This is a genomic window from uncultured Olsenella sp. (genome assembly GCF_959602185.1).
GTDB lineage: Bacteria > Actinomycetota > Coriobacteriia > Coriobacteriales > Atopobiaceae > Olsenella_I > Olsenella_I phocaeensis.
This window is the reverse complement of the sequence record NZ_CAUGRZ010000010.1, coordinates 57672-105836: the sequence shown is the minus strand read 5'-3', so window position 1 is coordinate 105836 and position 48165 is coordinate 57672. Positions and strand designations below refer to the sequence as shown.

The following is a 48165-nucleotide window of genomic DNA, read 5'->3' as shown; positions in this document are numbered from 1 at the left end:
CCACGGGCATCGCCGGGCTCTCCGTCGTGGCGGACTCGCTGAGCGCCATCAAGTATGCCAAGGTGCGCGTGCTGCGCGACCAGACGGGCCTCGTCACCGACTACGAGGTGGAGGGGGACTTCCCCAAGTACGGAAACGACGACGACCGCGTTGACCAGATCGCCCACGACGTGGTCGAGGTGTTCATGAAGTACGTGCGCGAGACCGACACCTACCGCAGGGCCGTCCCCACGACCTCGATCCTCACCATCACCTCCAACGTGGTCTACGGCAGCGCGACGGGCAACACCCCGGACGGACGCAGGGCCGGGCAGCCCTTCGCGCCCGGCGCGAACCCCATGCACCGGAGGGACACCCACGGTGCGGTCGCCTCGCTGGCGTCCGTGGCGAAGCTCCCCTTCCGGGACGCCCAAGACGGCATCTCCAACACCTTCTCCATCGTTCCCGACGCCCTGGGCAAGTGCGGCGGCGTGATGTTCTCGCCCGACGAGCTCGACCTGGGAGACGTGGACATCGCGGGAATCGACTTCTCCAAGGCCGACTTCTCGCTTGAGTCCCACGTCGACTGCGCCTGCGCCGCCGACGCCTCCGCCGGCGAGGGCCAGGCAGACCGTCCGTAGGGCGAGGCGGCGCCGCGAGCCCCAAGCCAACGCACACGACAGACCACGAAGAAAGGACTCCCATGAAGTGCTCGGACATCCCCGAGGAGCAGGTGGACAACCTGGTAGGGCTGCTCGACGGCTACGCGCAGGAGGGCGGTCACCACCTCAACGTGAACGTCTTCACCAAGGAGACCCTCCTCGACGCCCAGGCCCACCCCGAGAGGTACCCACAGCTCACCATCCGCGTCTCGGGCTACGCGGTGAAGTTCAACTCGCTCACCCGCGAACAGCAGGACGACGTGATCGGCCGCACCTTCCACGAGGCGCTCTAGGCCTTGGACGAGGTCGAGAGGACCCTGCTGCCCCAGGCCTCGGACCCGCTCGCCAGCCGCGGGCGGGTCCATTCCGTCGAGAGCATGGGGACGGTGGACGGACCGGGCTGCCGCATGGTCGTCTTCCTCCAGGGCTGCCCCCTGCGCTGCGCCTACTGCCACAACCCCGACAGCTGGGACTACGCGGGCGGGAGCGAGGTCAGCGCGGGCGAGCTCCTCGAGCGCTTCGAGAGGAACCGCCCCTTCTACCGGAGGGGCGGCATGACCGTGAGCGGAGGGGAGCCCCTGGCCCAGCCCCGCTTCGTGGCGGACCTCTTCCGTGCGGCGCACCGGAGCCCCCGTGGCCGCATCCACTGCTGCCTCGACACGTCGGGGGCGACCTTCGACCCCAAGCGTCCCGAGCCCTTCTCGCCCGTGCTCGCCGAGTGCGACCTCGTGCTCCTGGACATCAAGCACAGCGACCCCGCAGGGCATCGCAGGCTCTGCGGCTCGGGGCCCGAGGCGCCCCTCGCGCTCGCCGACGAGCTGGCGCGCAGGCGCATCCCCACGGTGGTGCGGCACGTCGTGGTGCCTGGCATCACCGACGTGGAGGAGGAGCTCAGGGGCCTGGGCAGGCTCCTGGGGAACTGGGACAACGTCGTGGGCCTGGACCTCCTCCCCTACCACACCATGGGGAGGGATAAGTACGGGAGGCTCGGCCTTCCCTACCGCCTCGAGGGCGTGCCGGCAATGGACCCCACGCGTCTGCCCGAGCTCAGGGCGATCGTGATGGAGGCCCGCGCCGCGCGCAGGGCGGAGCGGGTGCGCTAGGTCCGTCGGAGCTCGCTGCGCCACGGAGCATGTGATCCATCGGCGTCCGCGGATCGCTGGGTCTGCCCTTTGCTCGGCGTGCCTGGCCCTCCCCCAAAAAGAAGGGCAGTACAGGACGAATCGCAGCCCCACCGTGCGCGAGGAGCGCCGGCTCCGCCCCGACTGGCACCCCCCCGTCGCGCGAGAGGAACGCAACCCCAGTGCCGCCAGCAGCCCCGCGGCGCCCGATTAGAGCCAGAAGCCGACCCCCACGAGGAGGAACATGACGAGTATCTGGGAGACGAGCACGACGACGGATGACATGCAGACCACAGCCTAGCCACGGGGAAGCAGGACCTCGCAAGGCTAGCACTTGGACGGGGGCGAGGGACGTCGCGCCCTCCCGCCTAGCGCCTGGACTCCCGCATGATCTGCCGCACCAGCCAGAGCCCCAGCACCAGGGCGACCACGTAGCCCACGAAGCCGATGACCGGTATGCCAAAGATGACGGGCTGGATGCGCGCGTAGTACACCACCGAGGACCCTATGAAGAGGCCCGCGATGATGATGCCCATGGTCAGGCGGTCAGCGGCGTGGGCCATGTCGCTGATGGGGTTCTCGGTGCCGGGGAGGTCGAGGTTCATGCGCAGCTGGCCGCGGGTGAGCATCTCCATGGCCGTGTCGGCCTGGGACGCGGCCCTGAGCAGGCCGTGCGAGGCCGAGGCGGACTCCCGGAGATACGAGCGCAGCTCGCCCTTGGCGAGGTCGAGTGGCCTGGTGTGGGCCTTGATGTGGGCCCGCACGATGTCGACCATGCTGGCGTCCGGCAGGAAGCCGTCCACCGTCCCCTCGAGGGTGACGAGGGAGCGCGCGAGCATGGTGACCGTGCCGGGGAGCTCGATGCCGTTCCTGCGCGCCATGCTTATGAGCGAGTTGAGGAAGGCCCCGATGTCCAGCTCCGCGAGGTCCGCCTCGCCGAAGTCCGCGATGATCGAGTCGAGGTCGGCGAGCAGGCTCGCGTGGTCGACGTCCCTCAGGTCCGACACCGAGAAGCGCAGGAGCCCCGCCTTGAGGCCCGCGCTGTCGCGGGCGGCGACGGCAGAGACCATGTCTGCTATGGCGGAGCGGTCGTGGGACGAGAGCCTTCCCATGATGCCCAGGTCGAGGTAGACGATCTTCCCGTCGCGCACCACGAGGTTGCCAGGATGCGGGTCCGCATGGAAGAAGCCGTCGTCGATCATCTGCTGGGTGTAGTTGTCGACCAGCTTGGTGCCTATCTCCTCCAGGTCATAGCCCTGGGCGAGAAGCGCCTCGCGGTCGTCGAAGGGGATGCCCTCGATGTAGTCCATCACCACGACGTGCTCGGTGCAGAGCCTGGGGAAGGGCCGCGGGCAGTCCACGAAGCGGCAGCTCGCGTTGTTCCGGCGGAACTCCTCGAGGCTGTGGGCCTCCACCAGGAAGTCCGTCTCCTCGCGGAAGGACTGCCAGAGCTCGTCCACCACGGATTGCAGGTCGAGGAACTGGTCGTCGCCCATGAGGCCCTGCGCGCGGCGCGCGAGCGAGCGCATGATCGAGATGTCCTGCGCCATGATCTCCTGGACGTGGGGCCGCTGCAGCTTGATGGCCACCGTCTCCCCGCTGACCAGCCGCGCCTTGTGGACCTGCGCCACGGAGGCGGAACCCAGCGGCACGTCGTCTATGGCGTCGAAGATCTCCTCGATGGGGGTCTCGTACTCCGCGCGCAGCGTCTGGAGCACGAGCTCGCGGTCCATGGGCTCCACGTCGGTCCTGAGGCGCGTCAGCTCCTGGCAGAAGCTCTCGGGGAGTATCTCCGACCTCATGGAGAGGATCTGCCCCGCCTTCACGAAGGTGGGGCCCAGCTCCTCGAGGAGCTGCCGGAAGCTGACCGGCGTGAGGCCGTGGAGGATGTCGTAGTGGCTCGCGATGGCCAGAATCTCGCGCAGGCGGGCGGCCTTGCTCAGGCGGGAGATGCGGTACCTCCGGGCGTCGCCGGGAAATCCCCCCAGAAGGCCGATGGTGTCGTCGCGCACGGGAGCCCAGGGTCCCTTTTCGGAGGACCCCCAGCCGTCAAGGGGGCCACGGCCTCCCGTGGCCCCCTTGACCTGCGTGCCTTGGTCCCTCTCGCCCTGAGCCATGGGGGCCTTCCTACTCGGCGTCCTGCGGCTCCCCGCCGGCCTCGGCATCATCCTCGGCGTCGTCCTCGACGACCTCCTCGGACTCGACCTCGACCTCGACGCGCTGGGCGTCGATGTCGTCCGCGACCTCCTGGGCATGCGCCAGCCATGACGCGCGCTCCTCGGGGCTCATGGACCGCAGCTTCGCCCTGAGCAGGGCGTCGGATGTGTCGTTCGACGCCTGGCTCACCTTGTGCTTGAGCTCCTCGTTCAGGGCCTTGCCCTGCTCGACGGTGAGCTCGCCCTTCTTGACCAGGTCCTCGATCATGCCCTGGGACTTCTCGGCCCCCAGGGCGACGGCGCCGACGCCGGCCAGAAACGCCTTGCGAACGACCTCGCCAAAATCGTCGATCCCTGCCATTGCGAACCCCTTTCGGCCGCGGGGCGCCCGTGCGCCCCTCCAACATGCCGCCCTTGTACCCAAGACGTCGACGGGCAAGACGCGTCCCGTCGACGGACGGTCTATCCCAAGAGCAGGCCACACAGCTCCGCCACGCTCCGCGCCACGGCCACGGCACCCGCCCCCTCGAGCTCCTCGACGGTCCCGGTGCCGCCCAGCACCACGCCCACGCAGGGCACGCCGCAGGCGCTGGCGGCCTCCACGTCGTAGTGCCTGTCGCCCACCATGACGGCGTCGGCGGCGGCGAGCCCCATCCTGCCCAGGACGTCCCTCATCGTCTGCGCCTTCGAGATGCCGTGGTCGGCGTCCTTTCCCCCGATGGCGTCGAAGAGGTCGGAGATGCCGTTGTCCGCCACGGCCCTCCTGAGCAGGCGGGTCCTCTTGGACGAGACGATTCCCAGCCTCTTGCCCGCGGCGCGCAGCGACCCGAGGAGCTCGGGGATGCCCCCGAAGACGGGCCAGGCGGCAGGCCCCAGGGACTCGTATATCTCCCGATACCTGCGCGTCACCTCCTCGGCGTCCCCCTCCGAGAGGCCAAAGACCAGGCTGAATGCCTGGGGGAAGGGCGGGCCCACGAGCTCGCCCGCACGTTCGAGCTCACGCTCGGGGATGCCGAAGTCGCGCAGCACCCTGGTGGCCGTCCCCACGATGAGGGGCTTGGAGTCCGCGAGCGTCCCGTCGAAGTCGAAAAGGACACATCCGCGCTCGGCGAGGGTGGCCCCTCCCATGGCGGTCCCCACCGACCTGGCCTCTTGATCCTGCATGGGCGCGTTCCCTTCTCCTCGTGTTCGCCCGTCCATGATAGCGTCTGGGCCGCCCCAACCTGCCCCCTCGCGCCCGCCATCACGCAAGGTTACAAGCTGCCGTCGCCTTGGGCCGCGCGTGGCGCGACATCTGCCGGGCGCGCTACGATGGCTCTGAGTGCGCACGTTGGCGTCCAGGTCTGGAGGACAGATGGCACGCGTCTTCAACTTCTCTGCGGGTCCCGCGGCCCTTCCCGAGCCCGTTCTGCGCGAGTGCGCGGAAGAGATGCTCGACTACCGGGGGTCAGGCATGTCCGTCATGGAGATGAGCCACCGCTCGCCGCTCTACCAGTCCATCATCGACGACGCCGAGGCGACGCTCAGGCGCGTCATGGGCATCCCCGCCAACTACCACGTTCTCTTTCTCCAGGGCGGCGCGACCCTCCAGTTCGCGGGCGTCCCCCTCAACCTCATGCGCCACGGCAGGGCGGGCTACGTGGTGAGCGGCAACTGGTCCCAGAAGGCGTGCCAGGAGGCCCGGAGGTACGGCAGCGCCGAGGTGGTCGCCTCGAGCGAGGGCACCGGCTTCGACCGCGTGCCCGAGTTCCCCTCGGACCTCGACCAGGGCCTCGACTACCTCTACCTCTGCCAGAACGAGACCGTATTCGGCAACATGATGCGCGACTTCCCCGACGCAGGCTCCGTGCCGCTCGTGGCCGACGTCTCGAGCTGCTTCCTCTCGCTCCCCCTGGACGTGAGCCGCTTCGGCCTCGTCTACGCAGGCGCGCAGAAGAACGCCGGCCCCGCGGGCGTCACCGTGGTCATCGTGCGCGACGACCTCGTCCAGGACGGGCCCGCGCTCGGCGTCTGCCCCAGCTACATGGACTTTCGCCTCGAGGCGGAGAGGGGATCCATGCTCAACACGCCAAACTGCTGGGGCATCTACGTGTGCGGCAAGGTCTTCCGCTGGGTCGAGGAGCAGGGCGGGCTCGAGGCCATGGAGGCCCGCAACCTCGCCAAGGTCGGACCACTCTACGACTACCTCGACCACAGCGCGCTCTTCTCGTCCAGCGTCCTTCCCGGGCACCGCTCCATCGCGAACGTCTGCTTCAGGACGGGCGATGAGGCGCTGGACGGGGAGTTCGTGACGGGGGCGACCGAGAGGGGCATCGCGAACCTCAAGGGGCACCGCCTCGCCGGCGGCATGCGCGCGAGCTGCTACAACGCCGTCCCCCAGGAGGCCGTCGACGCGCTCCTCGCGTACATGTCCGACTTCGAGGCGAGGCACCTGCCGCGCACGCGGCCCATCTAGCCGGGACGTGCCCGGCACCTGCGGGGCGTCCCGCGCCCCCACCAAGGAGAAGGTCGCAGACCAAAGGAGAAGGCATGCGCTACGTGAAGGTGATGGACAACATAGCCAAGAGGATCACCCGTGACGGCGAGGCGGAGCTTGGCGAGGGATACCAGAAGACCGACGACATAAGCCAGGCGGACGCGATCCTGGTGCGGGCCAGCGACATCCACGGCATCGACTTCGGCCCCTCCGTGCGCTGCGTCGCGCGCTCGGGCGCCGGCGTGAACAACATCCCGCTCGAGGAGTGCGCCAAGCGCGGCATCGTGGTGTTCAACTCGCCCGGCGGCAACTCCAACGCCGTGAAGGAGCTCGTCGTGGGCATGATCCTGGTCAACTCCCGCGGCACCGCGGGCGGCATCGACTGGGTGCGCAGCAACGCCGGCGATCCGGACATCGTGAGGGCGAGCGAGCGCAGCAAGAAGGCCTTCGTGGGCCACGAGGCCATCGGGCGCAAGGCCGGCGTCGTGGGCCTGGGCGCCGTGGGCTCCAAGGTCGCCAACGCCCTCATCAACCTGGGTCTGGACGTCTACGGCTATGACCCCTACCTCTCCGTCGAGCACGCCTGGCAGCTCTCTCGCGAGGTCAAGCGGGTGGACAGCCTCGAGGAGCTCTGCCAGGGGGCCGACTACGTGACGCTGCACGTCCCCTCGAAGGAGGACACCGTCCATATGCTGGGAGAGGAGCAGGTCTCCCTCATGGCGGACGGCGCGATGCTCCTCAACTACGCCCGCGCGGACATCGTGGACGAGGACGGCGTGGCCAGGTCCCTCGAGTCGGGCAAGCTCGGCTGCTTCGTCTGCGACTTCGCGACCCCCAAGACCACCCGGATGCCCCGCACCCTCATCACGCCCCACATGGGGGCCTGCACCGACGAGGCAGAGGAGAACTGCGCCCGCATGGCCGTGGGCGAGATGAAGGCGTACCTCGAGGACGGCACCATCAGGAACTCCGTCAACTACCCCGACTGCGACATGGGCCCCTGCCAGGGCCAGGGGCGCTTCGCGGCGCTCCACGCCAACGTCCCCAACATGATCGGCCAGCTCACCGCCGCGCTCGCTGGCACGGGCACCAACATCCAGCGCATGAGCAACGCCTCGCAGGGCGCGCACGCGTACACGTTGGTGGACACCGACTCCCCCCTCGACCGCCAGACCTACGACCGCCTGCGCGCCATTCCCGGCGTGTACCGCATCAGGGTGATCAGGCCGGCCCAGGCCTAGCGGCCCACGCGGGCGCCACCTGACGAGCTGCAAGGAGGAATGCAGATGAGAGCCGAGCCCATGAGCTGCCTGCGGCCCACGCCGGAGCGCGCCGCCAGCTTCGCGAGCCTTCCCTACGACGTCTTCGACCGCAGGTCCGCCGCAGCGTACGTCGAGGCGCACCCCGACTCCTTCCTCGCCATCGACAGGCCCGAGACCGCCTTCCCGCCCGACCAGGACATGTACGCCCCCGAGGTCTACGCCAAGGCGGCCGAGCTCCTCAGGGCGCGCGCGCAGGACGGCACGCTCCTGCGCGACGCGACCCCCTGCTACTACGTCTGGCGCCTGGAGCAGGGCGGGCACGCGCAGACCGGCATAGCCTGCGCGTGCGCCGTGGACGAGTACCTCGATGGGACCATCCGCCGGCACGAGGGCACGACCGCCGCCAAGGAGGCGGACCGCATCGAGCACATCCGCGCGACGGGCGCCCAGACGGGGCCGATCTTCCTCTGCTATCGCGACAACTACGCCATCGACGTCCTCGTCCGCGCCGCCACGCAGGCGAGCCCCCTCTACGACTTCACGGACGGAGAGGGCGTCCGCCAGACCATGTGGCGCATCGCGCGGCCCGCTGCCGTGGAGGCCCTGCGCTCCTGCTTCCAGACCGTGCCCTGCGCCTACATCGCCGACGGCCATCACCGCGCCGCCAGCGCCGTCCATCTGAGCCTCGAGCGCAGGCGCGCCGACGGGCGCCCCGAGGGTGCCTGCGCCAAGGGCGACGAGAGGCCCTACGACCTCTTCCTCTCGGTGCTCTTCCCCGCGAGCCAGCTCAGGGTGCTTCCCTACGACCGCGTCCTGTTCGACACCGCCGGACTCACGCCGGAGGACCTCCTCCGGGGCCTCGACCAGGCCGGCTTCGACCTCATGGGAGAGGGCCCCTCCTTCGCGGTCCCGGGCGCGCGGCACGAGTTCGGCCTCTTCGTGGGAGGCTCCTGGCACGGCCTCAGGCTCAGGGACCCCGAGACGCTCCCGGAGGGTGACCCCGTGGCGCGGCTCGACGCCGGCATACTCCAGGACCGCGTCCTGGGGCCGCTCCTGGGCATCGACGACCCGCGCACGAGCGAACGCATCCGCTTCGTCGGCGGGGTCGAGGGGACGGGCAGGCTCGAGGAGCTCGCCGGCGCGGGTGGGGCGGCCTTCTCGCTCTTCCCCACCTCGGTGGGCGAGCTCATGGCCGTGAGCGACGCGGGACGCCTCATGCCCCCCAAGTCGACCTGGTTCGAGCCCAAGCTCAGGAGCGGGCTCCTCATCCGCCGGATCTAGCCTCCGGCCAGAGCCGCCGCCCCGTATGCACCCTATGCAATCGCCCCAAAACGACCGAATCCGGGGAGGGGCGCGGGCTCTGCGTGTTAGATTGATTGAACATGTAGGGCACCAACGCAGCAGAACGGAAGCGGTCCCATGAGCAGCACTCCCCACCCCCGCAAGGGAACCACCCGCAGGGACGCGGACTCCCTCGCCCGCGGCAGCCAGGCCCACGCCCAGCAGCGTCATCATACGAGCCACGACGGCGAGCACCACCGGCAGCCCACGGCGACCTCCACCGGAGCGAGCCACTACATCCCCACCGCCACCTACGGGAGCGCCCACCGCAGCTCCCGGCCCCTTGCCGGCCCCAGGGACACGGCCGCCCCCGGCGGTCCCAACCTCACCCGCCGCAACGCCATCGCGCTCGCCGTCGTGGCCGCGCTGGGAGGAGGCGGCGTCTGGTTCGCCACCAGCAGGCCCGTCCAGGTCAAGGTGAACGGGCAGGGACTGAAGGTCACGAGGGGGGCTACCCTCGAGCAGGTGAGGGACGCCGCGTCCCTCTCGCCCAACGCCGGAAACCTCGTCTCGGTCTCGGGCAAGGTGCTCGAGCAGGGCAAGGGCTTCGCCCTCTCCGCCCGCGTGAACGGCGCGGACCTCGACCAGGACCAGATCGGCTCATACCGCGCCAAGGCGGGCGACGACATCCAGATCGGCGACGGAGCCGACCGCAGCGAGGAGTACAGCGCCACGACCAGGGAGGTCCAGCCCAAGCTGCTCATGCAGGGCGGCTACGGCGCCGTTGCCTACGTGTCGCAGTGGGGCAGGCCCGGCAGGGTCGAGACCCGCACCGGCACCACCTCGGGAGAGACCGCAGACACCACCGTGGACGAGGTCCAGGACTGCGTCATCATGCTCCACAACGTGAAGCCCGACAACGACCAGAAGCTCGTCGCCCTCACCTTCGACGACGGTCCCAGCGAGTACACCCAGCGCTACCTGGACATCCTCAACCAATACGGCGCCAGGGCGACCTTCTTCAACCTGGGCAGCCAGGTGGCGGCGTACCCCGACCTGTCGAAGGCGGTCGTCGCCCAGGGGAGCCAGGTGGCGTCGCACTCCTACACCCACCCGGAGCTCCCGACCCTGGACGAGGCGACGCTCCGGGACGAGCTCAAGAGGACCTTCGACGCCATCCGGGATACCGACGGCGTGGGCACCACCGTGATTCGCCCGCCCTACGGCGCCTTCAAGGAGTCCACCTGGCTCAAGTCCGGCGGACTGCTCTCGTGCTCGGTCATCTGGAACCAGGACTCCGAGGACTGGCGCAGGCCCGGCGCGGACAAGATCGCGGCAAACGCCCTGAACGGCATCGCGCCGGGCTCGATCATCCTCATGCACGACGGCGGCGGCAACCGCGACCAGGACGTCGAGGCGCTCCCCACCATCATCAGCAGCCTTCAGGGGCAGGGCTACACCCTCGTCACCATCAACGAGCTCCTGGCCTCCGACAGCTCCATCCCCGACGACATCAAGTCCGGCAACGCCACCCTCCCCGAGGGCTGCGTCTGGCCGACCGAGCTGGGAGACGCCTAGGCCTGGCACCCCTGCCAGCCCCTGACGTGACCTTGTTGCGAATTGCCGAGCTGGTCCCCTTCCCTGGGTATAAACCGGGGGAGGGGACCCGTCGTTTGGAGAACCATGCAGGGACGTCACCACAACATGTCCGCCCGAGGGCTGCTCCTGGCCATCCCCGCCAGCGCGCTCGCAGGCTGCCTCGCCTACGCGGGACATCAGGCGCTTGCCATGCAGAGCCTCGCCTGGGGTCTGGTCGCGACCAGCGCCGCGGCGGCGGGGCTGGGGCTCGGCCTCTTCGCCTACGCGGCACGAAGGCACGAGCCGCCTGCCACGTCCCCACGGACGGGCGGGCTCGGGACGGGCGAGCAGGCGGAGGGCGGGGACCCCGTCATGACCGCAGTCGTCAGCGCTCCCGAGGTCGGCGGCGAGGTCGCGATCGAGGCCGCGGCTCCCGCCTGGGAGCAGGCGATGGCCCGAAGCGACGCCGCGAAAGCCCCGGAGGAGGGTCGTTCGGGCGACGCGCGCGGCGGGGAGCCTGGCAGCGGAGACGCCCTGCGCTCCGAGCTCGACTACCCCTCGCTCGCGCGGGCCCTCGCGTCCACGACCGACCCCCTCGGCCTCCTCAAGGCCCTGGTGGGCGACATACGCACGCGCCAGGCACGAGTCGAGGGGAGGGGCGACGAGACGCCCCTCCCCGACGGAGGCGACCCCGAGGCCCCCGGCGCCCTCGACCCCCTCGCCTTCCGCACGACACGCGTGCGGGAGGACGGGCAGGTCGTGGCACGTCCCTCGGGCCTCGAGCTCTACCTGGCACGCAGGCTCGAGGAGGCGGGGCTCTTCTCCAAGGACATCCGCCTCCCACAGGTGGACGTCGCGGTGCTCTCGTCCACCCAGGGCATCTACCTGCGCATCCTAGAGCCGGAGCTTCCCTATCTGGCAAAGCTCCGCGTGCTTGCCATCGAGGCGGCGCTCAACTCAGTCCGCTATGCGGCCAGCTACTTCGACGAGCCGGGCAGCGTGAGCGTCGAGGACTGCTACAAGCTCGACCGCGAGCTGGCGAGCTCCATCTGCGCCCAGATGCCGCCCCTCGACCAGCCCGTGCCCCTCCAGGAGGGCGAGCTCCCCGACGGCGAGTGGACGGTGCGCAGGGCCATCTCCTCGGCGATCGAGAACCTCCAGCTCCCCTACCGGCTCGAGGCGGACTTCCGCTGCAACGTCTCCGACGGCAACGTCGCCATCCAGGTCGAGCTCACGCCGGAGTCGGTGTTCCCCTCGTCCATGTTCGTGAGCGGGCTCGGCGTCGTCCCCAGCACCCGCCAGATGCGCCGTCAGGCGGCCTCTGACTATGCCAGGCGCCTTGCCATCCTCCTCGCCGCGGCGGCCTTCCGGAGCTCGTCCAAGGTCCTCCACGTCTGGTTCGCCGGCGTGGTCAACGGCGCGAGCACGCATCGCTGCTACATCTCGGTCGACTTCGACCGCTGGCGCTTCGCGCGGCTCGACCTCGAGCGCCTGGACGACCTCGAGCGCAGCTTCCGTCCCTTCGTCCCCGTCATGCGCGTGGAGGACGGCGTCCTCCGTCCCGTGCGGCAGGGGTTCAGCCTCGCCGAGGGGCGCTTCTGCCCTCCCATGCGACACCTCCCGCCTTCGCTCAGCACCCGCAGGCTCAGCAAGCCCGTGGCCCGCGCCTTGGGCTGCGAGCGCGTCTACGGGCTCTCCATCGAGGAGGGGGACAAGCGCAACGTCCTGGCCTTCGACATCATGAGGAGGCTGGTCCCCGCCTCCCAGGACGGCTCGGTCGAGAAGAACGTCAAGACCATCCTCGAGCTGGCAGGCGACGACCCCGACCCGTTGGTGAGGTCCGCGGCGGAGCGCTGTGTCACCAAGCTGGTGGACGGCTCGCTCGAGGAGGACGCCATCAGCGTGGGCGACGAGTTCCTGAACGGGGACGCGCTCACCAGGGCGTCGGCCAAGGGCCAGGAGCTCATGGCGGAGGGCCGCTTCGACGAGGCGCGGGCCCTCTGCGAGGCGGCGTTGGCCCCCGTCGACGCGGCCGGCAGCTACGAGGACGCGGACAGGGTCGTCTGGCGCTACTTCGCCAACTTCGTCGACCGCACGCTCTACAACCGGCTCTACGGCAGGGACGGCGTCTCGCTCATGCTCGTGCCCGACGCCTACTTCGAGTGCCACGCGCTCCTCGCGGGCTGCCACATCGCCGCGGGCAGGGGCGAGGACGCGCTGCGCGAGGCGAGACGGATGGTGGAGCTCGCCCCCCTGGACCGCTCCGCCCAGCTCGCCCTGGCACGCGCGACCCTCGAGGCCCAGGGGCCCGAGGCGGCCGAGAGGGTCCTCAAGGAGGGGCTCGCGCTCGCGCACGACCCGGAGGGCATCGCGGGGTCGTACCTCTCGCTTGCCTGGCTGCTGGGCCAGAGGGGGGAGCACGCCCTCGCCGGGGCCTGCGTGAGGCACCTGCTAAGGCTCCTCCCCCGCCTCGACCTCTCGAGGCTCGCCCAGGCGCAGGGCATGGGGCTTCAGAGCCTGGCGCTCGTCGGCCTGGGGGGACAGTTCCAGGCGGGCGACCCCGAGGCGCTCCTCGAGGAGAACGACATCCCCCTCGCGCCCACCCCAGAGATGAGCAAGGCGTTCCAGGACTGCGCCCGCGCGTCCGTGGACGCGGAGGTCTTCCCCGTGGCGCGTAGCTTCGTGAGCATCCTCAACCGCTTCGACCCGAGCGACGTGCTGACGGGCATCCTGCGCTCCCTGGAGGACGCTCCCGACGCATAGCCGAGTCCCTTCCCCGAGCGTATCCGTCGACGCAAGCCCCCGCCCATCCCAAGGGGTGGGCGGGGGCTTCGAGGCCATGCCAAGGGGCCTGCTGCTCGTTGGGCTCCGAAGTGGAGAGCCTAGCGGACGGGGCGCGCCTCCTTGAAGCCATGCTGGCAATAGTGGCGGTAGTACTGGGAGAGGTCGTTGCCAAAGGCCCGGTCGAGGTCGGGATTGGCGGCACGGTAGGCCCTCACGTCGAAGTTGCGGCTCGACCTTTTCCCCTCCCTCATGCCGAACTCCGCGAAGTGGGCGAGCGCCGCCTCGGGGCTCCCGCCGAAGGCAGCCCTCAGGTCGGGGTTGGACGCCAGGTAGTACTCGCAGTCGAAGACCATGCCGTAGTCGAAGCCCTGGTACACGAACGGCGCGTTGGGCGAGCCGGCATGGGAGATGCCATCACGCAGCCAGTCATTCCTGTTCCTGACCCAGGTCGTCAGGTAGTCGACGTTCCCGGCCCAGCTGTCGAAGGGCCTCACCGTGTTATCGAAGTGCGTGATGCCGAAGACGGTCTCGTTCATCCGCTCTGAGGCGGCAAGCTCGCCGCGATAGAAGGCGATGGAGCGCAACTGCCCTTCCCCACCCCGGGCGGAGCCGCCACCCAGCAGGACCTTGTCGACCAGCGGGGAGAGCTGGCCCCCATAGACCTCCCCCATGCGCTTCCGCACGGCCGCGATCCTGGGCACCCAGGCCCCGTTGACCAGGCTGAAGCCCTCATAACGCGAGAACTCCGAGTCATAGTGGTCGGTGCGGGTGCCGCCGCAGGAGTCGAAGTCCCAGACGGGGGCCCAGACGAAGGTCTTGCTCCCGGCGTCGAGATAGCAGTAGGTCGACGTCCCAAATGCGTCGACGTTCTTGAGGAGCTCGTTCAGCAGGTAGGTCTTGGCGAGGGAGTCGAGGTCGAAGGAGTAGCCGTCACTCAGGTTGAAGCGCCCCTTGTCGGCGTTTGCCATGGCCTCGCGCATGGCGGCTGCCACGTGGAGCACCGCCTTCTCCGAGGCCACCTCGGGGTTCTTCAGCACGAAGTGGCCATGCTGGGTCGAGAACCAGCTCTTCTCGCCCTTGTGCCAGGCGTCGTCCAGCTCGAGCAGGTAGCCGCCGCTCAGGTCCTTGGGGTCGCGCACCCCCGGTACGCAGGAATACTCGAGGCCGCCTGCGCCCTTGCGTATGGCGGCAGGGAGGGAGTCGAGGTCAACGCCCTCGTTTGCCTTCTTGTAGTCGTCCTCGAGCTTGTGGATGTCCACGCGGCCGGACCCGACGTCGACCTTCTCGGTGAGGAGGTAGCTGCCGCGGTACTCGCCGTCGTAGTACAGGTCCACCGGGGCGCACTCCACGCCCAGCATGCCCAGCTCACGGGCAAGGTCGTAGGCTATGCTGCTGCGCATGAGCGTGGGGTCGGCGGCGTTTGCGAGGAGCACCCACTTCTTGGACTGGTTCTCCTTGTTGCCCGTCGCGAGCAGGTCCGCCTTCTTGCTGAGCGAGACCTGGTACGGCTTCTTGTTGCCGATGCCCCAGGTCGAGTTGCCCCTGCCCTTCACGGTCGAGAGCTTGCCCTTTGACGCGTCGTCCCTCTCGTATATCACGCCACCACGGGCGTCGACCGCGCTCACGACCACCTTCGCCTTGCGCTCGTGCCTGGGGTCGGCCTCGACGTAGGCACGGCCCCTCGCCTTCGCGTCCTCGCTCGACAGGTAGATGGTCTCAATCCTGGCGGAGCGCATGATCGTCAGACTCTGGGGGCTCAGCCTGGGCGCCATCCTGAGCGAGAGGGACAGGTCCCCCTGGCCGTTGGCGCTTCCCAGCCTCCTCAGCGCCGCGAGAGTGAGGGGGCCATCGACCCTCGACTCCCTCCCGCCCTGCTGGACGTAGGGATGCAGCAGGTCTCCCGCCCAGTCCGTGAAGCGCACGACGGTCTCGTCCGTCGCGTGCGAGGGAAGGAAGAGGTAGCTCCCGCCGTCCAACTGGGTGGAGCGGACCTCATGGCTGCCCCCCTCGCTGCCGACCGACGCCGCGGCGCAGGTGGCCGCCCCATACCAGGCGACCCCCTCGCCATTCCATCCCACGGAGGTCAGGTGGGAGTCCTCGTTCCTGGAAACCGTGAAGTTGTGCGCGCCCACCTTCGCGTTGGGGTTGTACTCGCGCAGGAGGGGAACGCCGCCCTTCCCTGCCGAATGCCAGCCCACGCCCTCGTAGCGCCAGCCCACGTGCACGAGCGTCCTGCGCTCCTCGTCGCTCAGGGTGTAGTGGTGGTCGCCGGCGTTGGGGTTGTAGAGCCTGAACACGTCGAGGCCCGTCCTGGGCGCGATCCAGCCGACGCCCTCGTAGCGCCAGCCCACGTGCACGAGGTTGTCGCGCTCCTTGGGCGAGGTGGTGTAGAAGTGCTCGCCGCTGTTTGGGTTGTAGAGGCGGTGCACGTCGTCGTAGGAAAGGGTCGACTCCTTCCCCTCGGCCAGAGCCTGCTTGGCGGAGGGCTGCGCGACGGGCGCGGTCGGCGCCTTCTTCGCCGACTTCGCCGTGGCCGTTGCCCGCGACGTCGCCTTGGCCTTGCCGGAGTTCGTGGCAGGGGCGGCGAGCTCACTCGCCATCAGGACGGGCTCCTTGGCCTCCATCGGCTCGGGGGCAGCGGAGGGCCGCGTCTCCACGACGCCCCCCTCGGGAGCTGTCGCCGCCTCGCCCTCGGCCACTTCGGGGGCAGTGCCTTCGGTTGCGTGGCCTTCCCCCTCGTCGGAGGCTGCGGGGGCTTCTTTCTCGTCGGAGGCTGCGGGGGCTTCCTCCTGGACGGGCGCCACGTGGACCACGGCATCCTCCGCCGTGCCCGGCGCACCCGCCCCATCCCATGCCTTCGCGTCCCCCTGGGGGGAAGCGACCGGCTCCTCAGGCCCGTCGGGCCGGCCAAGCTCGTCCGGAATCGTTGCGCCCCCTTCCTCGTCCGACGTCGTGGGGGCGAAAGCCGTGACCTCGCCGAGGCCTCCCGAGGCCGGTGACGTCGCCGGCTCGACGGCACACGCGAGGGACGTGGGCAGCAGCGCCGCCGCAAGGATCGCACCAGAGATGCAGGCAAGCCCCTGAGCACCCTTTAAGCGCATGTGAGGACCCTTTCGATCAAAAAATTTTCCACACCTCTCCTAGTATAGGCCGTGGCATGGAAATGACAGGAACCATTCAGCCAAACGGCGCGGCCGAAGCAGGACGATTCCCACCCCGGCCGCGCACGCGTGAGGCCACGTCTTGGCCGCGCCTCTAGAACTCGAGCTCCATGAGCCTGGCGATGCTCACGATGTAGATCTCGAGAGCGCGCTTGAACTGCGCCTCCTCGAAGCCCTCGTCGGCGCTGTGCTCGGCCCCGACCCAGTAGGGCATGGGGAAGTGCGGGTCGTTGGGACCAAAGGCGCCGCCGGCCTTGAAGTGGCGCGCGTAGGTCCCGCCTCCGATGGTGTAGGGCTGGTCGTTGCGACCCGTGTACTCGTTGTAGGTGCGCACCAGGGTCTGGATGCCCTCGGCGGCGGGGTCGGTGTAGAAGGGCACCATGTCGAGATCGACGGTCAGGCTGCAGTGGTGTGCCTCGCAGAGGGCGCCCACCTCAGCCGTGATCTTGTCGGAGGTGATGGACTTGGGATAGCGGGAGTCGATGGTCTGCTCGAAGACGCCGTCCTTGGTGCGGATGGTGCCACCGATGCAGGTGAGGGGGTCGAAGAGGTCGTCCGTCGCGGCGATGTTCAGGGTCGAGCCGTCCGTGGAGCCAAAGACGAGGCGCTCGAGCTCGAGGAACTCGCGCTCGCCCTCGCCGCAGAGCCCGTTCTGGAGCAGGTAGTCGACGATGAGGCCTATCGCGTTGATGGAGCCCTCGGGAGTCGAGGCGTGCGCGCCGATGCCGTGGGCCACGATTCGCGCGAGGCCCTCCCCCGCCTCCTCGACGTCGATGCGCTCCGCCGCGGGAAGGCTCGCCGCACTGGCGCGCACGACGGCCGCGGCCTCGCCGGCGACGGCGTTGCCCACCGTCCCGCCGTCGAAGTCCACGATCACGTCAGAGACCCTGCCCGAGCGGATGGTGGCGGAGTAGCCACCCTTCTCGCCGCAGATCAGCGGGAAGTCCGCGTCGGGCGTGAAGAGGAACTCGGGCTGCTCGAAGTTCTCGATGTACCACTCGACGTCGCGCATGTCGGTCTCCTCGTTGTTGCCGAGGATGCAGCGCAGGGTGTAGGGCAGCCTCCTGCCCGTGGCGGCCACCTTGTCGACGAAGTACTTGGCCGCATAGAGCGAGAGGATCGTGGGGCCCTTGTCGTCGAGGACGCCGCGACCGATGAGGAAGCCGTCCTTGCGGGTGACCTTGAAGGGGTCGTAGTGCCAGCCGGTCCCCTCGGGGACGATGTCGGTGTGGCCGATGGTCGCGATTTGCTTGGGCGAGTCCCCCTCGAGGTCCGCATAGCCGATCCGGCCCTCGCAGTCGTGGGCGTCAAGGCCCAGGCGAGAGGCGATCCGGAGCGCCTCGCTCAGCGCTTCGTAGGGTGCGGGACCATAGGGCATGCCGGGCCTCGCGTTGCCCATGTCCTCGACGGACCTGATGGCCACGAGGGACTCGATGTCCTTGACGACGTCCTCCCAGACGTCCTCGACGTACTGGTGGACCTCCTGCTTCAGCTCTTCGTCGCCCATCCTGTCTCCTTTCGCATAGAGACGCCTCGTTATTGCAAACGCTGCAAGGGTAGCATTGACGGCCGGCATGTCCTGGCGACCTCGCGCGCGGTACGGCAAGCGGGGGCCATTGCGCCCGTCGGCGCGACCCCTTGGCGAAGCTGCCGCTACAATGGGTCGCACGCCCACGCGGCAGGACGTCGCGCAAGAATCCGAGAGGAGCCCCATGGCACCGCAGGAACTCTGGCCTCCCCGCTTCTCCGTGGCGATATTCGACTTTGACGGGACCCTAAGCGACACGGCAGGCATCTGGCGACAGGTCGACGAGGTCTTCCTGAGCTCGCGCGGGCTTCCCTACGAGGAGGACTACCCCCAGGCCATGAACGCGCTGGGGTTTGCGGCGGGGGCAGCCTACACCATCCAGCGCTTCGGCCTGGAAGAGACGGTGGAGGACATCTGCGACGAGTGGAACCGCCTGGGCCGGGCGCTCTACGAGACGCAGGCGAGCCTGAGGCCCGGCGCCCTGCGCTACCTGCGGGAGCTGAGGTCCCGGGGGATTCCCCTGGGACTCGCCACGACCAACGACCCCGAGGTGCTCCTGAGCATGCAGAGGGTCGACCTCCGGTCCCTCTTCGACGTGCTGGTCACGAACCGCGAGGTCGAGGCGCCCAAGAGTGAGCCCGACATCTACCTCGCCTGCGCGGACGAGCTCGGCGGGGAGCCGCGGGAGACCATCGTCTTCGAGGACATCGTGCCCGGCACGCGCGCCGCGCGCGAGGCGGGCTTCCTCACCTGCGGGGTGCGCTGCGACGACCCGACCCAGGAGGTCGAGGCGCTCAGGGAGTCTGCGGAGCTCTGGCTGGACGACTGGCGCGACATCGAGCTGTAGGCGACCCGCACGCACACCCAGGCGCACGGGCGGGTCGCAATGAGGCAGGCTCGTCCGGGAATGCCGGCTTCGGCTAGTCGAGCTGCATGAGTCTCCAGATGGCAAGGACGTAGACCTTGAGCGCACGGCGCAGGCTCTCTTCGCTCACGCCCTCGTTGGCCCCGTGCTCGGGTCCCACCCAGTCGGGGACCTCCTCCTTGGGCTCGTGGGGACCGAAGGCGCAGGCCCTCTCGAAGAGGCGCGCGTAGGTGCCTCCCCCGATCACGAATGCCTCGCTCCTGCCGCCCGCGTAGTCGTCGTAGCTCCTGAGGAGGCACTGGACCTCGGGGCTCTGGGGGTCGATGTAGAAGGGCACCTTGTCCTGGTCGACGGCGAAGCTGGCGCCATGGGCTTCGGCGAGGGCACCCAGGCGCTCGCGGATGGCATCGCCGTCGATGCTCGTGGGATACCGGCTGTCCACGGTCTGGACGAGACGGCCACCCACCGTGCGCACGGTCCCGCCGATGGCGGTGAGGGGGCCGAACTTCTCGTCCGAGGTCTTGATGCCCAGCGCGGCGCCATCGTGCCCCGAGGCGCAGAGGGCGTGCTGGAGCTCGAGGAAGCCCCTCTCGCCCGCGCTGCAGATTCCGTTGTCGAGCAGGTAGTCCACGAGCAGACCGATGGCGTTGAGCGTCCCCTCGGGAAGCGACGCGTGCCCTCCCCTGCCCGTGGCGACGATGCGGACGAGGCCCGAGGGCTCCTCCCTGAGCTCGATGCCCTCGGCCGCCGGAAAGGCGGGGGCGTCGGCACGCACGAGCGCCTCGGCGCGACCGGGAATGGCGTTGGCGACGGTGCCGCCATCCATCCAGGCGATGCGGCTCTCCCCCTCGCCCCCAAAGGCCTCCGCGGAGGTGAAGTGGCCATGGAAGACGCCCTTCTCGCCGCAGATCAGGGGGAAGTCGGCATCCGGCGAGAAGCAGAAGTCGGGCCCGTCGTAGTGGGCGAGATACCACTTGAGGTCGCCCATCGTGGTCTCCTCTGCGTTGCCCACGATGCAGCGAAGGGTGCGAGGCAGCCTCTTGCCCGTGCGGTCGGCAAGGCGCTTGAAGAAGTGCGCGGCATAGAGCGAGAGGACCAGGGGGCCCTTGTCGTCGAGGACGCCACGGCCGATGAGGTAGCCATCCCTTCGGGTCACGTCGAAGGGGTCGACGGTCCAGCCCAGACCTTCGGGCACGACGTCGGTGTGCGCGATGGTGGCGATCTGTCGCCTCGAGTCGCCCGGCAAGTCCGCATAACCGATGTAGCCCTCGCGCTCGTGGGCCTCCAAGCCCAGGCGCTCGGCGATCTTGAGGCCCTGCACCAGGGCGTCGTGGCTGGCCGGTCCCCAGGGCATGCCTGGCGCGGCCGCCTCGAGGTCCTCGACGGAGCGAATCCTCACGAGCGAGCGGATGTCCTCGACGGCATCCTCCCAGACCTCGTCCACATATGCGTCGAGCCGTCCCTTGAGCTCCTCTTCGGTCATGCGTCCTCCAAAGTCGACGTTTGCTCAGCGACCTGAGTCTACCCTCTGGCAAGCGACGCGTGGCACGCCGCGCCAGTCGTCAGCCGCACAAGGGCCAAGGTCCAATTCTGGACAAGGAACGGGGACATGGCATTGCACGCCCTCCGTTGGCCGCGTGCGACGATACAACCCCGGCACGGGCTCGTCTAGACTGTTTGGGACCGTAGACTTCGAACGGAGAGCCCCACATGCCCAAGGCGTCCATAGCCATACCCTGCTACAACGCGGTGCGGCACATCGAGCAGACGGTGGCCTCCGCGCTGGCCCAGACCATGGGGGACTTCGAGCTCGTCCTGGTCAACGACGGCTCCACCGACGGCACCCTCGAGCTGCTCGAGCGCCTCGCCTCCACCGACCCGCGCATCCGCGTCATAGACCAGCCCAACGGCGGCGAGGGCGTGGCCCGCGACGCCGGTCGCGCCGCCTGCAGGGGAGAATGGCTCTACTTCCTCGACTCGGACGACCTCATGGAGCCCACCCTCCTCGAGGAGGCCATCGCCCGCGGGGAGGAGACCGGCGCAGACCTGGTCGTCTTCCGAACGCAGGAGCTCGACGACCAGACAGGCGAGCTCAGGTACTTCCACTGGTGCTTCGACGTCGACTGGATAGGCGCGGACGTGTTCGACCCGCACGAGCACCCCCAGCGCATACTCAACTCCTTCCAGAACTGGGTGCACAACAAGCTCTGGCGCGCGAGCTTCGTGCAAGGGCGCGGGCTCCGCTTCCAGCACGTCCACCGCACGGCCGACCTGCTCTTCACCTGCAGGGCCCTGACCGAGGCGCACCGGATAGCGCTCCTTGACCGCCCCCTCCACCGCTACCGGGTGAACAACCCCGGAAGCGCCCTCTTCACGAGCGACTCGTACCCCCTCGACTTCTACGACGCCTTCGTCGAACTCAGGGACCAGATTGACGGGGAGGGTACCTGGGAGCTGTACGGACAGTCCTTCGTGAACTGGGTCACGGAGGGCGTCGCGATGAACCTCCAGCGCGCACGCTCCCTCGAGGGCTTCTCCGCGATCTACCAGAAGATGCACGACGAGGGCTTGCGCGAGCTGCGCTTCAACCAGCTGGCACGCGAGGACGCCATCAACCCCGACCGCTGGGACCGCTGCGAGGCGATTCTCGAACTGCCCCTGGACGAGCTCCTCTTCCGCTACTTCGCCCTCGAGAAGGAGGAGGTCCGGCGCTCGCAGACCGACCTCTCGTTCGCCAGGCTGGGCCTTGATGCCCTGGCGGGCGAGCTGGAGTGCGTGACCGGGTCGGCCTCCTTCAAGATAGGCAGGGCGATCACCTCTCCCCTGCGAGTGTTCAGGGATGTCACGGGCGGGGCGGGGCGCTAGGCGCGCCCGGGCGGGGCGGCAACCTCGGGGCGGCACCCTATGCTTCGTCGTGCCTCAGCTGGAAGTAGTCGCTGAAGCTGTCCAGGTTGGGGTCGACGGCAGGGTCTCCCTTCGCGAAGAAGCCAGGGTGCTTCCGTACGACGAGGGCCTTCTCGCTTAGGTAGCGCTGACGCATGCCCACATCCACGGACTCGCGTCCGCGTGACGAGAACTCCCGGTGGCGCAGGCAGGCATACGGCGTGTACGCGACCACGTAGCCCGCCTCGCGCGCCCGCAGGCAGAAGTCGCCGTCGTTGAAGCCTACCGCCAGCTCCTCGTCGTAACCCCCCAGCTCGTCGAAGACCTCGCGCCTCACCGCCTGGCAGGCGCCCGTCACCATGGAGAAGTCGCCGGGCAGGCCGGCGGAGTAGCCGTATCCCAGCGCGTCGGCCGCCAGGTTCTGGTTGACGTGGGCGAAGTCGCAGTTGGCATTGGCCACCATGCCCGCATGCTGCACGAGGTCGTCCTCGTAGAGGAGCTTGGCCCCCACGACTCCCACCTCGGGCCTCCTGAGCTCCCCCACCAGCTCCGACATCCAGGAGGGGTCGATGACCTCCGTGTCGTTGTTGAGGAAGAGGAGCACGTCTCCCAGGGCGTGCGAGGCCCCCAGGTTGACGATGGCGGAGTAGTTGAACTCGCCCTCGTGGCGCGGCTGCCAGCTCACGACGCGCACGCGCGGGTCCTGCCGAAGGCTCTCGTAGAGGTCGAACGTCTCCTGGTCGCAACTCCCGTTCTCCACCACCACCAGCTCGAGGCGCGGGTAGTCTGTGCGGTCGAGCAGGCTCCTGGCACAGCGTCCCAGAAGCCCCGCGTGGTCGCGGTTGGGCACGATGACGCTCACCAGGGGCGGCTCCTCGCCCAGGTCGTAGCGGACGCGATAGGTGTAGGGCAGGGGCCCGTCGCCCACGCTCGCGACGAGACCGCGGCGGGCAAGGTGACGCTCGAGCGCGATCCTGCCTGCCACGTGGGCGTAGGGCTTCTGGTCGCCACCTCCCGCCGTGGAGCCCCCGTGCTCCCTCCAGTGGTAGAGCACCCGCGGGACCCGCACGACGTCTCGCGCGACCTCGAAGGCCTTGAGGGTGAGGTCGAAGTCCTGCGCGCCCGCCACGTCCGCGCCAGAGCGCTCCGTGAGGTCGAGGACCCTCCTGCTCACCATGAGGAGGTGCGTCACGTAGTTGTGGCCGTGCAACTTGGTCAGGCTGGGAGGAGACTTGAAGGCAGGCCCGTGCAGGTGCCCGTCCCTGAGCCTGTCCTCGTCGCAATAGAGGAGGTCGACCTCGGGGTTGCTGGCGACCTCCTGGGCATAGCACCAGAGGCAGTCTCCCTCCAGCACGTCGTCATGGTCCATGAAGCCGACGTAGTCGCCCGTTGCGGCAGCTATACCTGCATTCGTGTTCTCCGCGATCGAGCGGTTCTCCACCTCCACGACCTTTATGCGGGGGTCGTCGATCGCACCCAGGACCTGGTCGACGGAGTCGCAGGGCCCGCTGGCGTTGACCAGCACGAGCTCCCAGTTGGGATATGACTGCGCGAGGACCGAGCCCACGGCCTCGCTCAGGAAGCTGGCAGGCGTCCTGTACACGGGCATCACGAGCGAGACGAGCGGCGCGTCCGGGCCAAGGGAGTCCCTCCAGTCCCGGCGCTGGCGGCCAAGCTCTGCGTCGGTCGCGCGGTGGGCCTCGAACCAGCGCTCGTAGGCGGGATCGGCGTACGCCGCGCCCAGGCGCTCGTTCGTCCTGGCCCAGTGGGAGGTGGCGACGTTGGGGTGCATGCCCGCGAAGCAGCTCCTCTCCCCCACGCGGACGACCACGCAGAAGTGGTCGAGGTTGCGGGGAAGCTCCAGGGAGAAGCTCATGACGCGGCGGGAACCCACCGCATCCCTCACCAGCTGGTCCTCGAGCAGGTGCCATCTGGCATGCACCTGCCGAGAGGCGTCGGACGAGAGGACCTCGAGCTCGGGCCCGCTCGCACCCTCCTCGGGGAAGGTCGCGCCCAGCCGCCACACGGCGACGTCATCCCCCTTGGGCCAGACCTCCCTGACGCTGAGGGAGGCGGTCGCCCCCGAAGCCCTGCGCTCGATCCCGCGAATGGCCGACGCCACCTGGGGATGGCGCAGGGTGAGGAGACGGGACTGCAGCTTGGAGCCGCGAGCGGAGAACCTCAGGCGGCCCTTCTCCCCAGAGGGAGACTCGAGCGCAATGTCGCAGTCCGTGGAGAGGAGGGGGAGCACTACGACCCATACGCAGCCTGCGGCGGCATGGTGGCAGAGCGTCTCGCGCACGCCCGGTCCGACGGGAAGGCAACGAGAGGGGACCTCGTCACCAGCATGGGTGGATACCCTGGCCTCCAGCATCCCGGCCGGACGGTCGAGGAGGACGCAGGCGTAGCCCACGCCCAGACCCCTGCACATCGCAACACATCTCACGCTTCGCTCCCAGTCTGCCGTCGCCGCTCAAGAAGAAGTATATCCGCCCCAAGCGAGGTGTCCCCCTCCCGGCAGAGGTCGGAGGTCGGAGCTCGGGCGGGCAGAGGCCGGCGGCGTCCGACGCGTCTCTCGATGTAACGACTACGTCCGACGCGCCTCTCGGCGTAGCGACGGCGTCCGACGCGCCTCTCGGCGTGACGACGGCGTCCGACGCGTCTATCGACATGCCGACAACGTCAAACGCGTCCCCCGAAACGGCGAAAGCGTCCGACGCGTCTGAGGCCACCGCGTTTGCCCAGTTGGCGCGATTGTCTCAGACGCGTTCGACGCTTTGGGGCAAGAAACGCACGCGTTGGGCGCTTTGGGATGCAACTATCACGCATTCGACGTTTTGAGACGAGAGGCGCGCGCGTTCGACGTCACAGGTTTGCGAGAGTCGAACGCGTTCGACGTCGTGAGCGTCGCCTAGCCGACGGATGGACGGAATCACGACGCAAGAAAGCGCCCCAACCCGCCGTGATGGGCGAATTGGGGCACGAAAGCCTTATGCAAGCCTTCTACCTGCTGTTTTGCAGGGCACTTACATCTTGTGAACGTTGGAAGCCTGGAGCTTGCCGTTCTGGCCGGTGGTGATGTCAAACTCGACAGCCTGGCCCTCGTCCAGAGTCTTGAAGCCGTCCATCTGGATCTCGGAGTAGTGGACGAACAGGTCGTCGCCATCCTCGCGAGAGATGAAGCCATAGCCCTTGTCGGGGTTGAACCACTTAACAGTACCCTGTGCCATGTCGTGCCTTTCTTTCTTGCCCCGAGGGGCGAAGCGCTGCGCTGTCGCGCGATACATTGTGACACCTAGTCACAGGAGCTAGTGTACCCCATTGCCCTGAGGTTCTGGGCAACAATCGCGCCGGCTCAAGAAAATGGGGCATTCCCACGGAATGCCCCACAAATCAGACTCCACCGGAAAGCGGTCTTACCTGCCGTCGTACATCCTCGCGTAGTACTCCTGGTACGAGCCGCTGGTCACGTGGTCGACCCACTCGGGATTGTCCAGGTACCAGCGGATGGTCTTCACGATGCCCTCCTCGTAGGGGGTCTCGGGGTACCAGCCCAGCTCCTCGCGGATCTTGTCCGGCGCCATGCCGTAGCGACGGTCGTGCCCGGCGCGGTCGGTGACGTGGCGGATGAGCCCCTCGTTCACGGCTTCGTCGCCCGTGACCTTGGCGACCTCGGCAATGATCGTCTTCACGATGTAGATGTTGGCGCGCTCGTTGTGCCCGCCCACGTTGTAGACCTCGCCCAGGCGGCCTCCCGTGGCGACCATGTCGATGGCCTTGCAGTGGTCGTCCACGTAGAGCCAGTCGCGCACGTTGAGCCCATCACCATACACGGGAAGCTCCCTGTGGTTCAGCGCGTTGTGAATCATGAGGGGGATGAGCTTCTCGGGGAACTGGAAGGGCCCGTAGTTGTTGGAGCAGCGCGTGATGACCGCAGGGAAGCCGTAGGTGTCGTGATAGGCCTTGACGAAGAGGTCGGCAGAGGTCTTGGACGCGCTGTAGGGGCTGTGCGGGTTGAGCGGCGTGGTCTCGCGGAAGTAGTCGGTATGCTCGGGGTCGGCGGGGCTCCCGTCAGGGTTGATCTTCTCCGGGATGGCCAGGGTGCCGTACACCTCGTCGGTGCCCACCTGCAGGTAGCGGTGGTCGCCGAAGCCGCCCTTGCCGTCGTCCCAGGCGGCGCGGCAGCAGTTGAGCAGGTTCACGGTGCCCATCACGTTGGTGTCGGCGAAGATGCCGGGGTCCGCGATGGAGCGGTCCACGTGGCTCTCGGCGGCGAAGTTGATCACGTAGTCGGGCTGGTAAGTGGCGAAGGCGTCGCTCATGGCCTTCTCGTCGCGGATGTCCGCGTGCAGGAAGACGTGGCGGTCGTCGCCCTCGATGGAGGCGAGGTTCTCGAGGTTGCCCGCATAGGTGAGGGCGTCCACGTTGACGATGCGGACGTCGTCGTGCTTGCGCAGCATGTACAGCACGAAGTTCGATCCGATGAATCCGGCGCCGCCGGTGACGAGGTAGGTCTTCAAAGGGGTTCCTCCAAGCGTTGATCGGGAAGCTGGCCAACTTCGGGCGGTCTCTCTTCCCTAGATTCTACGGACGCAGGCCATCACGTGCAGAGACGAACACAAACGCCATGCTCGTCCCGCGTCCGCACCTCTCCAGGCCATCATGCGTCCTGCGATCGTGCGCCACTCCCATGGGCTTATCCGGCAAGTTCGTCGAAGTTCTGGCGATAGGAGCGCAGCGCCTCCCTCCACGGCCTCATCTGGTTGCCGATGGTCGCCTCCAGACGGGCGTTCCTGAGCGCCGAGAAGCGGGGACGGTCTGCGGAGGCGGGGTTGGCCCGCTTGTATTCCTCGCTCGTGCAGCGGACGACCCCGCAACCCTTGCCAAACTCCTCGAAGGTCGCCTGGGCGAAGTCGGCCCAGGAGCAGGTGCCCTCGTTGGTGCAGTGGTAGATGCCGTAATCCCCAGTCACCGCAAGCGAGAGAATCTCGTGCGCGAGGTCGTTCGCGCTGGTGGGGTTGCCCATCTGGTCGTCGACGACGGTCACCCGGTCGTGCGTCTCGGCGAGGCGCAGCATGGTCTTCACGAAGTTCTTCCCCACGTAGCCATAGAGCCAGGCCGTGCGGAGCACGAAGGTCCTGGGGTTGGCGGCGAGGGCAAGGCCCTCCCCCGCCAGCTTCGAGCGCCCATAGGCACTGATGGGCGCCGGGACGTCGGACTCGAGGCGCTCGCCCTCGACGTTGCCGGGAAACACGTAGTCCGTGGAGACCTGGACGAGCGTCGCCCCCTGTCGCGAGCAGGCGCGGGCGAGGTTCATGGGGCCCAGGGCGTTCGCCGCGAAGGCGGTCGGGAAGTTGGCCTCGCAGCCGTCGACGTTGGTCATCGCGGCGCAGTTGATGGCGAGGTCGTACGGCCCATGGACGTCAAACCAGGAGTCGACGGCCGCCGCGTCGGATATGTCCAGGTCCTCGATGTCTATGTAGTCGACGTCCGCGCCCGCGTAGGCCTCGGGAATGGGCCCAATCTCGGAATGGCCCTCTTTGATGAGGCGGCGCAGCTCGTTGCCCAGCTGGCCGTGGGAGCCGGTTACCAGAATCTTCATGGGCGTTCCTTCCCTCGCTAGCGGGCGATGCCGCGGGCAGAGCAGTAGTCGGAGAAGCTGGGATGCCTGGTGTCCTTCTCGGACAGGTTGACCTCGACACCCTCGACCAGGGGCCACTCGACCCCTATCGTCGGGTCGTCCCACATGAGGCCGCCCTCGTCGTTGGGATGGTAGACGTCGTCGCACTTGTAGCAGAATACCGCCGTCTCGCTCAGCACGTAGAAGCCGTGCGCGAAGCCGCGGGGGACGAAGAACTGGCGGTGGTTCTGGGCCGAGAGGACCACGCCCTCCCACTTGCCGAAGGTCGGGCTGCCCTCGCGCAGGTCGACGGCGACGTCGAAGACCTCCCCCTCCACGACGCGGACCAGCTTGCTCTGGGGGTGGTCGATCTGGAAGTGGAGGCCACGCAGCACGCCCTGGGTGGAGGAGCTCTGGTTGTCCTGGACGAAGTCGGCGTCGATCCCGCCCGCCACGAAGTCGGAGCGCTTGTAGGTCTCCATGAAGTAGCCGCGGGCGTCACCATAGGACTTGCAGTCGACGACGGTCACTCCCTCGATGGACGTGGGAGTGAAGGTGAAGTTTCCGGAGCTGACTGTCTCTTGCATGAGCACCTCTCAAGTATGGGACGGGATGGTTGCGCCCCAAGAGTGTAGGACAAGGCACCGCGTGCTGGCCAAACGGGCACGAAGGCACCAGAACGGCAGGACGAACGTCAGGGCCTCGACGTCACGAACTCGCTATACCTGCGGGCGATGAAGCAGTCCTCGTACTCCCCCAGCCCCGCGATGGGCTCGCCGAGATGTGCCCTCAGGTGGTTGGCGACGCAGTCGTACGCGGCCATGCAACTGAACTTCACGCCGCCCGAGAAGCGCGGGTTGCACTCGAGGAAGCGGTATGCCCCCTCCGCCTCCTCTATGAACTCGAAGTTGACGCAGCCCACCACGCCAAGCTCGTCCGCCAACCCCTGGCAGGCGGCAACGAGCGCGTCGTCGTGAAACATGCGCACCGACGTTCCCGCCCCGTTGGGCGTGCGCAGGAGCTCCCTTCGCGGGACGGCGACGACGGCCGATCCGCACTGGTCGCGGACGACGTCCACGGTGACGACCGGCCCCTCGACGAGGGGCTGCACGATGTAGCGCTCGGGGTCGGGAGGGCAGACCGCACGCCAGTCCTCCGGCCCCCTCACGCGCGTGAGACCCTGGCTGCTCCTGCCGTCGAGCGGCTTCACCACCACGGGATGCCCTGGATAGCGCCCGTCCAGGGGTGCGAGGGGGACGGTGGGGATGCCCCGCACGCCGGACTTCGACCCCTTGAGGAACTCCGCCATCGCACGCTTGTCGCGGCAGAGGGCGAGCGCGGACGCCGGGGAGATGAGCACCTTCGTGCCCAAGTCAGCCAGCAGGTCGCGATGGGCGTTGAAGAAGTCCACCTCGACGTCCGTCAGGGGGAGGAGGAGCCCCACCCCCTCGCTGGCGCAGACCTCCCGCACGAAGGCGGAGTACTTCGCCTCGGACGAGGCGAAGGGGGCCTGGCGGAAGGAGTCCACGAAGAGGCTCTGCGCCACCCACTCCCGTGGGTAGACGTCCACGCCCACCACCCTGACGCCCTGGTCGTGCAGCCCCTGGACCACTGCCTCGGCCGAGAAGGACCCTATTGCCGTGACGAGCGCGACCCTCTGCTCCATGGGTGCCCCTATTCGAAGAAGTCGAGCACGGCGCGGATGACCACGTCGCGGTCCGTGGCGGACATGCCAAAGTAGAGGGGAAGCCGCACCAGGCGCTCGCTCTCGCGCGTAGTGTGCAGGTCCTCGCCGTCGAAGCGACCGAAGCGCAGGCCAGCAGGCGAGCTGTGCAGGGGGATGTAGTGGAAGACGGCCATGACCCCACGCTTCTTGAGGTGGGCGATGAGCTCCTGGCGCTGCCCGAGGTCGCGGCACTTGAGATAGAACATGTGGGCGTTGTGGACGCAGCCCTCGGGGACGACGGGAAGCTCCACGAGCCCCCCCTCGGCCAGGGGCGCGAATGCGTCCCGGTAGGCATGCCAGGTGGCAAGGCGGTCGTCGTTGATCTGGTCCGCCGCCTGGAGCTGGCCCCACAGGTAGGCCGCGTTGAGGTCGCTCTGGAGGTAGGAGCTGCCGCGGTCCACCCAGGTGTACTTGTCCACCTGCCCGCGGAAGAAGCGCTGCCGGTTGGTGCCCTTCTCGCGTATGATCTCGGCCCTCTCGATGTAGGCGGGGTCGTTGATCACGATGGCGCCGCCCTCGCCCATGGAGTAGTTCTTGGTCTCGTGGAAGGAGTAGCAGCCAAAGGTGCCGATGGTCCCGAGCGCCCGCCCGTGGTAGCTGCTCATGACGCCCTGGGCGGCGTCCTCGACGACGAGGAGGCCATGCCTGCGGGCGATGTCCATGATGCGGTCCATCTCGCAGGAGACTCCGGCGTAGTGCACGGGCACGATCACGCGGGTGCGCTCGGTGATGGCGGACTCGACCCTCTCCTCGTCCATGTTCATGGTGTCGGGTCGGATGTCCACGAACACGAGGGTCGCGCCCACGGCCTGGAAGGCCGTGGCGGTGGACGAGAAAGTGAAGCTCGGCAGGATCACCTCGTCACCCGGCTCGAGGTCGCAGAGGACGGCAGCCATCTCGAGGGCGGAGGTCCCGCTGGTGGTGAGGAGGACCTTCTCCGCGCCGAAGCGCTCCTCCATCCACTTGTGGCACTTGAGCGAGAAGGGGCCGTCACCGCAGATCTTGTGGTTCCTCTCCGCCGCCTCCCTCACGTATTGCATCTCGGTTCCCACGTAGGGGGGTACGTTGAAGTCAATCATCCTGTGAACTCCTGGTGTCTTCGTGGACTGGGCGAGAGGGGACGCATCGTGGGGCCGGCAGCCTAGGCGGTGCCCTCCGGGACCTTCCGCCGGTTCCTGAGGAGGAGCTCCCTCCCCTGCCCGTCGGTCATGCTCGCGCTCTGGAAGAGCTCGTCGGTCCTGCGGTCGAGCTCCCCGCGGTCTGGGGAGCAGAGGTACACGCGGGCGGCATAGGGCTTGTCGCCCACCTGGTGCGAGATGATCTCCCCGGGCCGGTAGTAGACGATCGTCTCCTTGACGAGGGGGTCGGACTCGTCGGGGAGCCCACCCACGGAGGCGACGCGGCCGTCCCTTCCGTGGAAGTAGAGGCCCGCCGCGACGTCGGCCAGGTGGGGGTCATGCCCCTCGAGGCGGGACGAGACGGCGACGGGGTCATAGACGTTGTCGAGCAGGAGGTCCTCGACGCAGACGGCCCCGGCGCTCGCGTACTCGAGCAGCTCGTGCTCATAGCCGAAGATGCGTCCCGTGCACTCGCAGACCCTGACGCCCCTGCCGGGGGCCCAGAAGAACTGCATGCACAGGGGGCCATTGAGGAGCCCGACGTAGCCTGCCACCTTCTGGAGCATCTCCGTCGCCTCGCCCAGGACGTCGTCCGTGTGCGCGCTGGGGTAGACGATGCGGCTCACCCAGGGGACCGTCGCCTCGCCGTCGTCGCTCTTCTCCCGGTCGGCGACCTCGAGCACGACGGGGCGGCCGTCCACGACCCACGACATGAGGTTGAACTCGAGCCCGTCGTCATACTCCTCGACGAAGATGTAGGGAGCGTCCGAGTAGCCGGCCACCTCGTCGTAGGCGGCCTCCACCTCCCGCGCGTCCCCCAAGACCCTCACGCCATGCGACCCCCAGGCGTCGGCGGGCTTCGTCACGCAGGGGAAGCCCATGCCCTCGAGGTCCTCGCGGACGTGTCCCCTCCTCACCCTGGCGGTCTTGGGATAGGGAATCCCCAGCTCGTCAAACATCCCCTTCATGAGCGACTTGTCACGCAGGTATGCGAGGCGGTCGGGAGGGAGCGGGCAGCCCAGCCCAGCACGCTGTGCGATGTTCGCGCAGCACTCCGCGAGCAGGTCCGAGTACGAGCTCACGATGCCGTCGGCGCCGACCTCGGCGCAGAGGCGCGCCACGGCGTCCGCGTCGCGCGGGTCGACGTCGTACGACTCGTCGGCGATCAGCTTTGCGGGGGTGTTGGGATACCCGTCGCAGACGATCGTGTGCCAGCCGCGCTCCCGGGCCTTCCTCACCAGCGGGACGAACTCGTCCATCGACCCCAGCACGACCAGACGATGTCGGTCTTCTGACACTGCGCGCTCCCATCACCGCATGGACAGTCGGATGGAGAATATGATAGCAGTGATGAATCCGCGTCCCCCTTCCTCAGAGGAGCATCCCATTGAACTGGGCCGACTACGCCTTCGAGCTTCCCATCTCCGCCCTCTCGCTCCTCCTCGCGTCGCTCGCGCCGCGCCTCCTCGCGCGGGAGGGGGACGTGTCGGGAAGGCGCGACGCACGCGAGCTGGCTGTCCTCTGCTGCGGGCTCGCGCTGGGCGTCGCCCTGGTGTATGGCGCCATGCTCATGGGCGGCAGGCTCTTCGTGTACGGGGCGGGGGACGCGGGGACGGACACCATAGACCAGTACGTCCCCTTCTACCTCAACCTGATCGGCCGCGTGAGGGAGGGGTCGGCCCTCTCCTTCAACTTCGACTACGGCCTGGGAACGGGCGTCACCTCGTTCCAGTCCTGGCTCTTCGACCCCTTCAACCTCGTCCTAGTGCCCCTTGGCCTCGCGCTTGGGGAGGGAAGGCTCGCCCTCGTGCTGGTCGTGGTGCAGGCCCTCAGGATAGTCTGTGCCGGACTGCTCTTCGACCACCTCCTCGTGGGCTTCTGTGACAGCAGGCTGGCGCGCGTGCTGAGCTCGCTCCTCTATGCCTTCTCCGGCTACCTCGTCCTCTGGGGGCAGCACTACTGGCTGGGGTCGGCCTTCGTCGTCTTCACGGCGCTCGTCCTCGTGCTCGAGCTCCTCATGCAGAGGCGGACGTCGGTACGCCTCCTGCTCGTCTCCGCCGTCGTAGCAGTGGCAGTGGGCTGGAGCGCCTACACGGCGTTCATGTCGCTCGTCGCGGCAGCGCTCTATGTGCTCCTTCGCCTCCCCTTCCACGTCAAGTCTCCCGGGGTGGCGGCGTACCTCAAGGGGCTGGCGTGGGTCGCTGCGGCGGTCGCCTGCGGGCTGCTGCTCTCGGGCGCGCTCTTCCTGCCCTACGCCCTCTTCCTTTTCGACGAGACGGGCCGCGTCACGGGAGGCTCCCCCCTGCCCGCGCGCCTCGCGGCCGCCCTCGCGCCGGTGCCCGCGAACTGGCTGCCCTACGTCCTCAGCCGCTTCCTTGGAAGCGGGCTCGTCAACACGGGCGCCGTGGGCTTCACCCCCGACGTGGTCGACCTCGCGAGCACGAACTTCCAGCGTGGCTTCGCCTACGAGTTCCCGGCGCTGGGCTACTCCGCCGGCTGCCTCATGCTCCTCGGGCAGTTCTTCTCCTGGCTCCATGACGAGGGGAGCCGCAGGGAGCGCGTCCTCTGCACGCTCTCTGCGGTCCTCGTCGCCCTCTACCTCTTCGACCAGCTCCTTCCCACGCTGCTCAACGCGATGGCGTACGTGAACTACCGAAGCAGCTTCGTCCTCGCCCTCCCCGTCTGCCTCGCCATGTCCGTGGCGGTGGAGAGGCGTGTGCTTGCCGGGCGCACGTCACGCCCCCTCCTTCTCGCCTCCCTGGCCCTGACCGCTCTCGTCGTCGCCTGGTCGCTCGCGCACACCCTCAACGGCAGGCTCGTCTGCCTGCTCTTCGCCGCGGCGTCGGCGTGCGTCGCCGGAAGCCTGTGGGCGGTGGGGAGGTCCGGCTGGGACGGGGCGGGTCGTCTTGCCCAGACCGCGTTGGTCGCCGCCCTCCTCGCCTCCTCGGTGGGCGACGCCTTCTTCGTGACCAACCTGCGCGGCACGCTGGAGCCAGACGCCATGCCGAGCCTTGGCGCCAAGGACAAGGACACGCTCGACGCCTTGGACAAGCTAAGGGAGGAGGACCCGGGAGTCTGGAGGGTGGACAAGCTGTACGTGGACTGGACGCACTACAACGACTCGCTGGCGCAGTCGTACCCCTCCGCCACCACCTACAACAGCACCATAGACAGCGACCTCAGGGAGTTCCTCGACAGGCTGTGGCCCGAGGCCTACGGCCAGGGCAGCATAATGGAGTACGCCTACAGGCACGCGCCGGACGCCGACGGGGTGCCCGCCCTGCTCAACCTGCGCTACGTGCTCTCGAAGGAGCCGATGCGATCGAGCTGGGCGTCGCTGCGCGAGCGCATAGGCAGCGTCTACGTGTACGAGAACGCCCAGGCGAGCTCCCTGGGCAGCCTGCGCCAGGCGGTCGTGAGCGAGGGAGAGGCCAACGCGCTGCCCGATGCGGGCGAGAGGCGCGCCCTTTTGGAGAGGGCCGTGATCGTCCCGGACGAGGTGGCCTCCACGGAACAGGCAGGCAGGCTTCCCGGAGCCGACGAGGGCGACGGGGCAGCGGACTTCGGGGACTTCACGCGAGCCACGGACGGCTCGCTCGAGGCCAGCGCGTCTGCCAAGACGAATGCGGTCGCCTGCGTCGCCGTGCCCCACGCCGACGGATGGAAGGTGCTGGTCGACGGCAGCGAGGTCGAGAGCTTCAGGGCGAACTACGGCTTCGTCGGCTTCTTCCTGCCCGCAGGCGAGCATCACGTCCAGCTCGGCTTCATGCCCGCCGGCCTGGGCGTGGGCTGCCTGATGAGCCTCGCCGGACTGGCATCGTGCCTCGCGCTCTGCCTTGTGGGCAGGCGCAAGGTGGCGAGGTAGTCGACGCCACTCCCACGGACAGACGTGGTCCGTCCTCAATAAGGCGTGTAGACACAAGAAACGGGGCTGCCAGGATTCCTCCCGACAGCCCCGCCACGCCCTGCTTCTGACGAGCTAGTAGCTCACCACGCGCGTGCCCCGCGCGCAGTTGTCGTAGATCCACTTGGCATTCTGTATGAGCAGCCTGACACAACCATGCGAGATCTTGCGACCGACCTGGTTCTCCGCAGGCCCAAGGCTCGGGATGGTCGAGTGGAAGCCACAGTCGAGCACGAAGCCCGAGAAGTAGTACAGGTCGTCCTTCTCGTAGTAGTAGCGCCTCCACTCGCCGTTGCCGCTGGCGTTGTAGCTGGCGTTGTCGCCACCGAGGGTGTAGTACTCGCTCTTGGGGGTCCCGTTGCCGTTGTTGTACTTCGTGAGGCCGACCCCAGCCAGCCACTCGAACCTCGGAACCCAACGGCCGGCACTCCCCTGGAAGACGAAGGTCTTGCAGGCGTCAGAGTCCACGACGAGGATGTACTGGGTCGCACTGCCGTAGTTCGCTATGCGACGCCACGCCCGCAGTCCGGCGGCGGAGAGCCAGCCGCTCGTGAGCTTGCCGTCGTTGTCGCCGAAGTAGGCCTCGCCCTTGGGGTTGATGTAGTAGCCACGGACGACGTAGCCGGTGTCTTCCCTGCCGTAGTAGTCGGTCTTGCCGACCTTGAACTTCCCGACACGGGCATACAGGTGGCCGTCCTTGGCCTTTTCGAGGTAATAGCGCTGGGGCTGGCCATCGTAGCGCTTGCTTACGACCATGCCGGGCTTCTCGTAGTTCTCGGCAAGGGAGCCATTGACGTAGTCGGAGACGATCACGCCGTTGCTGGCGCGATACGCGCCACGGGTCACGTAACCCTGGGACGGATGGCCGAAGAACCAGAGCTGGGTCGTGGTCCCCTCGAGGGCAGCCTTGAAGAAGCCCGTCTTCGCGTAGGAGTAACCGTCTCCCGTGTCCTTTGCCAGGTAGTAGCGCTGGTTGCCTCCGTCGTATACCTTGGTGATGAGCCAGGAGGTCTGGGTGGTCAGCTTGCCTTCGTTGTTGGAGAGGAGGACCTTCGAGCCGACCTTGACCTTGCCGCGAGAGATCTTGCCGTCCGACTTTGCGTAGGCATAGTAGCCAGCACCCTCGCTCGGGGTGACGAAGCGCGAGCGGGCGATGTCGGCGTCGGCGCCGACCCAGTAGCGCTCCCTGCTCCCCCAGGCCGAGGAGACCGCCCAGAAGCCCTTGATTGCCCGCACGTCCTGGTTGGACGCGTTCCAAGCGATCTTCTCGTCGCGCCAGCCCACCTTCACGAGGTGGTCCTTCTCGACGGTGCTGGTTGTGAAGTTGTGCGCGCCGCTCCTCGCGTTGGGGTTGTACTGGCGCCAGACGCTCACGGAGTCCTTGTCGAGGTCGGAGTACCAGCCTATGCCCTCGCTCCTCCAGCCAAGCCTCACGAGCTGGTCTCGCTCGCCCTTGTTGGTGGTGTAGTGGTGGTCTCCCGCGTTGGGGTTGTAGAGGCGATATACGGGTGCCTTGGACGTCTCGGGGGCGACCCAGCCCACGCCCTCCCAACGCCAGCCGAGCTCGAAGAGGTGCCTGGCCTCCCCAAGCGCGGAGGTGTAGAAGTGCTCGCCGGAGTTGGGGTTGTACAGGCGGTACATGTTGGCGTACTTGACCGCCGGCTTCGATGCCTCCTCCTCCTCCTTCTTTTGCGCGGACTCCGCCGCCTTCTTGGGCGCGGGCTCCGTCTTCGCCTTGGCATCCGCCTCCTGGGCCTTCGCGGGCTGCTTCTCCACGGCAAGCTTGGAGAGCTTCAGCGGCGACCTCGCACCATCGGGGGAGCTGGCCGTCGCAATGCCCTTTGCAAGCTGGTCGCCCACGTCCGGCTTTGCGGCGCTCGCCTTGGCGTCGGAGGCGCTCGCATCCGCCGCGGTGGCTGGCGCGACGGCTTCCGCAGCCTTCTTATCGGCGGCTGCCCCATCCGTGGCGGGCTCGCCCGCCGTCTCCTTGGCCGTCTCGTCGCCCGCGGGGTTGGCGGAGGCGTCCACCGTCGCAGGGTCGCCCGCATTGGAGGCATCCTCTGACGAGGGGGAAGGCGTGGCAGCGCTGGCCTGCGCATCATCTGAGACGATCTGCTTGGGTTCGTCCCCCTTCCCCTCTTCCACGGGCGTCGGTGCATCTTCCGGCTTCGCCGCCGTCTCGCTGGCTCCCACTGCGGGAGCTGCCACAAACGAGTCTGCCTCCGATGCGCCTGTCACGGCCGCAGGGGCCTCGCCCACGACGGAGTCGGACGGCGCCGACTCTGTCGCCTGGGAGGTGGCGACGACCTCGGGGCCCTGTGCCGCCGCGACGGCGGGCTCCTCGGCCCGGGCGATCGCGGGAGTGAGCGCGAGGGTGGCGCCCAGAGCGACGGGGGCGATCAGCCCCAGCAGGCTGCGCCTGACTCCAAAGCAGGAATAGCTCATCTAAGACCTCTTTCGTCGAAGACGTAGACCGTCGTCCCCTGGCTGGTTCCGTGATAGGCGTTCTCGTCGCTCGGGGCGACGTTGCGGGCAGCGTTGTCGTAGACCCACTTGGCGTTCTCCCACAGGAGACCTATGCAGCCGTAGTTGTCGTAGCCCGTGCTCTTGTAGCCCGTCGAGTGGATGGTCTGCCCGTCGTCGTAGCCCTTGCCACCAACATACTGAAGATGACCCGTATCATCGGGCAAGAAGGACTCTATGTAGCAGCTCGCCCAGTCGTTGTAGCCCTTGCCGAAGTAGTCGTGATTCCAGTCGCATTTACGCTTGTGGCTGATGTGCCAGACGCCCTTGAAGGTGTGTCCGCCCATGTTGGAGTTCCAAGTCTTGATGACCTCCCAGCTCCCGTTCTTGCGCTCGAGCACCGTGACGCGGCAGAGATCGTAGTCGCAGGCGAGGAAGTACTCGGTGGGACTGCCTATCTGGTTCGCGAGGGACTTCATGCGGTTGAGATAGGCGCCGTGGTTGGACCACGTAACGTTGGCGACGTACTCGTCCCTCTTCTCCTCGAAGGGGACGTCCACGCGCTTCGCCACGTTGGCGTCCTTGCCAATGGTGACGGTCTGCAGGCTGCCCCAGGCGGGACTCTGGACGGAGAACGACTCGATGGGGGCCGCATCCCTGTTGGAGGCACGCCAGGCATAGCCCTCGCCGCTCTCGTCCCTCCAGCCCAGCCCAACCAGGTAGTCGTGCTCCTCGCGGGAGGTGGTGAAGTTGTGGGCGCCGCTCTTCGCGTTGGGGTTGTACTCCCTCAGCATGCCCTTCGAGTTCGAGGACTCCTCCGAGTACCAGCCCACCGGCTCGTTGTTCCAGCCGAGCTCGACGAGGTGGTCGCGCTCCTCCACGCTGGTGGTGTAGTGATGGTCGCCCGCATTGGGGTTGTACAGACGATACACGGGAGTGCCGGACGTGGCGGGCGCCACCCAGCCCACGCCCTCCCAGCGCCAGCCCACCTGGAGCAGGTGCTTCGCCTCGGGGAGCTGCACCGTGTAGAAGTGCTCCCCGGAGTTGGGGTTGTACATGCGGTACACGTTGTTGTACGAGGCGGCATGCGCCGGGGTGACCAGTACGGCAAGCGAGAGTGCCAACGAGGCCAGCACGGTCGCCGCCAGAATCGGGCTGCGTCGCTTCTTCATGGCGAAGTCCTTTCTCATTGCTGGCAAATAGACCCCCTGCCAGGATGATGCTATCGTCTCATTTTAGACTAAGGTGCCGTGGGATCGGGGACGGTACCAGAGAGTTCACACGAGCCCTCCTTGATGCCACGCCGCGCGCGAGCTCGTGCGCGACACCGGGGACGGGCAAGGCCTTGGGAGGCGCCCTTGCTCACCAGCGATGACCACAGCTTCGCCGTGCTCGCGTACGGCGAGAGCCCCTACCTCGCCGAGTGCGTGGAGTCCCTCCTGGCGCAGACCGTGCGCACGAGGGTCTTCGTGTCCACCTCCACGCCCAACGAGCACATACGCTCGGTGGCCCGGCGCTACGGGCTCGAGCTCCGCGCAAACGAGGCCGAGCCGGGCATCGCGAGCGACTGGAACTTCGCCGTAAGCCAGTCGCAGACCCCGCTCTTGACCCTCGCCCACCAGGACGACACCTACGAGCCCGGCTACGCCGAGCACATGCTCGGCGGCATGGCCGCGGTGGAGCGGCCGCTGATCTTCTTCACGAACTACGGCGAGCTGCGCGAGGGACGGAAGGTGGACGACAACCGCCTGCTCCGCGTGAAGCGCCGGCTCCTCTCCCCCATCGGGTGGTCGGGGTCCGCGGACGACCTGCGCACGAAGCGGAGGGTCCTCTCGCTTGGCTCGGCGATCTGCTGCCCCTCGGTGACCCTCAACCTCCCTCTGCTTCCCAACCCGCCCTTCCGGGCCGACATGAGGAGCAACCTGGACTGGGACGCGTGGGAGCGCTTCTCCCGCCTCGAGGGCAGCTTCGTCTACGACCGCGAGGTGCTCATGCACCACAGGATCCACGAGGGCTCGGAGACGAGCGCGCTCATACGGGACAACACGCGCACCGAGGAGGACCTCAGGATGCTCGAGAGGTTCTGGCCCACGCCCGTTGCGCGCGCCATCAACCTCGTCTACTCGCGCGCGCAGGCGAGCAACTCCAAGGCCTAGGCAGCGGCGGGCTAGAGGTTGATGCTGCGCCCCCTGAGCACCCTCGCGAGCAGCCCGGCATACCAGCGCGGCTGGGCGAGGACCAGCGAGAGGGGGCTCTTCTCCCGGAGCGCGTCACGGAGCACCTCGCCCATGCGCTCGACCCTCCTGGAGCCGTGGCTCCACTTGAAGCGCAGACGATAGCAGGTCAGGCGCGCCCAGGACTGGGCCTCCTCGTCCCCGTAGCGCAGGGCGTAGTCGAGGAGCGCCTTGCCGTAGAGGACCTCGTTCCTCGCGAAGGCCGCGTCCTTCTGCCTGGTGGCCGAGTAGCTCGAGCCGCCCTTCCTCACGTGGCGGTAGGCGCTCCAGCGCTCCTGGACGCAACGCACCTTGCCCATGGTGAGGAAGAGGAAGGCGTTGCGGCGGTCGCCGGGGTAGAAGTCGTACCCCTTGAGCTCGTTGAATCGGTCGCGAGCCGCGAAGTACTCCTCCCTGCGGCACATGAGGGTCCCGCTCTGTCCGGGGAGGCAGTAGTAGAAGTTCTCGCGGTAGCTGTACTCGTCGTCGACGCACTCGGGATAGCGCTCGCCGTTGGGTCGCGACAGCGCGTCCACGACGAGGCAGTTGGTGTACACGGCGGAGTGGTCGGGATGCCCCTCGAGGAAGCGCAGCTGCTCGGCGAGCTTGCCATCGTAGGTGAAGAAGTCGTCGCCCTCGAAGTCGACGAGGTAGCGGCCCCTCGCGCGCGCGTACAGGTCCTCGCCGTTTGCCACGGCCCCCATGTTGTGCTCGCGATAGAGGATGGTGAAGCAGTCGGGCAGCTCGGGCTCGAGCCTTCGCAGCACCTCCCTGCTGTCATCGGTGGAGCAGTCCTCCCCCACCAGCACCTCGAAGGGGAAGTCGACCTTCTGGGAGGCGATGCTGCGCAGGCATTCCTCGATGTAGCCGCCGTGGTTGTAGACCGATACCACGACGCTCAGCAGCGGGCTCTGCTCCATCTACCCCACCCTCACGGAGAGGACGACGTCGCAGATGCGGTCGACGTCCTCCAGGGCGAGGTCCGCATAGAGCGGGAGGGTGAGGACGCGGCTCGAGACTCTCTGGGCCACGGGCGTGAGCGACGAGTCGAAGCGCCCCGCGTAGCAGGCGTAGTCGCTGATGAGGGGGAAGAAGTACTTGCGCGTGTGCACGTCGCGTGCCATGAGGGCCTCGTACGCGTCGTCGCGCGTGGCCCCGAAGGCCTCGGGGTCGAAGAGGACGGGGAGGTAGGCGTAGTTGGGGGTGACGCCCGGCTGTCCCGCGCAGAGCGTCAGGCCGCCGATTTCAGAGAGGCGCTCGCGGTAGCGTCCCACGACGCGCGCGCGCTTCGCGATCTCCTCCCCGAGGTGGCGGAGGTTGCAGATGCCCATGGCGGCGCAGAACTCGTTCATCTTCGCGTTGCTGCCCACGTACTCCACGGACTCCGTGCCGGTGATGCCGAAGTTCTTCCACTGCTCGAGGAGGGGCTTGAGGCTCGGGTCACGGAAGCAGATGGCGCCGCCCTCGATGGTGTTGAACACCTTCGTAGCATGGAACGAGAACATCGAGGCGTCGCCGAACGACGCGGAAGAGACCCCGTCCCTGCTCACGCCCAGGGCGTGCGCGGCGTCGTAGATGACCTTGAGGCCATGGCGGTCCGCCACCTCCTGGATGGCGTCGACGTCGCAGAGGTTGCCGTAGACGTGGACCGGCAGGATGGCGCAGGTCTCGTCGTCGACGAGCCCCTCTAGCTTTGAGGCGTCGAGGGTGTAGTCGTCCGGCCTGATGTCGCAGAAGACGGGCGTGAGGCCCTTGCGCACCAGGGCATGGGTGGTGGAGGCGAAGCTGAACGGCGTCGTGATCACCTTGCCGTGCAGGTCCATGGCCTCGAGCACGCACTCCAGGGCCGAGTGGCCGTTCGTGAAGAGGGCCACGTTGGGCACGCCCAGGAAGGACTCGAGCTCAGCCTCGAGCTGCTGGTGCTTCTCGCCCATGTTGGTCAGCCAGTGCGACTCCCAGAGCGGCGCGATCTCGCGCACGTACTCGTCCAGCGGCGGCATCGACGAGCGCGTCACCAATATCGTCTTAGCAGACATGCGAATTCTCCAAACCTTGCGTGCACTTTGACGAACCCGGGCGCTGGCATGGCCGCGCCCATCAGCCGGCCCTTCCCATCCTAAGCTCTCGCAGCGTGTCAAGGAGATAGAAAAACTCCTCCACGCGGAAGAGGGCGGAGAGGCCGACGTACGCGACGAGCATGGCCACGCCCTGGAGGAGGATCGTGGGCAGGTCGCCGAGGCCCAGGAGAGAGACGGGCCAGGCGACGAGCGCGGCCGCGAGGGCGAGCAGGAAGGCGGGGCAGATGTCGCGCACCTGCTCGAGGTAGGCATAGCCGATGACCCGCTTGTTGGGCGAGGCGTTGATGAAGGTGCAGAGGAGGGCGACCACGATGTACCCGCTCACGATGGCGTGGAGGTCCCTGAGCACGAAGGTGGTGAAGGAGAGGACCGCGATGCCCACCAGCTTCTTGATGACCTCGAGCCTGAGGAAGAGGTCGCTCCTCCCCATGCCGTTGAGCACCTGCAGGTTGGTGGTGTGGATGGGGAGCATGGCGTACACGACGCAGTAGAGCTGGACGAAGGGGACGCTGGGGAGCCACGCCTCGCCCAGCACGATGCGCACGACCGGCGTCGCGGCGACGGCGAAGAGCGTCATGGCGGGGACAATGAGGTAGGTGGAGGTCTTGAGGGCCCTGCGGGCGAGGCGCTTGACCCGCGCGGCATCGTCCTGCACGTGGGCCACGGCCGAGAGCATGACGGGCTGGATGGCGCCGTCGAGCATCGCGCCCAGGGCGAAGGGGTACTTCTTGCCCTGCGAGACGTAGCCGAGCTCGGAGCTGGAGAAGACCTTGCCGATGAGGAGGTCGGAGAGGCTCTGGTAGCCCTGCTCGAGAATCCCCGAGGCGAGGAGCTTCCAACCGAAGCGGAACAGGAGCAGGGCACGGTCGCGCTCGAAGCGCAGCCTCGGCTTCCAGGGGATCTGGAGGGCGAGCACCAGGCACTTGCAGGCCTGCTGCAGCAGCTGCTGCACGACGAGAGCCCAGATGCCGCCGCCCAGGAGGGCGGCGACGACGCCGGCGCTGCCCGAGACGACCCCTGCCGTGACCGTCGCACGGAAGGTCTTCTGGAACTCGAGGCGACGGGCGACGATCGCCTCCTGGATCGAGTTGTAGGCGTTGACCACGAGCACCAGGACGAGCACGCGCAGCGGGGTCACGGCCTGCGGCATGCCGTAGAAGGAGGACACGGCCGGGGCGAGGCAGAAGACCGCCACGTAGAGCACGACCGAGATGGCGAGGCTCATCCAGAAGACGGTGTCGAAGTCGGCCTCGCTGGCGTCGGGAACCTGGATGATGGCCGTGTTGAGACCGCTCTGGACTATGACGTTGCCCACGTTCACGAAGACGAGCATGATCGCCAGGACGCCGAACTCCGTGGGAGAGAGCAGGCGGGCCATGACCACCTGGACCACGAGCGTGACCACGGCGGTGCCGCCCTGCTCGAAGAGCTTCCAGAAGAGCGAGCTGAGCGTTGTGGACTTCAGGTCCTTAGCGGGCAAGTGGTCCTCTTCCCAAACCGAGACGCGCGTCCCGAGGCAGCCTGGGGACGCGCGTCGCACTCGTTAGCGGTCATCTCATTGTATAGTATCTAAGGTTCATACGCCCAAACGCCGGAGAAGTTGACAGATGAGAGACAGAATGAAGAGTGCGCTACCCAAGCTCGAGGACCTCCTCGCGGACGGTTTCACGAAGAGGATGGCCGCGAGCTACCTCGGCATCCTCGAGACCGAGCGCGCCAGCGGGCTCTTCGACGCCGACTACCTCGAGTGGGCGCACGCGCACGGCTTCTGCGCCGAGTCCGCCTACGCCTACGGGCTGAGCGACGCCAACCTCGGAAGCTACCTCTCTGACTACGACTATTGGAGACTCTGGCCGCTCAACGACTGGCAGCGCATCTGGATCAACGACAAGCTCACCCTCAACGCGCTGCTCAGCGACTCCGAGCTCGCGCAGTACCTGCCGCGCTACCACTACTACAGCTCCCGCGGGCACCTGCTGCCCCTGGGAGAGGGCGACGGAGCGGGAATGGAGGGCTTCCTCGCCTGCCTACGACGGGAGGGGGAGCTGGCCTGCAAGCCCTGCAACGGCAGCGAGGCCAACGGCTTCTTCAAGCTCGCGTTCGAGGACGGGAGCTACCTCCTCAACGGCAGGCCCGTGGGGGCGGAGGGCGTGGGGCGCTTCGTCGCCGAGAACCCCAACTACGTGTTCACCGAGTTCATCCATCCCAATGCCCAGCTGGCGGCCATCGACCCGCTCATCCACACCATGCGCGTCCTCGTGCTCAACCCCACGGGCATCGACCCCGTGCCCGCCGCCTCCTACCTCCGCTTCGCCGTGGGCGTGGACGAGACCGGGAGCTCCGCGAACTACCAGGCCCCCACGACGGCGGACATCTGCTCGTACAACGTGGGCGTGGACCTCTCGTGCGGGCGCTACGGAGGGGGCAAGGTGGTGTACGCCGCCAAGGTGGTCGACTCCCCCAAACACCCGACGAGCGGCACCCTCGCCGAGGGGCAGATCGACTGCTGGCCCCAGATGCTCGAGATGATGCGTCGCATATCCCTCAAGGTGCGCGCCTGCGAGTACCTGGGCTTCGACGCCTGCGTGACGGACAAGGGGCCGCGCATCATGGAGATAAACTCCCACTCCGGCGTGAAGTACCTCCAGCTCTTCACCCCCATCATGGAGGACGCCCGCCTGAGCGAGTACTTCTCGTCCAAGATCGCCGCCATCGACGCCCTGGACGAGGCCGACAGGGTGGCCCGCAACGGGATCGTCCGCTAGCGTGGGCGCCACGGGACGGGGCGGGACGCCCCGGGTCATAGCGATCGTCCCCGCCTACAACGAGCAGGAATGCCTGGCGCGGACCATAGGGGAGCTCGTCTCGACCTGCCCTGACATCGACTACCTGGTGGTCAACGACGGCTCGAGCGACGACACGCCCAAGATCTGCGACGAGCTGCGCCTGAACCACATCGACCTGCCCGTCAACTGTGGCCTCTCCGCCGCCTTCGGGGCGGGCATGCGCTACGCGCTCGAGCACGGCTACGACGCGGCCGTCCAGTTCGACTCCGACGGGCAGCACGTGCCCAGCTACATACCCTCCATGGTCCAGGCGATGGCCGAGCGCGACGCTGACATCGTGATCGCCTCGCGCGTCATGGCGGGGGGCAGCGCCGTGGGCCTGCGCGGGTTTGGCGCGAAGCTCATCACCCTGCTCATACGGCTCACGACCGGCCAGGTCATCGGGGACCCGACCTCGGGCATGAGGCTCTACTCAAGGTCGATGATCGAGCACTTCTCGTGCAGCTTCGACCTCTCGCCGGAGCCCGACACCATCGCCTACCTCATCCGCAGGGGTGCGAAGGTGGTGGAGGTCCCCACCGTGATGCGGGACAGGCAGGGCGGCACGAGCTACCTCAGGCTCTCCAGCTCGCTCTCGTACATGGCGCGCACCTGCCTGTCGCTTCTTCTATTCCAATGGTTCAGGTGAGGAGAGACATGCCGCTCACCCTTCGCATCAGCCTCGTCGTCGGGACGCTCCTCGCCCTGGCCCTCGTCCTGCGTCGCATCAGCAAGAGGAAGATCCGCGTCGCGGACGCCGTCTACTGGGTGGTCTCGATGCTCGTCCTGGTGCTCCTCGCCCTGTTCCCAGGCGTGGCCATCCTCGTCTCGGGCTGGCTGGGGTTCCTCTCTCCCAGCAACTTCGTCTTCGTGACGATCATCGCCCTCATGCTGCTCAAGCTCTTCGGCCTCGCCTCTGACGTCTCGAGGCTCACCGACAAGGTCGAGCGCCTCTCGCAGGAGATCGCCCTCATGAACGGGGATGCAGGCGAGGGGCAGGGCCGCCAGGGCGAACGGTCCTAGCGACCCTACCGGCCCTCACGCGAGGGGGAGGCCGCCTCGCGCGAGGACGAGACCGCCTCGCGGACGATGAACTGCGGGGAGCTGTTGAGCGACAGGACGATGTCCCCCAGGTACTCGCCAATGATGCCCAGGGCGAGGAGCACCATGCCGAAGAAGAACAGCATGACGCAGATGAGCGACGTCCAGCCCATGGGCACCCCGGGGTCGAGGAGCCTGTGCACGAGCGAGACGATGCCAAACAGGAAGCCCGCCAGAGCGGTGGCGGCGCCAAGCGTGGACATGACCCGCAGGGGCAGCACCGTGTAGTTGAAGTACGAGAGCCAGAGCCTCACGAGCTTCCCGAGCGTGTAGTTCGACGCGCCATGCTCGCGCTCGTGGTGCTCGATCGTCACGTTGCCGATGCGGTTGGTCATGCGGCCGAAGAGCGCCTCGACGTAGGGGTTGTAGTTCTTGTACTTGATGACCTGGTCGCACACCGCGCGGCTGATGAGCCAGAAGTTGCTCGTCTCCAGCCCCTTGGGACGAGAGAGCAGGACCTGCGCCGACGTCTTGTTGAGCCAGCTGCTGAGGTTCTTGAGCGGCCCGTTCGCGGACTCCCGGTACACGCCGTAGACGATGTCGTAGCCTTCCTCCATCTTTTTGAGGATGGCGGGAATCTGCGAGGGATGGGTCTGCAGGTCGTCGTCCATGCCCATGACGAGGTCGCCATGGGCGTAGTTCATCCCGCACATGAGGGCGTTGTGCTGGCCGAAGTTGCGCATGAGGGTGAGCGCGAGGACGTCGTCCCTCTCGCGCGCGAGCTGCGAGATGACCGAGAAGGTGTCGTCGGGGGAGCAGTCGTCCACCAGCACGAACTCGCAGTCGTAGCCCGCGAGCCCTTCGAACACCTCGGAGCAGAGCCCCACGACGGCACGGATGCTCTGGCTCGAGCGATAGCAGGGTATGACTATGGAGACCAGCATGACGCTCCAAACTGCCCAGGGGGCTCAGGTGGGTTGGGGGCCGTCACAGTCTAGACCCAAGCGGACCTCCGGTCTACGAGAGGCCTAGGGAGTAGATGACGATGCCCAGGACGATCAGGGCGAGCGCCAGCCCCTTCTTGGGCGTGATGCGCTCGTGGAAGATGGTGACCCCGAAGAGGGTGACGTACACGTAGCCGGTGGCGTCCAGGATAGAGCCCATGGAGAGCGGGATGCCCCGATACGCGAGCACCGAGAGCAGCGTCGCGCCCACGAAGAGGGCGTACGCGACCACGACGAGCGGGTTGAGGTACTCGCGCAGCGCGCTCTCGTGCCCCCTCAGGGCGCTCTTCTTGAGAAGGACCTGCGAGACAGAGCTCACGAACACCCCGAGAAGGCTGAGCCCGGCGTATGCCATGACCGAGCCGCTCACGAGGCCTCGCCCCCTTGCTCCCCCTCGCCGTCAGGCGAGGTCGCGAAGAGAGCCACGCCGACGAGGACGACGAGGGCGCCGACGACCTTCTGCGGGCTCAGCCGCTCGCCGAAGAGGAGGACGCCCCAGACGATGCCCCAGACGACCGTGATGGCCCGATTGGCATAGGCGGTGGTGAGCGGCAGGCGCTTGATGACCTGCTGCCACCCCAGGGCGTAGAGTCCCAGCACGAGGATCATCCCGCCGTAGTAGAGGACGAACCCCAGGCTCATGAACTCCTGTCCGGCGGCGAGCTTGCCGAAGATGCTGCACAGGGAGTAGAGGACGAGGAGGAGGTGCAGGAGGAGGTAGGTGGCGCCCCTCCCCCTTCCGGAGCTAGTCGATCCCAAGGTAGCCCCTCCAGAACCCCTGCGTCACGAAGCGCCTGCCCGCCTCCGCGTACTCCTCGCGCAGGCGGTCGCCGTTGCGCTCGATCTCCTTGGCGTCGCGCTTGTAGCGCTCCCAGACGGCCCTGAAGCGCTGGCGGTCCATGTGGCGGATCACCCCACGCCGGTTCTCGAGGTCCACCGCGACGATGGTGTCCTTGCGCCTTATCTGGTCTGCGGGGTACAGCCATCCCGCCACGTCGATGATGGCGGAGCTCCCCCTCTGGACGTAGCCGAGGTCGAGGCGCTGGCCGTTGAAGGTGGCGAAGTCCTCCAGGCGCTGACGGAGGCTGCGCCTCTCCACCACGTCGCTGTCCTTCTGGGCGTCCACTTGTGCGATAAGGGAGAGGTCTATGCCCTCCTCCTCGGCCTGGCGCCTCAGCTCCGGGAAGGGCAGGAGCCTCTCCGCCCGGCGGTTCGCCTCCATGAAGGCCCTCTCGGTTCGCCCGCGCTCCTCGAGGAAGGCGGGCCCCTTGAGGAAGTCCTCGAGGGCGTCGAGGACGAGCTCGGCGTTGGTGTAGTTGAACTTCTTGAGCTCCAGCTGCACCAGATGGTAGGCCTTGCGCAGGAAGTCGGACTGGGGGGCGACCCCGGTGGCGTACTGGGCGACGAGGGAGTTGCGCGTCACCTGGTAGCGCTCGACGGCCGCGCTGTAGCGCCTCACGAAGGAGGGGTGCCAGAGGCAGATGCCGTTCATGGTCATGAAGCGGGCGCGGCAGCGCAGCGCGTACTCGATGTCGTCGTAGCGGACGAAGAGGGGAAGCGGCAGGCCATGGCGCTCGATGGCGGTGACGGGGATGACGCAGTACCACCACCCCCCGTACTGCTGGGACTGGTCCTCGCTGCCCGAGAGCTCCGGGTGGGCGCCCATGGCCTCGTTGGCCACGACGGAGTGGAGCTGCCCCATGCGCAGGGCGGGCTTGAGGGGGACGCAGTCGCCCGAGAAGGTGACGAAGCCGGTGTCCTCCCAGCGCACGTCCGGCTCGAAGAGGTCCATCATCGCGCCGGAGACGAAGTCCTGGGCGTGGTCGTCGCTCACGATGCGCAGGAGGTTGTAGGTCCTCAGGATGCTCTCGGGAGAGATGAGCACGTCGTCGTCCATGAGGATGACATGCGTCGCCTTGGGCCTCTGGCCGAGCGCCTCGATCATGCCGCGCGCGTAGCCGCCCGACCCGCCCACGTTGTCGTTGGGATGGACGCGCACGCGCTCCGCCTGAAGGCGCTCGGCGTCGAGGCTGCGGCCGTTGTCGACGATGTGCATGGTGAAGTGCGTGGCGATAGGCTCGTCCGAGGCCAGTATGCGCGTCTTGGCAAGCTCGACGTTGCGTTCGACGTACTCCTCCTTGCGGAAGGTCGTCGTGCACAGCGCGAGCTCCACGTCGCGCAGGCCGTCAGCGGGGACGCTGGCGAAGTAGTGGGCGTTGCGAATGAAGACCGGCCCTTCGCCCTCCTGCACGATGACGAACGACTCGATCACGTCCTCGTCAGAGTTCTCCATCCGGAGCTCGATGCTGTGCCACTCGTCCGACGCGGGGACGTCGAGCTCGCTTCCCCCCACCAGCTCGACGTCCCAGCTGAAGACGTCGGCGCGAGACTGGAGCAGCCTGAAGGCCGCCCCCTTGGCCTCGAGGTGGAGGAAGAA

General features: G+C 67.7%; 38 protein-coding genes (1 of these 38 cut by a window edge). 15 read left to right on the top strand and 23 right to left on the bottom strand.

From position 1 onward, the window contains the following. The 3 genes from Q5923_RS07875 to pflA form a co-directional block, all read left to right on the top strand. Positions 1 to 620: pyruvate formate lyase family protein (locus Q5923_RS07875; protein ID WP_303133297.1), on the top strand; the 620-nt coding region annotated here is incomplete at its 5' end. Between the two features lie 62 nt (positions 621 to 682). Then, a complete protein-coding gene (gene grcA3, locus Q5923_RS07870; protein WP_009279036.1) occupies positions 683 to 934 on the top strand; it encodes an autonomous glycyl radical cofactor GrcA3 in 252 nt (83 codons plus the stop codon). A gap of 3 nt (positions 935 to 937) precedes the next feature. Beyond that, complete coding sequence (pflA, locus tag Q5923_RS07865) at positions 938 to 1744, top strand: pyruvate formate-lyase-activating protein (RefSeq protein ID WP_303133295.1); 807 nt, start codon at positions 938 to 940, stop codon at positions 1742 to 1744. Positions 1745 to 2130: 386 nt separating this feature from the next. Here the strand turns inward: pflA and Q5923_RS07860 are convergent, their stop codons facing one another. The 3 genes from Q5923_RS07860 to Q5923_RS07850 form a co-directional block, all read right to left on the bottom strand. Continuing rightward, the gene (locus tag Q5923_RS07860) at positions 2131 to 3879 is read right to left on the bottom strand and encodes an AarF/ABC1/UbiB kinase family protein (RefSeq protein WP_303133293.1); all 1749 of its coding nucleotides are present in this window, start codon (positions 3877 to 3879) and stop codon (positions 2131 to 2133) included. A 10-nt stretch (positions 3880 to 3889) separates the two neighbouring features. Continuing rightward, positions 3890 to 4279 carry a phasin family protein gene (locus Q5923_RS07855; protein ID WP_072499504.1) on the bottom strand — a complete coding sequence of 130 codons (390 nt, stop codon included), beginning with the start codon at positions 4277 to 4279 and terminating at the stop codon, positions 3890 to 3892. A 101-nt stretch (positions 4280 to 4380) separates the two neighbouring features. After that, positions 4381 to 5082 carry an HAD family hydrolase gene (locus Q5923_RS07850; RefSeq protein ID WP_303133291.1) on the bottom strand — a complete coding sequence of 234 codons (702 nt, stop codon included), beginning with the start codon at positions 5080 to 5082 and terminating at the stop codon, positions 4381 to 4383. A 190-nt stretch (positions 5083 to 5272) separates the two neighbouring features. Here Q5923_RS07850 and serC point away from each other — a divergent pair, with 190 nt between their 5' ends. The 5 genes from serC to Q5923_RS07825 all read left to right on the top strand — a co-directional run bounded on the left by serC (position 5273) and on the right by Q5923_RS07825 (position 13278). Next, complete coding sequence (gene serC, locus Q5923_RS07845) at positions 5273 to 6373, top strand: 3-phosphoserine/phosphohydroxythreonine transaminase (RefSeq protein ID WP_303133289.1); 1101 nt, start codon at positions 5273 to 5275, stop codon at positions 6371 to 6373. Between the two features lie 74 nt (positions 6374 to 6447). Beyond that, on the top strand, positions 6448 to 7635 hold the full coding sequence (locus Q5923_RS07840; protein WP_303133287.1) for a 3-phosphoglycerate dehydrogenase family protein: 1188 nt from the start codon (positions 6448 to 6450) through the stop codon (positions 7633 to 7635). 45 nt (positions 7636 to 7680) lie between these two features. Beyond that, entirely contained in the window at positions 7681 to 8937 is a 1257-nt protein-coding gene (locus Q5923_RS07835) for a DUF1015 domain-containing protein (RefSeq protein ID WP_303133285.1), read from the top strand. 138 nt (positions 8938 to 9075) lie between these two features. Next, positions 9076 to 10515, top strand: a complete 1440-nt coding sequence (locus Q5923_RS07830) for a polysaccharide deacetylase family protein (RefSeq protein ID WP_303133283.1) — start codon at positions 9076 to 9078, stop codon at positions 10513 to 10515. A 105-nt stretch (positions 10516 to 10620) separates the two neighbouring features. Next, entirely contained in the window at positions 10621 to 13278 is a 2658-nt protein-coding gene (locus Q5923_RS07825) for a tetratricopeptide repeat protein (RefSeq protein ID WP_303133282.1), read from the top strand. 119 nt (positions 13279 to 13397) lie between these two features. Here Q5923_RS07825 and Q5923_RS07820 read toward each other — a convergent pair whose 3' ends face one another. Together Q5923_RS07820 and Q5923_RS07815 are read right to left on the bottom strand one after the other, a co-directional pair. Continuing rightward, complete coding sequence (locus Q5923_RS07820; protein ID WP_303133280.1) at positions 13398 to 16400, bottom strand: CotH kinase family protein; 3003 nt, start codon at positions 16398 to 16400, stop codon at positions 13398 to 13400. A gap of 154 nt (positions 16401 to 16554) precedes the next feature. Next, positions 16555 to 17967: a Sapep family Mn(2+)-dependent dipeptidase gene (locus Q5923_RS07815; protein ID WP_303133278.1), complete on the bottom strand. Its 1413-nt coding sequence runs from the start codon at positions 17965 to 17967 to the stop codon at positions 16555 to 16557. Between the two features lie 205 nt (positions 17968 to 18172). On the opposite strand from Q5923_RS07815, the gene Q5923_RS07810 reads away from it, so the two are divergent. Next, the gene (locus Q5923_RS07810) at positions 18173 to 18835 is read left to right on the top strand and encodes an HAD family phosphatase (RefSeq protein WP_303133276.1); all 663 of its coding nucleotides are present in this window, start codon (positions 18173 to 18175) and stop codon (positions 18833 to 18835) included. Positions 18836 to 18908: 73 nt separating this feature from the next. Here Q5923_RS07810 and Q5923_RS07805 read toward each other — a convergent pair whose 3' ends face one another. Further along, positions 18909 to 20336, bottom strand: coding sequence for a Sapep family Mn(2+)-dependent dipeptidase (locus Q5923_RS07805; RefSeq protein ID WP_303133274.1), 1428 nt, complete (start codon positions 20334 to 20336; stop codon positions 18909 to 18911). Between the two features lie 227 nt (positions 20337 to 20563). Between Q5923_RS07805 and Q5923_RS07800 the strand changes: the two genes are divergently transcribed. After that, positions 20564 to 21718: a glycosyltransferase gene (locus Q5923_RS07800; protein ID WP_303133272.1), complete on the top strand. Its 1155-nt coding sequence runs from the start codon at positions 20564 to 20566 to the stop codon at positions 21716 to 21718. A gap of 37 nt (positions 21719 to 21755) precedes the next feature. Here Q5923_RS07800 and Q5923_RS07795 read toward each other — a convergent pair whose 3' ends face one another. The 8 genes from Q5923_RS07795 to Q5923_RS07760 form a co-directional block, all read right to left on the bottom strand. Beyond that, a complete protein-coding gene (locus Q5923_RS07795) occupies positions 21756 to 24182 on the bottom strand; it encodes a glycosyltransferase family 2 protein (RefSeq protein ID WP_303133270.1) in 2427 nt (808 codons plus the stop codon). A gap of 580 nt (positions 24183 to 24762) precedes the next feature. Continuing rightward, positions 24763 to 24966, bottom strand: a complete 204-nt coding sequence (locus Q5923_RS07790; protein ID WP_040656760.1) for a cold-shock protein — start codon at positions 24964 to 24966, stop codon at positions 24763 to 24765. Between the two features lie 186 nt (positions 24967 to 25152). Beyond that, positions 25153 to 26256 (bottom strand): dTDP-glucose 4,6-dehydratase, encoded by a 1104-nt coding sequence (gene rfbB / locus Q5923_RS07785; RefSeq protein WP_303133267.1) that lies wholly within the window; start codon positions 26254 to 26256, stop codon positions 25153 to 25155. A gap of 176 nt (positions 26257 to 26432) precedes the next feature. Continuing rightward, positions 26433 to 27338 carry a dTDP-4-dehydrorhamnose reductase gene (rfbD, locus tag Q5923_RS07780; protein ID WP_009279017.1) on the bottom strand — a complete coding sequence of 302 codons (906 nt, stop codon included), beginning with the start codon at positions 27336 to 27338 and terminating at the stop codon, positions 26433 to 26435. Positions 27339 to 27355: 17 nt separating this feature from the next. Further along, positions 27356 to 27943 carry a dTDP-4-dehydrorhamnose 3,5-epimerase gene (gene rfbC / locus Q5923_RS07775; RefSeq protein WP_009279016.1) on the bottom strand — a complete coding sequence of 196 codons (588 nt, stop codon included), beginning with the start codon at positions 27941 to 27943 and terminating at the stop codon, positions 27356 to 27358. Between the two features lie 107 nt (positions 27944 to 28050). After that, complete coding sequence (locus Q5923_RS07770) at positions 28051 to 29022, bottom strand: ATP-grasp domain-containing protein (RefSeq protein WP_009279015.1); 972 nt, start codon at positions 29020 to 29022, stop codon at positions 28051 to 28053. Between the two features lie 8 nt (positions 29023 to 29030). Further along, positions 29031 to 30161 (bottom strand): dTDP-4-amino-4,6-dideoxygalactose transaminase, encoded by a 1131-nt coding sequence (rffA, locus tag Q5923_RS07765; protein ID WP_303133265.1) that lies wholly within the window; start codon positions 30159 to 30161, stop codon positions 29031 to 29033. A gap of 62 nt (positions 30162 to 30223) precedes the next feature. Next, a complete protein-coding gene (locus tag Q5923_RS07760) occupies positions 30224 to 31498 on the bottom strand; it encodes an acetyl-CoA carboxylase biotin carboxylase subunit family protein (protein ID WP_009279013.1) in 1275 nt (424 codons plus the stop codon). Positions 31499 to 31587: 89 nt separating this feature from the next. Between Q5923_RS07760 and Q5923_RS07755 the strand changes: the two genes are divergently transcribed. Continuing rightward, entirely contained in the window at positions 31588 to 34065 is a 2478-nt protein-coding gene (locus Q5923_RS07755; RefSeq protein ID WP_303133263.1) for a YfhO family protein, read from the top strand. Between the two features lie 114 nt (positions 34066 to 34179). On the opposite strand, the gene Q5923_RS07750 is transcribed toward Q5923_RS07755, so the two are convergent. After that, positions 34180 to 36549 (bottom strand): L,D-transpeptidase family protein, encoded by a 2370-nt coding sequence (locus tag Q5923_RS07750; RefSeq protein WP_303133261.1) that lies wholly within the window; start codon positions 36547 to 36549, stop codon positions 34180 to 34182. After that, positions 36546 to 37739 (bottom strand): L,D-transpeptidase family protein, encoded by a 1194-nt coding sequence (locus Q5923_RS07745; RefSeq protein WP_009279010.1) that lies wholly within the window; start codon positions 37737 to 37739, stop codon positions 36546 to 36548. Before Q5923_RS07745 ends, Q5923_RS07750 begins: the two co-directional genes overlap by 4 nt. 186 nt (positions 37740 to 37925) lie before the next feature. Between Q5923_RS07745 and Q5923_RS07740 the strand changes: the two genes are divergently transcribed. Next, the gene (locus tag Q5923_RS07740) at positions 37926 to 38723 is read left to right on the top strand and encodes a glycosyltransferase family A protein (protein ID WP_062531369.1); all 798 of its coding nucleotides are present in this window, start codon (positions 37926 to 37928) and stop codon (positions 38721 to 38723) included. Between the two features lie 11 nt (positions 38724 to 38734). On the opposite strand, the gene Q5923_RS07735 is transcribed toward Q5923_RS07740, so the two are convergent. The 3 genes from Q5923_RS07735 to Q5923_RS07725 all read right to left on the bottom strand — a co-directional run bounded on the left by Q5923_RS07735 (position 38735) and on the right by Q5923_RS07725 (position 42338). Then, the gene (locus Q5923_RS07735) at positions 38735 to 39700 is read right to left on the bottom strand and encodes a glycosyltransferase (protein ID WP_009279008.1); all 966 of its coding nucleotides are present in this window, start codon (positions 39698 to 39700) and stop codon (positions 38735 to 38737) included. Continuing rightward, a complete protein-coding gene (locus Q5923_RS07730) occupies positions 39701 to 40816 on the bottom strand; it encodes a DegT/DnrJ/EryC1/StrS aminotransferase family protein (RefSeq protein WP_303133257.1) in 1116 nt (371 codons plus the stop codon). Between the two features lie 61 nt (positions 40817 to 40877). Beyond that, positions 40878 to 42338, bottom strand: coding sequence for a lipopolysaccharide biosynthesis protein (locus Q5923_RS07725; RefSeq protein WP_303133255.1), 1461 nt, complete (start codon positions 42336 to 42338; stop codon positions 40878 to 40880). Between the two features lie 139 nt (positions 42339 to 42477). Here Q5923_RS07725 and Q5923_RS07720 point away from each other — a divergent pair, with 139 nt between their 5' ends. The 3 genes from Q5923_RS07720 to Q5923_RS07710 are packed head-to-tail and all read left to right on the top strand — an operon-like array spanning position 42478 to position 44706. Further along, on the top strand, positions 42478 to 43623 hold the full coding sequence (locus Q5923_RS07720; protein ID WP_303133254.1) for a sugar-transfer associated ATP-grasp domain-containing protein: 1146 nt from the start codon (positions 42478 to 42480) through the stop codon (positions 43621 to 43623). Position 43624: 1 nt separating this feature from the next. Then, on the top strand, positions 43625 to 44332 hold the full coding sequence (locus Q5923_RS07715; protein ID WP_303133252.1) for a glycosyltransferase family 2 protein: 708 nt from the start codon (positions 43625 to 43627) through the stop codon (positions 44330 to 44332). An 8-nt stretch (positions 44333 to 44340) separates the two neighbouring features. Next, positions 44341 to 44706, top strand: a complete 366-nt coding sequence (locus Q5923_RS07710) for a DUF2304 domain-containing protein (protein ID WP_009279003.1) — start codon at positions 44341 to 44343, stop codon at positions 44704 to 44706. Between the two features lie 5 nt (positions 44707 to 44711). Here Q5923_RS07710 and Q5923_RS07705 read toward each other — a convergent pair whose 3' ends face one another. The 4 genes from Q5923_RS07705 to Q5923_RS07690 all read right to left on the bottom strand — a co-directional run. After that, on the bottom strand, positions 44712 to 45668 hold the full coding sequence (locus tag Q5923_RS07705; protein WP_303133249.1) for a glycosyltransferase family 2 protein: 957 nt from the start codon (positions 45666 to 45668) through the stop codon (positions 44712 to 44714). A 73-nt stretch (positions 45669 to 45741) separates the two neighbouring features. Beyond that, on the bottom strand, positions 45742 to 46098 hold the full coding sequence (locus Q5923_RS07700) for a multidrug ABC transporter (RefSeq protein ID WP_197414967.1): 357 nt from the start codon (positions 46096 to 46098) through the stop codon (positions 45742 to 45744). Further along, positions 46095 to 46487, bottom strand: coding sequence for an EamA family transporter (locus tag Q5923_RS07695; protein WP_062531377.1), 393 nt, complete (start codon positions 46485 to 46487; stop codon positions 46095 to 46097). Before Q5923_RS07695 ends, Q5923_RS07700 begins: the two co-directional genes overlap by 4 nt. Next, a protein-coding gene (locus Q5923_RS07690) for a glycosyltransferase (protein WP_303133246.1) crosses the window boundary here: on the bottom strand, positions 46474 to 48165 show its 3' portion. Its footprint extends 225 nt past the window's final position; the window shows 1692 of its 1917 coding nt (coding positions 226-1917); the start codon falls outside the window, past its right edge; it ends in the stop codon at positions 46474 to 46476. The genes Q5923_RS07695 and Q5923_RS07690 overlap by 14 nt, the downstream gene beginning before the upstream one ends.

Excerpts from the sequence above, each read along its gene's own strand:
- grcA3 (WP_009279036.1), top strand. The coding sequence starts at position 683 with ATGAAGTGCTCGGACATCCCCGAGGAGCAGGTGGACAACCTGGTAGGG.
- Q5923_RS07860 (WP_303133293.1), bottom strand. The coding sequence starts at position 3,879 with ATGGCTCAGGGCGAGAGGGACCAAGGCACGCAGGTCAAGGGGGCCACG.
- Q5923_RS07855 (WP_072499504.1), bottom strand. The coding sequence starts at position 4,279 with ATGGCAGGGATCGACGATTTTGGCGAGGTCGTTCGCAAGGCGTTTCTG.
- Q5923_RS07850 (WP_303133291.1), bottom strand. The coding sequence starts at position 5,082 with ATGCAGGATCAAGAGGCCAGGTCGGTGGGGACCGCCATGGGAGGGGCC.
- serC (WP_303133289.1), top strand. The coding sequence starts at position 5,273 with ATGGCACGCGTCTTCAACTTCTCTGCGGGTCCCGCGGCCCTTCCCGAG.
- Q5923_RS07840 (WP_303133287.1), top strand. The coding sequence starts at position 6,448 with ATGCGCTACGTGAAGGTGATGGACAACATAGCCAAGAGGATCACCCGT.
- Q5923_RS07835 (WP_303133285.1), top strand. The coding sequence starts at position 7,681 with ATGAGAGCCGAGCCCATGAGCTGCCTGCGGCCCACGCCGGAGCGCGCC.
- Q5923_RS07830 (WP_303133283.1), top strand. The coding sequence starts at position 9,076 with ATGAGCAGCACTCCCCACCCCCGCAAGGGAACCACCCGCAGGGACGCG.
- Q5923_RS07825 (WP_303133282.1), top strand. The coding sequence starts at position 10,621 with ATGCAGGGACGTCACCACAACATGTCCGCCCGAGGGCTGCTCCTGGCC.
- Q5923_RS07820 (WP_303133280.1), bottom strand. The coding sequence starts at position 16,400 with ATGCGCTTAAAGGGTGCTCAGGGGCTTGCCTGCATCTCTGGTGCGATC.
- Q5923_RS07815 (WP_303133278.1), bottom strand. The coding sequence starts at position 17,967 with ATGGGCGACGAAGAGCTGAAGCAGGAGGTCCACCAGTACGTCGAGGAC.
- Q5923_RS07810 (WP_303133276.1), top strand. The coding sequence starts at position 18,173 with ATGGCACCGCAGGAACTCTGGCCTCCCCGCTTCTCCGTGGCGATATTC.
- Q5923_RS07805 (WP_303133274.1), bottom strand. The coding sequence starts at position 20,336 with ATGACCGAAGAGGAGCTCAAGGGACGGCTCGACGCATATGTGGACGAG.
- Q5923_RS07800 (WP_303133272.1), top strand. The coding sequence starts at position 20,564 with ATGCCCAAGGCGTCCATAGCCATACCCTGCTACAACGCGGTGCGGCAC.
- Q5923_RS07790 (WP_040656760.1), bottom strand. The coding sequence starts at position 24,966 with ATGGCACAGGGTACTGTTAAGTGGTTCAACCCCGACAAGGGCTATGGC.
- rfbD (WP_009279017.1), bottom strand. The coding sequence starts at position 27,338 with ATGAAGATTCTGGTAACCGGCTCCCACGGCCAGCTGGGCAACGAGCTG.
- rfbC (WP_009279016.1), bottom strand. The coding sequence starts at position 27,943 with ATGCAAGAGACAGTCAGCTCCGGAAACTTCACCTTCACTCCCACGTCC.
- Q5923_RS07770 (WP_009279015.1), bottom strand. The coding sequence starts at position 29,022 with ATGGAGCAGAGGGTCGCGCTCGTCACGGCAATAGGGTCCTTCTCGGCC.
- rffA (WP_303133265.1), bottom strand. The coding sequence starts at position 30,161 with ATGATTGACTTCAACGTACCCCCCTACGTGGGAACCGAGATGCAATAC.
- Q5923_RS07750 (WP_303133261.1), bottom strand. The coding sequence starts at position 36,549 with ATGAGCTATTCCTGCTTTGGAGTCAGGCGCAGCCTGCTGGGGCTGATC.
- Q5923_RS07745 (WP_009279010.1), bottom strand. The coding sequence starts at position 37,739 with ATGAAGAAGCGACGCAGCCCGATTCTGGCGGCGACCGTGCTGGCCTCG.
- Q5923_RS07735 (WP_009279008.1), bottom strand. The coding sequence starts at position 39,700 with ATGGAGCAGAGCCCGCTGCTGAGCGTCGTGGTATCGGTCTACAACCAC.
- Q5923_RS07730 (WP_303133257.1), bottom strand. The coding sequence starts at position 40,816 with ATGTCTGCTAAGACGATATTGGTGACGCGCTCGTCGATGCCGCCGCTG.
- Q5923_RS07720 (WP_303133254.1), top strand. The coding sequence starts at position 42,478 with ATGAAGAGTGCGCTACCCAAGCTCGAGGACCTCCTCGCGGACGGTTTC.
- Q5923_RS07710 (WP_009279003.1), top strand. The coding sequence starts at position 44,341 with ATGCCGCTCACCCTTCGCATCAGCCTCGTCGTCGGGACGCTCCTCGCC.
- Q5923_RS07705 (WP_303133249.1), bottom strand. The coding sequence starts at position 45,668 with ATGCTGGTCTCCATAGTCATACCCTGCTATCGCTCGAGCCAGAGCATC.